At 46.3% G+C, this 57,671-nt stretch carries 54 protein-coding genes and 3 tRNA genes (1 of these 57 running past the window's edge); 14 read left to right on the forward strand and 43 right to left on the reverse strand.

Annotated elements, in window-relative coordinates:
* Positions 1 to 157: 157 nt before the first annotated feature.
* From infB to B3157_RS03075, 7 genes are all read right to left on the reverse strand, one after another.
* On the reverse strand, positions 158 to 2,251 hold the full coding sequence (infB, locus tag B3157_RS03040; protein ID WP_349680357.1) for a translation initiation factor IF-2: 2,094 nt from the start codon (positions 2,249 to 2,251) through the stop codon (positions 158 to 160).
* A gap of 3 nt (positions 2,252 to 2,254) precedes the next feature.
* Positions 2,255 to 2,581, reverse strand: coding sequence for a L7Ae/L30e/S12e/Gadd45 family ribosomal protein (locus B3157_RS03050; protein WP_103134448.1), 327 nt, complete (start codon positions 2,579 to 2,581; stop codon positions 2,255 to 2,257).
* A gap of 13 nt (positions 2,582 to 2,594) precedes the next feature.
* The gene (locus tag B3157_RS03055; protein ID WP_292588765.1) at positions 2,595 to 3,221 is read right to left on the reverse strand and encodes an MBL fold metallo-hydrolase; all 627 of its coding nucleotides are present in this window, start codon (positions 3,219 to 3,221) and stop codon (positions 2,595 to 2,597) included.
* A 64-nt stretch (positions 3,222 to 3,285) separates the two neighbouring features.
* Positions 3,286 to 3,771 carry a phosphodiesterase gene (gene yfcE, locus B3157_RS03060; protein ID WP_292588766.1) on the reverse strand — a complete coding sequence of 162 codons (486 nt, stop codon included), beginning with the start codon at positions 3,769 to 3,771 and terminating at the stop codon, positions 3,286 to 3,288.
* Positions 3,772 to 3,803: 32 nt separating this feature from the next.
* Positions 3,804 to 4,451, reverse strand: coding sequence for a thiamine diphosphokinase (locus B3157_RS03065; protein WP_214061240.1), 648 nt, complete (start codon positions 4,449 to 4,451; stop codon positions 3,804 to 3,806).
* Complete coding sequence (locus B3157_RS03070) at positions 4,448 to 5,638, reverse strand: RNA polymerase subunit sigma-54 (protein ID WP_292588768.1); 1,191 nt, start codon at positions 5,636 to 5,638, stop codon at positions 4,448 to 4,450. Before B3157_RS03070 ends, B3157_RS03065 begins: the two co-directional genes overlap by 4 nt.
* The gene (locus B3157_RS03075) at positions 5,622 to 7,136 is read right to left on the reverse strand and encodes an NAD(P)H-hydrate dehydratase (protein ID WP_214078576.1); all 1,515 of its coding nucleotides are present in this window, start codon (positions 7,134 to 7,136) and stop codon (positions 5,622 to 5,624) included. The genes B3157_RS03070 and B3157_RS03075 overlap by 17 nt, the downstream gene beginning before the upstream one ends.
* A gap of 77 nt (positions 7,137 to 7,213) precedes the next feature.
* Between B3157_RS03075 and B3157_RS03080 the strand changes: the two genes are divergently transcribed.
* Positions 7,214 to 7,930: a hypothetical protein gene (locus B3157_RS03080; RefSeq protein ID WP_214078577.1), complete on the forward strand. Its 717-nt coding sequence runs from the start codon at positions 7,214 to 7,216 to the stop codon at positions 7,928 to 7,930.
* Here B3157_RS03080 and B3157_RS03085 read toward each other — a convergent pair.
* Positions 7,921 to 8,175 (reverse strand): hypothetical protein, encoded by a 255-nt coding sequence (locus B3157_RS03085; protein WP_292588772.1) that lies wholly within the window; start codon positions 8,173 to 8,175, stop codon positions 7,921 to 7,923. The genes B3157_RS03080 and B3157_RS03085 overlap by 10 nt on opposite strands.
* 165 nt (positions 8,176 to 8,340) lie before the next feature.
* Here B3157_RS03085 and B3157_RS03090 point away from each other — a divergent pair, with 165 nt between their 5' ends.
* Positions 8,341 to 8,748: a methylglyoxal synthase gene (locus tag B3157_RS03090; protein ID WP_214060174.1), complete on the forward strand. Its 408-nt coding sequence runs from the start codon at positions 8,341 to 8,343 to the stop codon at positions 8,746 to 8,748.
* Here the strand turns inward: B3157_RS03090 and B3157_RS03095 are convergent.
* The 10 genes from B3157_RS03095 to B3157_RS03140 form a co-directional block, all read right to left on the reverse strand.
* The gene (locus B3157_RS03095; protein ID WP_292588847.1) at positions 8,665 to 9,912 is read right to left on the reverse strand and encodes a DNA polymerase Y family protein; all 1,248 of its coding nucleotides are present in this window, start codon (positions 9,910 to 9,912) and stop codon (positions 8,665 to 8,667) included. The two genes, B3157_RS03090 and B3157_RS03095, sit on opposite strands and share 84 nt — an antisense overlap.
* On the reverse strand, positions 9,909 to 10,148 hold the full coding sequence (locus B3157_RS03100; RefSeq protein WP_243392248.1) for a hypothetical protein: 240 nt from the start codon (positions 10,146 to 10,148) through the stop codon (positions 9,909 to 9,911). Before B3157_RS03100 ends, B3157_RS03095 begins: the two co-directional genes overlap by 4 nt.
* A 74-nt stretch (positions 10,149 to 10,222) precedes the next feature.
* Complete coding sequence (locus B3157_RS03105) at positions 10,223 to 10,681, reverse strand: SprT-like domain-containing protein (RefSeq protein ID WP_099829196.1); 459 nt, start codon at positions 10,679 to 10,681, stop codon at positions 10,223 to 10,225.
* A 97-nt stretch (positions 10,682 to 10,778) separates the two neighbouring features.
* Complete coding sequence (locus B3157_RS03110) at positions 10,779 to 11,204, reverse strand: biotin/lipoyl-containing protein (protein ID WP_214060172.1); 426 nt, start codon at positions 11,202 to 11,204, stop codon at positions 10,779 to 10,781.
* On the reverse strand, positions 11,201 to 11,551 hold the full coding sequence (locus tag B3157_RS03115) for an OadG family protein (RefSeq protein ID WP_214060171.1): 351 nt from the start codon (positions 11,549 to 11,551) through the stop codon (positions 11,201 to 11,203). The genes B3157_RS03110 and B3157_RS03115 overlap by 4 nt, the downstream gene beginning before the upstream one ends.
* Before the next feature lie 10 nt (positions 11,552 to 11,561).
* The gene (locus B3157_RS03120) at positions 11,562 to 13,100 is read right to left on the reverse strand and encodes an acyl-CoA carboxylase subunit beta (RefSeq protein WP_214060170.1); all 1,539 of its coding nucleotides are present in this window, start codon (positions 13,098 to 13,100) and stop codon (positions 11,562 to 11,564) included.
* Positions 13,101 to 13,113: 13 nt separating this feature from the next.
* On the reverse strand, positions 13,114 to 13,521 hold the full coding sequence (gene mce, locus B3157_RS03125; protein ID WP_292588779.1) for a methylmalonyl-CoA epimerase: 408 nt from the start codon (positions 13,519 to 13,521) through the stop codon (positions 13,114 to 13,116).
* A gap of 5 nt (positions 13,522 to 13,526) precedes the next feature.
* Positions 13,527 to 14,378, reverse strand: coding sequence for a methylmalonyl Co-A mutase-associated GTPase MeaB (gene meaB, locus B3157_RS03130; RefSeq protein ID WP_292588781.1), 852 nt, complete (start codon positions 14,376 to 14,378; stop codon positions 13,527 to 13,529).
* A 5-nt stretch (positions 14,379 to 14,383) separates the two neighbouring features.
* Positions 14,384 to 14,779 carry a cobalamin B12-binding domain-containing protein gene (locus tag B3157_RS03135; protein ID WP_099829190.1) on the reverse strand — a complete coding sequence of 132 codons (396 nt, stop codon included), beginning with the start codon at positions 14,777 to 14,779 and terminating at the stop codon, positions 14,384 to 14,386.
* A 12-nt stretch (positions 14,780 to 14,791) separates the two neighbouring features.
* Complete coding sequence (locus tag B3157_RS03140; RefSeq protein ID WP_300980180.1) at positions 14,792 to 16,399, reverse strand: acyl-CoA mutase large subunit family protein; 1,608 nt, start codon at positions 16,397 to 16,399, stop codon at positions 14,792 to 14,794.
* Positions 16,400 to 16,622: 223 nt separating this feature from the next.
* Here B3157_RS03140 and B3157_RS03145 point away from each other — a divergent pair, with 223 nt between their 5' ends.
* Both B3157_RS03145 and B3157_RS03150 read left to right on the forward strand, forming a co-directional pair.
* The gene (locus B3157_RS03145; protein WP_214059808.1) at positions 16,623 to 17,621 is read left to right on the forward strand and encodes a M42 family metallopeptidase; all 999 of its coding nucleotides are present in this window, start codon (positions 16,623 to 16,625) and stop codon (positions 17,619 to 17,621) included.
* Entirely contained in the window at positions 17,621 to 19,399 is a 1,779-nt protein-coding gene (locus B3157_RS03150; RefSeq protein WP_292588784.1) for a TIGR03960 family B12-binding radical SAM protein, read from the forward strand. Before B3157_RS03145 ends, B3157_RS03150 begins: the two co-directional genes overlap by 1 nt.
* Here B3157_RS03150 and murC read toward each other — a convergent pair.
* From murC to B3157_RS03185, 7 genes are read right to left on the reverse strand one after another with little or no spacing between them, the layout of a single operon-like run.
* Positions 19,377 to 20,720 (reverse strand): UDP-N-acetylmuramate--L-alanine ligase, encoded by a 1,344-nt coding sequence (murC, locus tag B3157_RS03155; RefSeq protein ID WP_214078581.1) that lies wholly within the window; start codon positions 20,718 to 20,720, stop codon positions 19,377 to 19,379. The genes B3157_RS03150 and murC overlap by 23 nt on opposite strands.
* Positions 20,717 to 21,787, reverse strand: coding sequence for a UDP-N-acetylglucosamine--N-acetylmuramyl-(pentapeptide) pyrophosphoryl-undecaprenol N-acetylglucosamine transferase (locus tag B3157_RS03160; RefSeq protein ID WP_214078582.1), 1,071 nt, complete (start codon positions 21,785 to 21,787; stop codon positions 20,717 to 20,719). The genes murC and B3157_RS03160 overlap by 4 nt, the downstream gene beginning before the upstream one ends.
* A complete protein-coding gene (locus B3157_RS03165) occupies positions 21,774 to 22,883 on the reverse strand; it encodes an FtsW/RodA/SpoVE family cell cycle protein (RefSeq protein ID WP_214078583.1) in 1,110 nt (369 codons plus the stop codon). Before B3157_RS03165 ends, B3157_RS03160 begins: the two co-directional genes overlap by 14 nt.
* A gap of 2 nt (positions 22,884 to 22,885) precedes the next feature.
* The gene (murD, locus tag B3157_RS03170) at positions 22,886 to 24,217 is read right to left on the reverse strand and encodes a UDP-N-acetylmuramoyl-L-alanine--D-glutamate ligase (RefSeq protein ID WP_292588787.1); all 1,332 of its coding nucleotides are present in this window, start codon (positions 24,215 to 24,217) and stop codon (positions 22,886 to 22,888) included.
* Positions 24,218 to 25,144, reverse strand: coding sequence for a phospho-N-acetylmuramoyl-pentapeptide-transferase (locus B3157_RS03175; protein ID WP_214078585.1), 927 nt, complete (start codon positions 25,142 to 25,144; stop codon positions 24,218 to 24,220).
* Positions 25,137 to 26,462 (reverse strand): UDP-N-acetylmuramoyl-tripeptide--D-alanyl-D-alanine ligase, encoded by a 1,326-nt coding sequence (locus B3157_RS03180; RefSeq protein WP_214078586.1) that lies wholly within the window; start codon positions 26,460 to 26,462, stop codon positions 25,137 to 25,139. The genes B3157_RS03175 and B3157_RS03180 overlap by 8 nt, the downstream gene beginning before the upstream one ends.
* On the reverse strand, positions 26,459 to 27,862 hold the full coding sequence (locus B3157_RS03185) for a UDP-N-acetylmuramoyl-L-alanyl-D-glutamate--2,6-diaminopimelate ligase (RefSeq protein ID WP_422655668.1): 1,404 nt from the start codon (positions 27,860 to 27,862) through the stop codon (positions 26,459 to 26,461). The genes B3157_RS03180 and B3157_RS03185 overlap by 4 nt, the downstream gene beginning before the upstream one ends.
* A gap of 201 nt (positions 27,863 to 28,063) precedes the next feature.
* Here B3157_RS03185 and hrcA point away from each other — a divergent pair, with 201 nt between their 5' ends.
* Genes hrcA through tsaB form a run of 5 tightly spaced genes read left to right on the forward strand, consistent with a single transcriptional unit; the run spans position 28,064 to position 32,414 of the window.
* Complete coding sequence (hrcA, locus tag B3157_RS03190; protein WP_214060917.1) at positions 28,064 to 29,107, forward strand: heat-inducible transcriptional repressor HrcA; 1,044 nt, start codon at positions 28,064 to 28,066, stop codon at positions 29,105 to 29,107.
* A 12-nt stretch (positions 29,108 to 29,119) separates the two neighbouring features.
* The gene (locus B3157_RS03195) at positions 29,120 to 29,737 is read left to right on the forward strand and encodes a nucleotide exchange factor GrpE (protein WP_214060918.1); all 618 of its coding nucleotides are present in this window, start codon (positions 29,120 to 29,122) and stop codon (positions 29,735 to 29,737) included.
* 21 nt (positions 29,738 to 29,758) lie between these two features.
* Positions 29,759 to 30,886 (forward strand): molecular chaperone DnaJ, encoded by a 1,128-nt coding sequence (gene dnaJ / locus B3157_RS03200; protein ID WP_214078588.1) that lies wholly within the window; start codon positions 29,759 to 29,761, stop codon positions 30,884 to 30,886.
* A gap of 1 nt (position 30,887) precedes the next feature.
* Positions 30,888 to 31,745, forward strand: a complete 858-nt coding sequence (locus tag B3157_RS03205; protein WP_214078589.1) for a YitT family protein — start codon at positions 30,888 to 30,890, stop codon at positions 31,743 to 31,745.
* 9 nt (positions 31,746 to 31,754) lie between these two features.
* Positions 31,755 to 32,414: a tRNA (adenosine(37)-N6)-threonylcarbamoyltransferase complex dimerization subunit type 1 TsaB gene (gene tsaB, locus B3157_RS03210; protein WP_214078590.1), complete on the forward strand. Its 660-nt coding sequence runs from the start codon at positions 31,755 to 31,757 to the stop codon at positions 32,412 to 32,414.
* Here tsaB and B3157_RS03215 read toward each other — a convergent pair.
* From B3157_RS03215 to B3157_RS03240, 6 genes are all read right to left on the reverse strand, one after another.
* Complete coding sequence (locus B3157_RS03215; RefSeq protein ID WP_292588796.1) at positions 32,411 to 33,007, reverse strand: alkaline phosphatase family protein; 597 nt, start codon at positions 33,005 to 33,007, stop codon at positions 32,411 to 32,413. The two genes, tsaB and B3157_RS03215, sit on opposite strands and share 4 nt — an antisense overlap.
* On the reverse strand, positions 32,970 to 33,599 hold the full coding sequence (locus B3157_RS03220) for an alkaline phosphatase family protein (RefSeq protein WP_292588798.1): 630 nt from the start codon (positions 33,597 to 33,599) through the stop codon (positions 32,970 to 32,972). The genes B3157_RS03215 and B3157_RS03220 overlap by 38 nt, the downstream gene beginning before the upstream one ends.
* A gap of 260 nt (positions 33,600 to 33,859) precedes the next feature.
* A complete protein-coding gene (locus B3157_RS03225) occupies positions 33,860 to 36,631 on the reverse strand; it encodes an ABC transporter permease subunit (RefSeq protein WP_214078592.1) in 2,772 nt (923 codons plus the stop codon).
* Positions 36,631 to 38,373, reverse strand: a complete 1,743-nt coding sequence (locus B3157_RS03230) for an ABC transporter permease subunit (RefSeq protein WP_214060510.1) — start codon at positions 38,371 to 38,373, stop codon at positions 36,631 to 36,633. Before B3157_RS03230 ends, B3157_RS03225 begins: the two co-directional genes overlap by 1 nt.
* Positions 38,374 to 38,466: 93 nt before the next feature.
* Positions 38,467 to 39,657 (reverse strand): sugar ABC transporter substrate-binding protein, encoded by a 1,191-nt coding sequence (locus B3157_RS03235; protein WP_214060509.1) that lies wholly within the window; start codon positions 39,655 to 39,657, stop codon positions 38,467 to 38,469.
* 201 nt (positions 39,658 to 39,858) lie between these two features.
* Positions 39,859 to 41,253 (reverse strand): pyruvate carboxylase subunit B, encoded by a 1,395-nt coding sequence (locus B3157_RS03240; protein WP_214060508.1) that lies wholly within the window; start codon positions 41,251 to 41,253, stop codon positions 39,859 to 39,861.
* Between the two features lie 48 nt (positions 41,254 to 41,301).
* On the opposite strand from B3157_RS03240, the gene mnmG reads away from it, so the two are divergent.
* Positions 41,302 to 43,188: a tRNA uridine-5-carboxymethylaminomethyl(34) synthesis enzyme MnmG gene (gene mnmG, locus B3157_RS03245; RefSeq protein ID WP_214078593.1), complete on the forward strand. Its 1,887-nt coding sequence runs from the start codon at positions 41,302 to 41,304 to the stop codon at positions 43,186 to 43,188.
* Positions 43,189 to 43,209: 21 nt separating this feature from the next.
* Here mnmG and B3157_RS03250 read toward each other — a convergent pair whose 3' ends face one another.
* A complete protein-coding gene (locus B3157_RS03250) occupies positions 43,210 to 43,383 on the reverse strand; it encodes a hypothetical protein (RefSeq protein ID WP_165775337.1) in 174 nt (57 codons plus the stop codon).
* A gap of 62 nt (positions 43,384 to 43,445) precedes the next feature.
* On the opposite strand from B3157_RS03250, the gene B3157_RS03255 reads away from it, so the two are divergent.
* Positions 43,446 to 43,523: transfer RNA gene (locus B3157_RS03255), tRNA-Ile, on the forward strand.
* Positions 43,524 to 43,687: 164 nt separating this feature from the next.
* Here the strand turns inward: B3157_RS03255 and B3157_RS03260 are convergent.
* Both B3157_RS03260 and B3157_RS03265 read right to left on the reverse strand, forming a co-directional pair.
* Positions 43,688 to 45,121, reverse strand: a complete 1,434-nt coding sequence (locus tag B3157_RS03260; RefSeq protein ID WP_214060506.1) for an amidohydrolase — start codon at positions 45,119 to 45,121, stop codon at positions 43,688 to 43,690.
* On the reverse strand, positions 45,118 to 45,975 hold the full coding sequence (locus B3157_RS03265; protein ID WP_214060505.1) for a pseudouridine-5'-phosphate glycosidase: 858 nt from the start codon (positions 45,973 to 45,975) through the stop codon (positions 45,118 to 45,120). The genes B3157_RS03260 and B3157_RS03265 overlap by 4 nt, the downstream gene beginning before the upstream one ends.
* A gap of 263 nt (positions 45,976 to 46,238) precedes the next feature.
* Here B3157_RS03265 and B3157_RS03270 point away from each other — a divergent pair.
* Both B3157_RS03270 and B3157_RS03275 read left to right on the forward strand, forming a co-directional pair.
* Positions 46,239 to 46,313 (forward strand) — tRNA-Arg (locus tag B3157_RS03270).
* A gap of 181 nt (positions 46,314 to 46,494) precedes the next feature.
* On the forward strand, positions 46,495 to 47,748 hold the full coding sequence (locus tag B3157_RS03275) for a Glu/Leu/Phe/Val family dehydrogenase (RefSeq protein ID WP_214060504.1): 1,254 nt from the start codon (positions 46,495 to 46,497) through the stop codon (positions 47,746 to 47,748).
* A 65-nt stretch (positions 47,749 to 47,813) separates the two neighbouring features.
* Here B3157_RS03275 and B3157_RS03280 read toward each other — a convergent pair whose 3' ends face one another.
* The 8 genes from B3157_RS03280 to B3157_RS03315 form a co-directional block, all read right to left on the reverse strand.
* Positions 47,814 to 48,434 (reverse strand): metallophosphoesterase family protein, encoded by a 621-nt coding sequence (locus B3157_RS03280; RefSeq protein ID WP_214060503.1) that lies wholly within the window; start codon positions 48,432 to 48,434, stop codon positions 47,814 to 47,816.
* A complete protein-coding gene (locus tag B3157_RS03285; RefSeq protein WP_214060502.1) occupies positions 48,431 to 49,048 on the reverse strand; it encodes a hypothetical protein in 618 nt (205 codons plus the stop codon). The genes B3157_RS03280 and B3157_RS03285 overlap by 4 nt, the downstream gene beginning before the upstream one ends.
* A 3-nt stretch (positions 49,049 to 49,051) precedes the next feature.
* Positions 49,052 to 51,463 (reverse strand): efflux RND transporter permease subunit, encoded by a 2,412-nt coding sequence (locus B3157_RS03290; RefSeq protein ID WP_214078613.1) that lies wholly within the window; start codon positions 51,461 to 51,463, stop codon positions 49,052 to 49,054.
* 103 nt (positions 51,464 to 51,566) lie between these two features.
* Complete coding sequence (locus B3157_RS03295; protein ID WP_214060501.1) at positions 51,567 to 52,241, reverse strand: hypothetical protein; 675 nt, start codon at positions 52,239 to 52,241, stop codon at positions 51,567 to 51,569.
* The gene (locus B3157_RS03300) at positions 52,238 to 53,476 is read right to left on the reverse strand and encodes a S41 family peptidase (RefSeq protein WP_214060500.1); all 1,239 of its coding nucleotides are present in this window, start codon (positions 53,474 to 53,476) and stop codon (positions 52,238 to 52,240) included. Before B3157_RS03300 ends, B3157_RS03295 begins: the two co-directional genes overlap by 4 nt.
* Positions 53,469 to 54,248 carry a tRNA (adenine-N1)-methyltransferase gene (locus B3157_RS03305; protein WP_292588807.1) on the reverse strand — a complete coding sequence of 260 codons (780 nt, stop codon included), beginning with the start codon at positions 54,246 to 54,248 and terminating at the stop codon, positions 53,469 to 53,471. The genes B3157_RS03300 and B3157_RS03305 overlap by 8 nt, the downstream gene beginning before the upstream one ends.
* The gene (locus tag B3157_RS03310; RefSeq protein ID WP_099829161.1) at positions 54,249 to 54,524 is read right to left on the reverse strand and encodes a metal-sensitive transcriptional regulator; all 276 of its coding nucleotides are present in this window, start codon (positions 54,522 to 54,524) and stop codon (positions 54,249 to 54,251) included.
* Between the two features lie 11 nt (positions 54,525 to 54,535).
* Positions 54,536 to 56,200, reverse strand: a complete 1,665-nt coding sequence (locus tag B3157_RS03315; RefSeq protein ID WP_292588809.1) for a nucleoside kinase — start codon at positions 56,198 to 56,200, stop codon at positions 54,536 to 54,538.
* Between the two features lie 56 nt (positions 56,201 to 56,256).
* Here B3157_RS03315 and B3157_RS03320 point away from each other — a divergent pair.
* Positions 56,257 to 56,332, forward strand: a tRNA-Gln gene (locus B3157_RS03320).
* Between the two features lie 33 nt (positions 56,333 to 56,365).
* Here B3157_RS03320 and B3157_RS03325 read toward each other — a convergent pair.
* Positions 56,366 to 57,671, reverse strand: partial view of a peptidylprolyl isomerase gene (locus B3157_RS03325; RefSeq protein ID WP_292588811.1) — the 3' portion only. Its footprint extends 896 nt past the window's final position; the window shows 1,306 of its 2,202 coding nt (coding positions 897–2,202); its start codon lies beyond the right edge, outside the window; it ends in the stop codon at positions 56,366 to 56,368.

Below are 57,671 nucleotides of genomic sequence, written 5' to 3' on the forward strand. Positions count from 1 at the left end.
ATTCTAAGAACGAAGAACAGATCCTCGCTCTGGAACGAATAACGTTTTCCTCGGAGAACCGTTCGACGGCGAACCCAGCCTGTTTTGGCACACTTCGAACCTCGTTTTCTCGAAAAAAAAAGGCCCCGTTAAGGGACCTCATTCATCTATCAGGGACCTATTCGGTGAAATCTATTGTTCTCTTTACGCTCTTCTTGCTGTGAAACTCTAGTTGATCTTCTTCCTGGAAGTCATCAAAGCCGAGCGCCTTTATTCCGCACTCCTTTGGGGCATCTACCCTGCTCGCATCGTCTTTGTAATGCTTGAGCACTTCGATCGCTACGTCTGCGATTTCCTCGTTCTTTCTGTATACTCTCATCCTGCCTTTCTTAAGCACGTGTCCATCGTCCACCTGAACACCGGCTATAGTTCCAACTTTATTGATTCTGAACAACTGCTTTATGTGTCCATGGCCGATCACTTCATCGACTTCCTCGGGTTCTAGGAGACCCTCAAGGGCTTTCTTGAGGTCGTCTATCAAGTTAAAGATGATCTCGTAAACTTTGATCTGTACGCCCTCAACTTCTGCCTGTTTTCTTGCCTGGGCATCGGGTTTAACTTTGAAGCCCATTATTACGGCATCGGAGGCAGATGCCAGCATTACGTCACTCGAGTTTACAGAGCCGATACCAGAATGGACGACCTCAATCCTGACGTCGTTATTCTCTAGCTTGGCCAAGGCCTGCTTCAGAGCCTCGACTGTACCGAAGGAATCGGCTTTCAGTATCACATTGAGATCCTTCTTCTCGTCAGTGTTGCCAGTCGTTGAGAGGAATTCTTCAAGCCTGATATGGTGCCTGGTGGTAACGGATTTTTCTCTCTGAGCCTGATTCTTTGCGTATTCGGCAAGCGATCTTGAAGTATCAAGGCTTTCAACCGCGTACACAATGCTGTGGACATCGGGAACCTCGTCGAAGCCAATAATCTGCACAGGATCTGAAGGATGGGCTTCTTTGATTCGCTTCCCGTATTCGTTAATCAATGCCTTCACTCTGCCTGAGGCAGAACCGGCAACAACGTAGTCGCCAGGTCTTAAAATCCCGTCTTTTACAATGAGAGTTGCCAGGGGACCTACGGCCTTGTCCAATCTTGAGTCAATAATGATTCCTCTTGCGTTTCCTTCGGGAATGCACTTCACATCTGCTACTTCGGCTACAAGAAGGATCATCTCAAGAACATCCTCAACGCCCTTGCCTGTTTTCGCAGATACAGGAACTGTTACAGTGTCCCCGCCCCAGTCTTCAGGAACGAGGCCCAGCTTCGAGGCGAGCTGTTGCTTAGTAAGGTCTATGTTTGCGTTTGGTTTGTCTATCTTGTTTATCGCGACAATTATGGGCACATTTGCTGTCTTCGCGTGGTTGTAAGCCTCTATAGTCTGCGGCATAACACCGTCGTCGGCCGCTACAACAAGAACTACGATATCCGTTGCCTGAGCTCCGCGCGCTCTCATTTCGGTGAATGCCTCGTGCCCGGGCGTATCAATAAACGTGATCTTCTTGTTTCTTATCTCGACCTGGTAAGCACCTATGGTCTGGGTAATGCCTCCGATTTCGTCTTCGGCGACCTTGGCCTTTCTAATTCTGTCGAGAAGCGTAGTCTTCCCATGGTCAACGTGCCCCATAACCGTGACGACCGGGGGCCTCTGAACCAGTCTTGAGCTTTCCTTGTAAGATTCCGCGTAAGAACTCGAGATGCTCTCAAAGGGATTCATCTCTTCTTCATGAACCAGCTCCACTTCCCATTCGTAATTCTTGGCAATTTTCACCGCGTCTTCAAGCGAGAGAATCTGGCCGGGNNGGCCGGGGCGAAGTATTATCCCGTTCATGAACTGATCCTTTATCACCTTGGAGATCTGAACGTTCATCCTCTTGGCGAGTACGTCGAGCTTGAATTCGTTGCTCTTCAGCTTGATCGTTCTTACTTTATGCTCAACCGGAATTTTTTTCTCGGTCGCCGGCTCCTCTTTCGAGACCAATTTCTTCTCAAGATTCTTTACTTCTTTCTCCTGAATCTTATTCTTCGCCTTTTCGACCTTCCTTAAGATCTCCTTCTTTTCTTCCTCATAGAGACCAACGATGATATTAACGGTCTCCTCGTCAAGAACGGACATATGGTTCTTGACGGTAACACCGAGCTCCTCAAGTTCGTCCAGCAGCTCTCTTGCCGTTATGTTAAGTCTCTTAGCAAGTTCGTACACTCTGGCTTTTGGCATAGCTCAGTCACCTCCCGCCTGTGTCATTATCTTTGAGATTTCCTCTGCAAGGCCATCATCGGCAACTGCCACTGCAGAGATGTTGTCTTTGCCGATGGCCTTTCCCAGAGCGATGCGGTCGTGTTCTTTGAGAAGAATACAGCTTGCCCCGTGGCTCTTGCATCTCTTAACCCAGTCTTCCTTTATCGAATCGCTGGTATCGCAAGCCAGAATGAGAAACTTTCTTCTTAACGGCTGCCTCAAATAACCCCTAAGTTGCTCTTTACCAAACACAACCTTGTTTGCTCTTCTGCCTATTCCTAGGAGAGATAGAACTCTCTTTTCATCCATATCATGCCCTCGATCAATGATATCTGAGGACGACTATTCTAGTTCCCACGTCGGCCTTTTCTTCAAGTCTTAGTTCGTCGAGTTGTTCGAAGGGATCGCCTGCAAGGAACTCTTCGACCTTCCCCAGCTCGAAAGTCAGGTCTTCTGTCTTAAAATGCATAGGAATTACACAGAACGGAGCGAGGTCTCTCGTCAGTTCTCGTGCCAATCCGCCATCGATTGTGTAGACACCGCCAACAGGTACTAGGAGAACATCTGGATTCTTCAACGCCTCGATCATTTCCGAATCCAATCTGTGGCCGAGGTCTCCGCAATGAACGACCCTGAACCCGTCCGGAGTTGTGACTTCAAAAACGATGTTCTTGCCGCGTTTCTTGCCCTGAACGTCATCGTGAAAAACCGAATGACCCGTTATTGCAAAGCCATGTGCGTTTCTGCTGTCTGGCGTGTTAACTAGAACATATCCGGGTTGGAATCGATCATGCGCGTTATGATCATGGTGCTGATGGGATTCCAGAATAATGTCCGGCTTCACCGCGGGCATATCATAACCGACTCCCTCATCGAAGGGATCGATTAGAAGAGTCTTTCCATCGCACTCAAGCGAAAAACACGAATGTCCATGCCATCTCAAAACCATATTCATCACCCAGATATTTATTATATCATGGGTTCAGTAACATGTTTAGGGAAGGTTCGCGCTCCTAGAAGGGTAACACGAGAAGCTCCAGACCTTCGAGATTCTTGAGAGACACAGTTTGCTTTCTGAAATCGATTATTCCGTATGAACCTCCCGTTTCATCCTTGGGTAGTGAGGGACTCCCGGGATTGAGGAAGATCAGGCCATCATTGCTCGAGAGTCGCGAGATGTGAGTGTGACCGGATATCACCAAACCGCGATCGTTGGGAAAGCAGTAGTTCTTGTGACCGTGCGTTACGAATAGTTCGAGATCGTTTATCAACAGAGAACGGGCGCTTGGAGCATCTTCCTGACCGACCAGCGATAGATCAATTTCGCTATCGCAGTTTCCCCTAACTCCAATGATTCTGTTGGACAATTTCCCTAGAAAATCGGCAAGCGCCATGGGATCGTAGCCTTCTGGCAGAGGGTTTCTCGGCCCGTGATAGAGATAGTCCCCGCAGTGAATAACGAGAGTGTTTTCGTCCACTTCAGTAAGTACTTTCTTCACTCTCGTCAACGAACCATGCGTGTCGGATATTACTATCGCTCTTTCAACCATCTGAAGTATAGGGCGGTACCTCCTTTACAGAGAATCTGCACTTCTCTTTCTATCGTCTCGTTTGAAACTCCAAGCGGGTTCCCGTACTCAAGAAAGGCATCTCTCAAAGGGTATTTGAAGCCCTTTAGACTGATCATGGTCGGCTGTCCTCCGAAGGGGAACAGAGACCAGGTCTCGCCTAGTTCTACTGAGCAGATAAGCTCTTTGGATACCATTCCGATCTCTACACTATCCTCCACTATTGTTGCTTTCAAGGAGTTCCTCACACCGTAGATCGAAGCAAGAGTACCCATGAAGTGATCGAGGCGCAGACCTGTGGCGCCGAAGATCTCCACCTCCGCTATGCCCCGTTCTTCAAGGGCCTGAAGCGCGATCTGAGTATCTGTATCATCTTTTTCAGGCGGGTATATCAAGACAAGGGAACCCTCACTTCTGCACCAGGAAAGAGTGCTTCCGCTTACAGAATCCATGTCGCCCACAAGAAGGTGAGGATGAATTCCGAGGCGCTTCAACGTCTCGGCACCCGAATCTGCCGCTGCTACAAAAGGAGTCTCATGTAGCTTCCTCAAGTAGAATTCTGTTGAAGAAATGTACTGCCCACCGACAAACAAGACAGCTTTTGTTATCATTTCGTTTTTCCTAATCCCAGCTGGTTTCTATATTTGTTGACAGTTCTTCTTGCAATGCAGATGTCCCTATTCTTCAGCTCAACCACAAGCTGTGAATCGGAAATTCCGGGGTCCTCTTTCACGATCTCCGCAATCACTTCCAGTGCTTGTTCCTTCTCTTGTACATTACCGAAAAAATACCTTATCGGGAAGGTTCCTACCGGTGTCTGGACAAACTTATCCTTCACGGCGCGACTAATTGTAGAGACCACAACCCCTATCTTGTCAGCAATCACATTCATCTTCAGGGGCCTGATCTTGTCGCTCGTTTTCAAGAGGAAGGGTGCGTTTCTCATCACTATTTCATTGCCTATTGTGATAAGGGTGGCCTTTCTCCTTTCGAGGGCAGTTATGTAGAACTTCGCCTCCTCAAGTTTCTCTTCTATGTATTTTCTAGCAATCTTCTCGCCATACTGAAGAATCTCCTCGTATGATGGGTCTACATTCAGGACGAGTGAGTAGTCTCTAACAGTAACTATGAACTTCTCATCCAGAAATTCAATGTAAAGATCAGGCTCCACGTATCTGACAAATGCGCCGTCGCTGTATCCCGAAGACGGGAAGAGACCGGGGCCTATGAGAGCTTCGAGTTCTTTCAGACTGGAAGCGAAGACGCCGTCAAAGCCTGAATCCCTCATTATCGAAATTACTTCTGAAAGTTCTTCTATAGAGCAATTGTTCAGGTCGGCAATCTCTTTCAGTTCTGCTGTTAGCATGCCGAGGTCGTCCATATTGTCGAGCAATACTTCGAAGAGACAGAACTGGTCATCGTCCAGGATATAGAAGCCGAAATCTCTCAGAATCTCTTTGAAGGTCGGTTGCTGGGTCTCGATTCTGTCAAAGTCCCAACCGTCTCGATCGGTGCTCTCGGATTTCATATATATTGAGTTGCTTGCAGGAAGCGAGTAAAAGTCGCCTCCATCCGTATTCTCTTCATCCTCAGGTTCTTTTTCGGAATCACCTATGTCTTCAATAAGCTCGTAATCCTCTCTTTTCATTTCCAGAAGAGGATTTGCTTGCACGATCTCTTCAAGCTCAGCAGAGATTTCCAGTGAATTGAGCTGAAGGAGTTTGAGAGCCTGCTGAGCCTTGAGCGAAAGGCCAAGCTTCTGCTCCAAACGTTGCGATATGTTATGGCCGAGTTCCATGAAGCCTTCTCTCCATCTTTCTCAAATGCTCAAATACGAGCGAGTAAGATTCAGAGATCTTTGATGCCGAGTTGCACGGTTCGCAGAGATCTGACAGTTCGGCCGCTCTTCCCATCAAGTACATACCGAGAACGCCGGAGCGTTCCAGATCGCCTGTCTGCGCAGCAAATCCAGCGATAGTTCCTGCCAGCAAATCACCGCTCCCGGCTTTTGCGAGAGCCGTGCTCCCGGCCGTGTTGATAATTATCCTTCCATTCTCATTGCAAAAGACAGATGAAGCTCCCTTAAGGATGGCGTTCATACTTAGGCGTGAACAGAACTCAATGAAGGAAGCAAGATCTGTTCTTCCTTCATTCAAGCGAGCAAACTCTCCGATATGAGGAGTAATGAGTACATTTCGAGATCGACCCAAGATCGAGAGATCATTCACGAGTGCAAACAGCGCATCAGCATCCACAACAAATTTCTTCTCCGGGAAGGATTTCAGGAACTTCAATACGAACTCGATGCTCCCTTCACTTCTTCCAATGCCGGGACCGAGCACGATACTGTCAATCTTATCGATAGCTTCTGAAAGGTAATCGACATCTCTTGGGACGAGAGTATCTCCGCTGCTTATCATGGCAATCGCCTCAGGCAAGTTGTTTCGGATAACGTTTGCAGAGCCTTTAGGAGTGTACGTGTATACAAGCCCGCAACCCGACCGGAAGGCTCCTATGGCTGCCAAGAATGGCGCCCCTGTGTAGACTTCGCTTCCTCCAATAACAAGAACAGAGCCGTAGCTTCCCTTGTAGCTGTTGCGAGCTCTCTCCGGAAGAAGTTCTGAAGCCATCTCATCGTCTATAACTTCTGAATCGGCGAGAGAATCCATAATGCTTCTCTGGAAGCCGGCGCTGCTTACAACAACCTTACCGCAAAATTCGCGCCCCGGATAGAGAAAATGACCTGTTTTCGCTAGACCGAAGGTCACTGTCTTATCAGCTTTGAAACAGTTTCTGGACACGCTACCGTTGTAACCGGAGACTCCCGAAGGGATGTCAACAGCCAGTCTGTAAGCATCGAGACGATTAACGTACTCGAAGAGAGAAAGAATCTTCTCCTCAAGACTACCGTGAAAGCCCGTTCCAAAAATCGCATCGACCACCATATCGGATCCGGCAAGCAAGTCGCCAACGATCGACTCTTCTTCGAGCTTTACACCTTTGCCTCCAAGAGAGACGTATATTGTAGCGTTTGTCTTACAGTCATCTGTTGTAGGAGCATAGCACTGAACAACCGTCACGTCGATGCCTGCGGCATGCATTAGCCTGGCCGCTGCATAGCCGTCACCGCCGTTGTTGCCACCTCCACACAGAATCGCGGCTTTGCGGATATTGAGGTCTGCAATCTCCTCGTAAACGCTGCGGGCCGCCTCCTCCATCAGAAGCAGTGAAGGTACTCCCTTATCTATTATCCTTTGATCGATCTCCCTCATCTGAGCGGGAAATGCTACCTTCAAATCATCACCCCTCAATCAGATCTTATCATTTTTTTCGAATTCCTCGCATGTTATAATCTCGCGAAGAGGTGAGTAAGATGAAACTTTCTGCGATTGCAATTATGCTGTTTTGTCTACTGGCCGGAGCATTGTGCTTTGCTTCGGACGGCGCCTACGATGATCTTACTCTCTTCATCCAGCAGGTTGTGGATTCTGGTGACATAGATACGCTTTTGAAGGTGCATTTTCATCTGGTAGATACCGAGTCTCCCGATAATGGGTATACTGATCTCGAAATGAAGGTAAGGCTTATCATAGCGGGTGGCGAAGATCTCTATATAGAGTTTTTCGAGCCGGAAGAGTTGAGCCAGATAGCTCTTGTATATCTTTCAAGGGAAGAAGTGACTTTTAGTGTCGTCAGGGAAGAGGCTTGGAAGCAATACAGATCAAGTTATCAGACTAATCTGATGAGCAGCCTTCTCGACCAGTTCTTCGAAGGTCTTCTCCAGTCTTCCAACTTCACCTGGAGTGTTATAACGGAAGAAGAAAGACGAGTTTACATGATCGATCCGTCCGAACAGAGATTAAGGTTGCTCGGACTTCTCAGCGGAGGGGGCTATCTCCCTAATCTCATGCATATTCACGTCTCCTTTTTGAGGAGAGAGGGTTACTTCCCGAAGATTGAGTATGTGAAGATAACCGATAGAGTCGGTGACGAGTATCTTCTCTTGGAGGTTGACGAATTCAAGACCGCGGTGGACAGATCTATCTTCACCGATCTTAGAGGTAAGTATTACGAGACTTTTCAGAAGTAATCGCTCTTGATCCGTGTCAGTATTCTCGGTATGTCGATATCGAGATCTCTGTCGTAGGGTCTTGTCGTCACGGTAAAGTCCCTGAGTCTTACGTGAAGGCTCTTTGTAACTCTTATTTCGCCCCTGATAAGCAGATAGCAGCCTCTGTAGATTTCCGCGAATGCCCTTTTCGATTCTCTTTCATCAAAACGAATGTCAAAGATTTCTTCGGCTTCTCCCCCACTCCTGTATACGCATATCCTCACCTTGAAGAATCCGCCCCGCACAGTCGATTCCGGGTCCGTAGTGGCTTGTCCGTATATTGTTATCTCGTTGAATGAAAGGGACAGATCAATTCACCTCAGCTAGCCGCCAGGAGTTTCAATGGGCGGAATATGTTATCATCTTCTTGTTGAAAAACGGAGGTAGCCATGAGTAAAAAACCACGAGTAGCATTGATAGCTCACGACAAGAAGAAGATCGACCTAATAATGTTTGTCAGGGAACACCTGGATGTATTCAAGAAGTGTAACATTTTTGCAACGAGTACGACGGGCAACATCCTCAGGGAGAAGGTCAAATTGGAGCTCACTTCATTCAAGTCCGGCCCGCTGGGTGGTGACCTCCAGATAGGCGCTCTCATCGCCAATGACGAGATAGACTTCGTCATCTTTTTAAGAGACCCGCTTACCGCACAACCCCATGAGCCGGATGTGAGCGCCCTTCTAAGAGTGTGTGATGTTCATAACAAACCGTTAGCAACTAACCTCGCGACGGCAGAAGCCCTGGTAATGGAGATCAGAAGGTTTCTCAAGCTTTCTGATATCGGGGAGGAATAGTATATTTCCCGGAAATATCGAGTATTCTCCGAATTTCCTCTCTATTTCCAGCACGGTTTCGAGCAGTTCTCTTTCCTTTTCAAATAGGGATAACTGTCTTTGATTTTTCTTTTCACTAAGGGCCCAACAGGATATTCCGATAGCTCTGACGGCCGTTCCGTTCCAGATTGAACTAATAAGCCACGGGGTGATCTCCGTCATGTCTTTGATCGAGGATATCGTGAAGTTCAGCCTCTTTGAAAGAGCCTTTGAACTCCTGTCAGCATATCTTAGGAACAGGCTGACCCCTGAGCTTTCCATCTTGTATCTTCCAAGTCTGTAGATTACCCTTGCCGACAGGAAGTTTGTTACTCTCACGATAAGATCGAAATCATTAATATCACCCGATAGCGTCATAGAATGACCCACGGACTTCGGTCTCTCTTCTTTGAAAAACCCCTTCCTTGAAAACCGGTTTTTAGTAAGGCTTTGCAGAAATCCCATGAAGGCATTTCCAAACATCGTGTACAGATCCATAGGAGACTTTTCCAACCCTTCCAAAAGCTCACCTGTCATTTTGTATCCCATGGATTCGAGCTTTATCAACGTGTGCTTCCCGATTCCCGGAACGTCCTTTACGGGTATCTCATTCAGGAACTCTCTTTCCATGCCGTCTTTGACCACTACGAATCCGTTTGGCTTGGAGTAATCACTGGCGATTTTAGATATGATCGGATTTACCGAGATTCCAACCGAGGCGGTTATTCCGAATCTCTCCTTCAAATCTCTCTTAAAGGAAATGAATCTGTTAATCGACTCCTCCAGTTTAGTGTGAAAGCTGAGATCTATGTAAGCCTCGTCTACGCTCGCAACCATAACTCTGGGTGATACAGAGGTCATCATTTTCATTATCTCTTTCGATATATAACCGTACTTCTTTGACTGCACTCCTACGGCTATAAGATCGGGACAGAGCTTCAGGGCTTCGAAAAAGGCCATACCCGATTTAACGCCAAGTCTCTTTGCCTCGTAACTCGCCGAAGTCACAACGGAATGCCGCTTTCCAATCCCTGTTACGGCGATCGGTTTACCTTTAAGTGTCGGATTTGCCGCCTGCTCAATGCTTGCGAAAAACGCGTCCATATCTATGTGCGATACGTAAGGAATTCCTTTCAAAGCAATCACCCTCCAAGAAGATAGCTGTACCATTTCTTCGCATCTTCGTCAAATTCAAGATTGTAAGCTCCAAGTGTGGTCATTACTGAGAAATGATAGATTTTCTGAGTCCCCACGGCCTCCACCCAGAAGGAGGTAACGGCATTCACAACTATTTTTATACCATCGTAACTGAACCTTACCGGCACAAAATAATCTCCATGAAAGTATACAAGCACCTTCGTGAGCTTCTTATAGGCTTTCATAAATATCACCACTTAGATATTAGGTATAAATTATTATAACAGATGAATTTCTAGAAAGGCAAGTGTTTATTCGATTATTTTTCCTGAAGTTCTATCGGGGCTTTACAGCAGGAAGATAGACCTTTTTTCTCTCTGCGGTTGAAGGAGAGGGCAACTGTCTTCTTACAAACGGAACACACCCATCTGTGTACTGGAAGACCCTCGTACTCGGCTACGATATCGAAATCCAGCTCTTCAGCCAGTTTCTTGAATTCCGGTGAACCGTGTGAGAAATCCCTATCGTTTGTCATCAGGTAGAAGTGCGACAACTCGTGCAACAGGGTCTTTTTGAGAAGCTCTTCATTTTCCGAGATAGAAGAAGAAATCTCAATCCTTAGTGGAGTAAGCGTTCCCCGATTCCTCGAGTAAACTAGCCTCCCGAGAATTCTCTTCAATCTGGAGTTGAAGGAAAAGGGAATGTCTGGAAAGACCCCGAAAGCCTTCAAAGAGAGTTCTCTAGCCTTGGTTGCCAGATTCCTATTTGCTGAATCCACTCTGTCTCCTTTCAATCCCGTCGATTGTGGAGAAAATCAAGAGCTAAGCTGCGGAAGACGATGTTAAATAAAGACATAGGAGCGATGATCACCGCCCCTATGCAAGAACTATCATTATTTCGCCTGCGTCTATGTTATCTCCCTTTCTGACCCTCACTTCTTTGACAGTACCAGAGTTCTCTGAAAGTATGCTGTTCTCCATTTTCATTGCTTCGAGAATTACTACTTTCTGCCCTGGAGAGACAGAATCTCCTGTCGAAACGAGTACCTCGATGATCGTTCCCGACATCGGCGACAGTATATTGATTTCATCTCCCGATCCACTGGATTCTTTGACTGGCCCGACCGGTTTCGGAGCTTCCTCGACTCTCGCTTCCTGCCTGGGCCGAGTTGCAGATTCGACCTTTTGGCGTGTGTCGGGTTCCTGAATTGCTCCGCCCGAACCAGAATCGTTTACAGAAGAAAGCTCTTCAATCTCGACGTTATATTCTTTGCCGTTAACTTTCACTATGAATCTTCTCAATTCCTGCTCCTCCTCACTTTCCAGTAGACGGTTGGTTCACGGCGTTTCCAAAGCGAAGCTGCCGCAACGGGAACGGAGGCAACGCTTCTGACTTTGAAGTTGCTATGACCCATGAATGAAGTTACTGCTGCAGTTATTGCGGCGATGACTTCTCCTTCATCGCCGTCTTGTTTCTCCGGCCCTCCGGATATATTTGTAGGGACTGGTTTTGGAACGAGGGCCTTCACTACGCTGGTCTGTTCCTTCGATAGCAGACGACCAAGAATGTTGAAAATCACATAAAGCATTGCCAGCGCCAGGAATACGATTCCTATGCCTATTATGGTAATCTGAACATATTGCTCCATCAAACACACCTCATAGCGGTATATTACCGTGTTTCTTTGACGGTCTTCCTTCGACTTTTGTATCCAGCGTTTCCAAAGCTTTTATTATCTCGATTCTGGTGACGGCCGGATCAATTACTGATTCGATATAGCCTCTCCCGGCTGCCACAAAGGGATTTGCAAATTTCTCCTTGTACTCGGCAATCTTCTCCTGTCGAGTCTTTTCCGGCTGTTCTGAAGCGTTGATTTCTCTCTTGAAGATGATATTCGCTGCGCCCTCTGGCCCCATGACCGCAATTTCAGCTCCAGGCCAGGCGTAGACGATGTCGGCCCCAAGATGCTGACTTCCCATGGCTATGTAAGCTCCGCCATAGGCCTTCCTCAGGATCAATGTGATCTTGGGAACGGACGCCTCGCTGTAGGAGTAGAGTAGTTTCGCCCCGTGACGGATTATCCCGCCATGCTCCTGAGAGACTCCGGGGAGAAATCCCGGCGTGTCCACGAAGGTTATTATCGGAATGTTGAAGGCATCCAGGAATCTTATGAATCTGGCAGCTTTGTCGGAGGCGTTTATGTCTAAAGAGCCTGCAAAGACAGACGGTTGGTTCGCCACTACTCCCACAGACCTGCCACCGATTCTCGCAAATCCAATTACCATGTTCTTAGCGTACTGCTCGTGCACTTCAAGGAACCGGCCTTCGTCTACAGCGAGTGAAATCACCCTTTTCACGTCATATGACTGCTTTGGGTTTTCGGGGACGATATCCCGGAGTTCTTCAATAGGGTTGCCAGGAATCGACTCGGTTTTTGACGGCTCTTCGGCGTTGTTCTGAGGAAGATAATCCAGCAACGTCTTGACTAGCAGCATCGCTTTCTCATCGTCTGAGGCCAGGAAGTGAGCGTTTCCGCTCTTGGTGTTGTGCACCAGAGCTCCTCCCAATTCCTCCATCGAAGTATCCTCGCCGGTTACTGCCTTGATCACCTGAGGACCTGTGATAAACATCTGGGAGCTCTTGTCCGTCATTACTATGAAGTCTGTTATCGCAGGTGAGTACACTGCTCCTCCTGCGCACGGTCCACAGACGACGGTTATCTGCGGAATGACCCCCGAAGAAAGAGTGTTTCTGTGGAAGATCCCTCCGTAACCGAATAGTGAATCAACACCTTCCTGAATTCTCGCTCCACCGGAGTCATTTATCCCAACGATTGGGATGCCGAGTTTCATGGCCATATCCTGAACCTTCATGATCTTCTTTGCATGCATCTCCCCCAGAGAGCCGCCCTGCACGGTGAAGTCTTGAGAGAAGATTGCGATCTTTCTCCCGTTTACCGTTCCGATTCCAGTAACAACTCCATCTGCTGGGAACTCCTTATCTGCGAGTCCGAAACTCGTTGCCCTGTGCCTTACAAATCGGTCGAATTCCTCGAAGCTACCTTCATCGCAGAGAATATCTATTCTCTCTCTTGCACTGAGCTTGCCCGCCTTATGCTGTTTTTCGATCTTTTCTTGACCGCCGCCAAGGATAATCTTATCGTTCTTCTCGAAAAACTCTTCAAGTCTACCGGCCATATCTATCACCCCCTCAGTGATGTCCCTCAACGAGTTCCATCAGAACTCCTCCTGTGCTCTTTGGGTGGAGGAAGACTATCTTTGTTCCACCGACTCCCGACTCAGGCTCTCTTGAGAGAGGTTTGAGTTCCAGTGAAACAGCCTCTTCAATTGCGGCTTTAACATCGTCAACACGGAAGGCGATGTGGTGAATGCCTTCTCCTCTGCTTTCCAGGAACTTGGATATCTGACTATTCTCAGATAGCGGTTCCAGAAGTTCGATCCTTGTGTCGCCAACCTTTATGAAGGCAACCTTCAGCCCTCGCTCAGGAAGCTCTTCGATACCAGTGACTTCGAGTTTCAGAAGATCTCTGTAAACGGAAAGCCTCTCTTCGATCGATTCAACGACTATGCCAATGTGGTCTATCCTTTCGGATTTCAATCTGATTACCTCCCAATATTCTCAAGAAGATACCTTATTAGTTCTTCAAGTTTATCATTTTCGGCGTAGTGTTCCTTTATTATCTGGTACGCGCTGTTCAAGTTATTGTAAAGGTTACGCTTGTTTCGCCTTGCTGACAGTCTTCCGGAGTTCGCGAAGTCGGCCAGCACCTCCTCTATCTTTTTGAAGAGTTCCTTCAGGCCACTGCCCTTAATCGAGTCGGTTTTCAGAACTGGCAATCGCTTTCCAGAAAGTTCGAGAATAGCTTTTGTTCTGGAGGCAAGTTGTTCGGCTCCCTGAAGGTCGCTCTTGTTAATGACAAATATGTCGCCAATTTCCATAATACCGGCTTTCATGGTCTGAACGTCGTCCCCTAGGCCAGGAGCAAGAACCAGAAGGACTATGTCGGCAAGGTTTGCTATATCGGTTTCCGATTGGCCTGCTCCGACTGTTTCAACGTAGATCCGATCGTACCCGCTCCTGCCCAGAAATTCGACTGTGTTGTAAATAGAAGGACTAAGCCCACCGACATTTCCTCGACTGGCCATTGATCTCACAAAGATCCTTGGATCCTCGGTAGCCCGTCTCATTCTGATTCTGTCACCAAGAAAGGCACCACCGGTGAATGGGCTAGACGGATCGATGGCGATAACGGCAGTGGCCTTTTCCTCGGCACTAATGCACACAAGATGGTCGGTGAGAGAAGACTTGCCGGCCCCCGGACTTCCAGTTATGCCTATCACGCAGTAGTCGCGTTCGGGCAGCTCCCCAATCATCTCCCTCGCTGAATGTGTATTGTTTTCAATTAAGCTCAAAGATTTTGAGACACTTAGCTGGTCAATCTTAGCCGGTTCCATCGATTTCATTTCTTAACCGTTTCCTCTATCTTCTCGATTATCGATTTCAGAGAGGTCCCTGGCCCAAACACTTCAAGAATTCCCGCCCTTCTAAGCTCTTCGGCATCTTCCGATGGTATTATGCCTCCAACAAAGAGAGGTTTGTCCCCGATTCCGGCTCCTTTCATAAGCTCCAGCACCTTTCTGCAAATTCTCATATGGGCCCCGGAAAGTATAGACAGTCCAATTACGTCGACGTCTTCCTGCAAGGCAGCTTTTACTACGGATTCGGGAGACTGTCTAAGGCCTGTGTAGATGACTTCCATTCCCGCATCCCTGAGTGCCATGGCGACTACTTTTGCTCCCCTGTCATGTCCGTCAAGCCCCGGCTTTGCAACGAGTACCTTTATCTTGTTCATCATGTTCACCTCTCTCTAAAGAATCACGGCTTCGGTGTATTCACCGAAGATTTCTCTAAGAGCGTTTGCGATTTCTCCCAGAGTTGCATATGCTCTTACCGCATCGATTATTATGGGCATGAGGTTATCGCTTCCCTGAGCTGCTTTCTTGAGTTTCTCAAGATGGTTCCGGACTTCGCCGCCATCCCGCTTCTTTCTCAGCTCCTCGAGTTTCTTTCTTTGCAGGTCTTCTATAGCCGGGTCAAGTCTCAAGATGTCTCTCTCTTGTTCCTCATCGGCGGCAAATTCATTAAGACCTACAACAATGTGATCCTTGTTTTCGATCGCAACCTGATATCTGTAGGCGCTGTCGAGGATTTCCTTCTGCACAAAGCCCGCTCTGACGGCCTCGACCATTCCCCCCAGATCGTCGATCTTCTGAATGTAGTCAAGAGCCTTCTCTTCCATTGTGTTTGTAAGCTCTTCAATGAAGTAAGCTCCACCCAATGGATCGACTGTGTCCGTAACACCTGTTTCAGCGGCGATTATTTGCTGTGTTCTCAAGGCGATAGTGACTGAATCCTCCGTTGGAAGGCCAAGAGCTTCATCAAAAGAGTTCGTGTGAAGCGACTGTGTTCCTCCAAGTACAGCAGCCAGAGCTTGAAATGCGACCCTTACTATGTTATTCATTGGTTGCTGCGCCGTAAGCGTCGAACCACCGGTCTGAGTATGGAATCTCAGCATCATTGCCTTTTCATCAGTCACGCCGAACCTCTCTTTCATTATCTTAGCCCACAGTCTTCTTGCGGCTCTGAACTTGGCTATCTCTTCGAGGAAACCGTTGTGGGAGTTGAAGAAGAACGAGAGTCTCTTCCCAAAAACGTTGGGGTCAAGGCCGGCCTCTGTTGCTGCCTGAACGTATGCTATTCCGTCAGCAAGAGTGAAAGCGATCTCCTGAACGGAATTTGCTCCGGCCTCTCTTATGTGGTACCCGCTGATACTTATTGTGTTGAAATCTGGGAGGTTCTTGGAGCAGTACTCAAAGATATCTGTAATAAGTCTCATAGATGAATCGGGCGGAAAAATATAAGTTCCTCTTGCTATGTACTCCTTCAGAATGTCGTTCTGGATCGTGCCGGTAAGCTTCGAGGCTTCGACACCCTGTTTTTCGCCCACGGCTATGTACATCGCAAGGAGAATCGCAGCGGTGGAGTTTATTGTCATGGATGTGCTGACCTTTTCGAGGGGGATTCCATCAAACAGCGTCTCCATATCCTCCAGGGAATCTATCGCAACTCCAACCCTTCCGACCTCTCCTTCGGACATCGGATCATCCGAGTCGTAGCCGATTTGGGTGGGGAGGTCGAAGGCAACGGAAAGCCCTGTCTGTCCCTGAGATAGGAGGTATCTGTACCTTCTGTTGGATTCTTCGGCAGTCCCAAACCCTGCATACTGTCTCATCGTCCATAGACGGCCCCGATACATCGTCGGCTGAACTCCCCGGGTGAAAGGATATTGACCAGGAAAACCAACCTTCTCTTCGTATTCTTCCTTCTCAGGTGGTGTGTACAGAATCTCAACCTTCTGATCGAAGGAAGTCCTGAACTCCTTCTTCCTTTCGGGGAATTTCTTGAGAAGAGGCATCACTTTCTTCTTCTGCCACTCGTCTTTGAGTTTCTGAAGTCTCTCGCAATTGCTCACAAAATCTCCTCCATTCATGAAGTCCGTATATGTTGACTTGAAGATAGATCAATTATCGTTTGCAGTCAAACGCTACCATTTACGATTATAACCGTCCTGAACGTCTTTGTGAGTCAAACTTCCTATACTCACGGCCTTAGGCTATAATTGGTGAGGAGGTGGCTTCATGAATTTAGATAGATTGACGGACGTTGTTTTTGTTCCCGGCATGACCGGACGAGAAGAGATGATTCGAGCCAAGATAATCGAGATGATTCCCGAAGGTGTGGAGACTTCGATCGACGATCTCGGGAACGTAATTGTTGAGGTCGGCAGCGGGGATACGATTATCGCTTTTGCCGCCCACATGGATGAGATAGGCCTGCTTGTGACCGGCGTTAATGACGATGGGACTCTCAACTTCAAGAAGATCGGTGGGATAGCAGACGAACTTCTCGTCGGCAGACACCTGGACGTGATAACATCTTCAGGTGAGTCGATAGATGGTGTAATCGGGATGACGCCTCCACACCTTCGGGAGAAGCCAGACCTTTCCTGGCAGAGTCTCGTGATAGATGTGGGAACCTCATCAAAAGAGGAAACCGAGAATCTAGGAATAGAAGTACTCGACTATGCCGTTTTCAGAAAACAGATCTCTATTCTCAACGACAAGTACGTATCCGTAAGGTCTTTGGACGATAGATCCGGTTGTCTTGCTCTCCTCGATCTGTTAGATATGCTTTCTGAGGTTAACCTAAATAGAAGGATAGTGCTTGCCTGGACTGTTCAGGAAGAGATTGGGTTGATTGGATCTAGAGCCCTTTCAGAACGCTTGAGGCCCAACCTATTCTTTCCCGTTGATTCCTTTGCCTGCTGTTCAAGACTTACGGGTAATGTAAGACCGGGGAACGGGGCCGTACTCAGGATGTCTGACACCTCCTCTCTGGGAGATTACGGTCTCGGAAAGCGTTTGATGGAATTTGCGAAGGAGAAGGAGATACCTCTCCAGGTCGGGGTAACCGGAGGCGGCACCGATGGGATTCCCTTCCAGCAGAAGGGAATCAAAATGGTTCCCCTGGCGCTTGCCGTTAGGTACTTACATTCAGAGACGGAGTACATTTCGATCGAGGATTACGACAATCTACTGAGATTGATGTTTCTTCTTTCCACAGAGCTCACAGTCTGATGATCGGTTCTGAGTCTATCAGGAAGTGGCTCGTTTCCTCAGGAGTCCTCCACAGAGTCGGAAAACCGAGCCGGTATATCGGCAAGGAGCTCAATCGCGTAGTGAAGAATCCCGAAGGCAGGCTGAGAATCCTTCTTGCTTTTCCAGATACATACGAAGTTGGAATGTCTCACTTGGGGCTTAAGATATTATATAAGGAGCTCAACGAAATCGAGGGTTTTCTTGCGGAGAGAACTTACCTTCCATGGAAAGACATGATCGACCAGATGAGGAGCGCAGGAGTTCCTCTGTACTCTCTAGAGACTTATACCCCGGCTTCAGATTTCGATATACTCGGTCTGACTCTTCAATATGAACTCGGTTACACCAACGTCCTCGCTCTTCTAGATCTTGCAGGTATTCCCGTTCTTCAGAAAGAGAGAACGATCGAGCCGATAGTACTTGGAGGCGGACCGTGTTCGACAAACCCCGAGCCAATGGCAGACTACTTCGATGCCTTTGTTATTGGAGACGGAGAGGCCGTGACTCCTGTTGTCTGCAAGGCAGTGAAGGAGAATATCGACTTGCTTATATCGGGGAGAAGGGGAGAGCTCCTCAGAATTCTGTCTGAGATTGAGGGGGTCTATGTTCCCTCGCTGGGGAAGAAAGAGGTAGTCAAGGCCGTGATTTCCGACCTATCCAGCTATGAGATTGACGGCAAGCCCATCGTCCCTTATATGAAAACTGTACACGACAGGGCTGTTATGGAGGTAATGCGAGGCTGTAATCGGGGCTGTAGATTCTGCCAGGCAGGTATGATCTATAGACCTGTCAGAGAGCGAGCTGTAGAGGAACTCAAAAAATCTGTGGAGAGAGTCCTGGGAGCTACAGGTTATGAAGAAGTTTCTTTTCTCTCGTTGTCCACTATGGATTACTCCTCGATCGATGTTCTGACAGAAGAGGTTCTTCCTTTGCTCGAACCCGAGAGAGTTGCACTTTCCTTGCCCAGCACCAGGATAGACTCCTTTGGAGTTGAGATAGCTTCAAAGATTGCTTCGATAAGGAAGACGGGTTTGACTTTCGCCCCCGAAGCCGGTTCTCAAAGACTGAGAAACGTGATTAACAAGAACGTTTCGGAAGACGATCTTATGTCTGCAGTGAAAGCGGCAAAAGACAGCGGCTGGCAGAGAGTGAAGCTGTATTTCATGATAGGGCTTCCCACAGAAACAGATGAAGATTTACAGGAGATTGTTAGGCTCGCGAGACGTGTTAAAGCGGTCGGTTTCAGAGAGGTCTCAGTTTCTGCGGCTATCTTTATTCCAAAGCCACATACTCCGTTCCAGTTCTCTAAACAGATAAACGGAGAGGAAGCAGAGAGAAAACTTCGTATTCTCAGAAGGGTTTCCGGAAGAGGAATCCAGTTCAGCAGCCATGATCCTTCCGGCAGTACGGTCGAGGGAGTTCTCAGCAGAGGAGACAGAAAGGTCGGTGAAGCAGTATTTAGGGCTTACAGATCGGGAGCAATCTTCGATGAATGGAATGAAGAGTTCGATGCCTCATTGTGGCAGCAGGCCTTTGCAGATGCTGGAATAGATGTTGAAAGTTATATGAAAGGATTCACCCTTGAAGAGGATCTTCCCTGGGAACACATTTCAGTTGGTATTTCGAAACAGTTTCTCATTGATGAATTCGAGAAAGCACTGAGAGGAGAAACTACAGACGATTGCAGATGGGCACATTGTACCGGTTGTGCCGTTTGCCAAACCCTAAACGTTGCTAATGTGCTTCACAGAGTTTGAGAGCGCTCATTTTTGATGCCTCTGTGATGTCGCCCGCTCCAAGGAAGAGTACTACTGCGTCTCTCTTCTTTTCTAGCCATTCGAGTATCTCGGTGTAGTTTACCGCATGGACCGCCGGAACTCCGTAGCTGCTGAGACCCTTCAGAACTTCGGTCTCATCTATCGCATACTCCCCCTTCTCATAAGCTTCGTAGAGCTTGTAAACACAGACTTCACTAGCCTCCTTGAGTGACATTGCGAAACGACCGTTTTCTCTGACCAGTCTGGAGTATCTATGAGGTTGGAAGACGACGACAACGTTCTTCCCGGGGAAGAATTCTCGAGCACCTCTAATTGTGCTGCTTATTTCATCTGGAGTATGTGCGTAGTCGTCAAAGAAAAAAAGGTTCCTGAAATCATCGAGACCTCTGAATGTGAACCTTCTGTCGACAGATCTGTAAGACTCTACAGAGCTTCGGATCGACTCAATTGGGACTCCCATTTCATGAGTTAGGGCAACGGCTGCTGTGGCGTTGTAAGCGTTGTACTCGCCCGGGATCATCAGTTTGAAAATGCCGAGATCAGTATCGCCTTTCCAGCATCTGAAAGTCTGATTCATTATTCCTGTTATCCTATCCGAAAAGCGATAATGCCCTCTGTCTCTCCCGAAAGTGAGACTTCCCTTGAATATCCTTTCGGAGACGGGGTCATCGGCATTTGTCACGAGCAACTTACGGACACCTCTGGAAAAGTATCTGAAGTGGCTTTTGAGATTGTCAAATGAATTATCATAGTGTTCGAGATGGTCGCCCCGAACGTTGGTGATAATCGCATAGTCCGGCTTGAAGGAAGCAAAGAAGCCATCGCTTTCGTCTAGCTCAGTAACTGTAATACCATTTCCTTTTCTGTAGTTCCCATCGTTCAAGAGAGGGTTGATTCCCCCCAAAAAGACGGTGGGGTCCCTTCCCGAGTCGACAAGTATTTTGGATACCATAGCGGTAGTGGTAGTCTTCCCGTCGGTTCCCGTTACGCAGAGAGAGGTGTTTCTTGAAAGAAGGCTTTTAAGCAGCTCCATTCGATATATTGTTGGAATACTCTTCGAAATCGCCTTGACCAGTTCCGGATTGCCCTGTTTTATAGCCGTTGTTCTTACAACGATATCAGGACTTTCAAGGTTTTCATAGGAATGACCAATGAAAACACTCACGCCCTTCGACCGAAGGTAATCTACTCTTTCATTCTCTTCATAGTTCGATCCGTTAACCTGGTTACCCTCAGATGCTAAGTGCATTGCCAGAGCGCTCATGCCAATTCCGCCAATGCCAATAAAGTGATATTTCAAATCGATTCCTCCCGGAGTATATTATCCAACACAATCTCAACTGGTCTTCTTGGAGGTTTGTAACTGATTTCCTTTTGCAACATTTCGTCTATTGCAATGCCCAAAGCTGCGGAGGTCAATTTCTCTTCCAGTATAACATAACCCAGTCCAACTCTTTCCAGAGAGAGCGCGTTATGAAACTGGTGATTTTCAGATGCGCCGGGCCACGGAATAATTATACCCTTTCTTCCGAAATACTGTAGCTCTGCGATAGTGGTTGCCCCACCTCTTGACACGACAAGATCCGCACAGGCTATTACATCTGTAAGGTTCTCTATATAAGCGTAAGGACGTACAAATGGAAATCTTCGTAGTGAGAAAGCCGTCTCATCGTTACCTGTCGAGTGAACAAAGGACAATTCCTTCTTTCTCTCTCTCATTCCACAGTAAAGCTCCTCAAATACCTTGTTTATGGTCTCTGATCCAAGACTTCCACCTAATACGACAATGAGTGGACTTTTCTCTGAAAGACTGAATTTCTTGAAGACTTCGCTTCTCGAGGCTCTTGCTTCCCTTACCGGGTTTCCCGAAGACACGATCTTCTCTTGGGGAATATCAAGAGCCTGCCTGCTTTCCTCAAAAGAGATGAAGAAGAGCCTTGCGTACTTGGCTAGCCTCTTGTTTGCGATTCCGACTACGGAGTTTTGTTCGTGAATAAAAACCGGTATCTCAAGTTGATGAGCGGCCTTCACAACTGGGTAGGATACATAGCCTCCCGTTGAGAAAAGAAATTCAGGAGAGAATTCGCTTAGCTGCCTCTTCACGTAGCGTTCAGTATTGAAGTGGGAGAAAAGTATTCCGGCATTTGCCGGATTGTAGAGTGGCCTTCTCAGGCCTGTCAGCCTAAGAGGTACTCTCTTAGCCCCGGGGAAGTCCTGTTCGACGTTCCTGTCGTCGATCTTTCCTGAGACTGTGAAATACAGCAGATCGAGCTCTCTAGATTTGCTAAGCTCATGCAAAATGGCAACGGCGGGATAGTAGTGGCCGCCAGTGCCTCCCCCGCAGAAAGCTACCCTAAGCTTCTTCATCTTCTCTTTCCCTTTCTTCGTTAGACTCTATTAGTATAGAGAAGACAAGACCGTATCCTATCATCAGAGACATTATCGAGGAACCGCCCGCGCTAACGAATGGAAGCGTGACACCTGTTGGAGGAAAGAGTCCGAGATTGACTGCAATATTGATTGTAGCCTGAATCATCACGTATAGTGCAAACCCAACTATGTAAAGCTTCCCCTCGAGAGCAGTGGAGCCCTTCAAGCCAGCAACTATTAATTCCCTTATGAACCCCACATATGCGAACATCAGCAAGAGAAGACCTAACAGGCCAAGTTCCTCTCCAATGACGGCGAATATGAAGTCGGAGTAGCTAACCGGCAGGTAATACTTGACAAGCCCCATTCCCAACCCTTTTCCGGTGAGGCCCCCGGATGAAATCGCCATCAGCGAATATGAGACCTGCTCATGTTCCTCACCGGTAATCGAACTAAGGAAAGAGGTTATTCTTTGAATCTGATAATCCTCTATAAACCCTCCGCTGTAGAGAACAAGCACCAGTATAACCACAAAGATCAACGCAAGCGCAATATAGCGCAGCTTTATTCCTCCGATTATCATCATAACAAGAGTGATCGCAACCAGTATCCCAGTTGTGGAGAGGTCGGGTTCTATAAACACGAGCATAGCGATTGGCGCAAGGATTCCCAGCGGAATCAAGAACGTCGTCACCAAGTTCCTTTTCTTCAACCCTCCGAAGTATCTAGCTAGAACTATCAGCAAGGAGATCTTCGAAAATTCCGAAATTTGAAGCGAGAAACTTCCGATTTCCATCCACCTGTTTGAGCCGCCCCTATCGGGAAAGAAGAGAACTGCGACAAGCAGTATAAGTGTAAGCGGGTAATAAACCGTGAAGGCCCTCTTAAAATGCCAGGAGCCTTTCATGTAGATGATTATCAACGCGCCGGCCAGACCTATTGCAAAAGCTATCAGCTGCCTCTCAAGGAACTCCGAAGCAGTCACTCCCGGATGTCTTGCCTCCATACTTATTCCGGCACTGTAAATGAACACAAATCCAAAGATAATAAAGACGCTACTATACAGTGCCAGTAACAGATAAGTTCTCTTCATGACTACTCCAATGCACTGACTATCTCTCTGAAATGATTTCCTCTTTCTGCATAGTTCTTGTAAAGATCAAAGCTTGAACCGGCCGGACTCAGTACTACGCTATCGCCTGAGAGTGCTAACCTTCTGCAAATACCAACTGCTTCTGCCATGTTTCCTGCAATGCATAACGGTATTCCTCTCATTTGAAGTTTAGCAGATAATATCTTCATTGAGGTTCCCAGCATTACTACGTGCTTAAGTTGACCAAGCTGTTCGATCAACTCGATGTACGTCTCATCCTTCTCCTGACCCCCGAGAATCAGAATTGTTTTCGACAGTTCGAAATTCCTGAGAGCGGCACTGACTGCGTGGGCGTTGGTCGCCTTCGAATCGTCGTAGTACTTCACTCCTTCAAACTCTCTTACCAGCTGAAGTCTATGGGAGAGAAATGAATAGCTTCTCAGCTCTTCAAAAACATCTTCTGCAGACAGCCCAATGAGTCGTGAGATCATGAGAACTACAAGAGAATTTTCATAGTTGTGCAGTCCGGTGAACGGAAGGGATGAAGTCTCAAACGGCACTCCGGCTACCACTAAATGTTCCCTGTCGAAGCAGTTGTCTGCTTCGCAGGAAGTAGAGAAAGGCATGAGCTTGCAGTCGGCAAGATTCTCCTTTTGACTGTCGACTACTGCCTTCGGCAGTAGAGTGAAACCTTCAGTCATTCTTGCAATTCTCAACTTCGACTTGAAGTAATCGTCAATGCTCCTGTGATAGTCTAGATGGTCCTCTCCTAGGTTTATTATAGCGGACAGGTGGAACCGTATTTTTTCCTCCGCAAACCATCTTAGCTGAAAGGAGCTCACCTCCAGAATATAGTAATCAAAGTCGTCTTTCACTCCTGCAAGAGGGTTTCCGAGGTTCCCGCCCTGAAAGACCTTCTTATTCTTTCCGGAGATAATGTGATTCAGCATCGTTACGGTTGTCGACTTTCCATTTGTTCCGGTTACGCCAATGACCGTCCCTCTTGGTTTTGACCACAGTCGGTCAAGGGAGATTTCGAGTTCTGTAGTGAAGAGCTTTCCAGAGTCAATTATCCTTTTGCCGACATCGGAAAAGGGCGATATACCAGGTGAAACCACGAAAGTATCGCAGCTGAACAATCTTTCCGTATGTCCGCCTTCTTCATACTCCACAAGATTCTCTTTCAGTATTCTCTTTCCTTCATCCCCAATATTACCGTTGTCGGAGACGAACAAAGAGAGAGGATCTTTATCTTCTAATAACCTTCTCAGAAGCGCCTGATTTGAGACGCCAAATCCCACAAGACCGATTCTTCCTTCAAGCAAACTATTCACCTACCATGAGAGCAGACCGAAGACTGCACCAATAAAAGCGATCAATGAAAACCTGAAAGCGATTTTGCTTTCCTTCCAATTGAGCAGTTCGAAGTGATGATGTATTGGAGACATTCTGAACACTCTCTTCCCGAAGACTTTGAATGAAAACACCTGAATAATCACGCTAAACATCTCTACGAGGAACATCATACCGAAGAAGAGAAGGAAGCCTTCCCGTCCGTCCAATGCGAACATCACGGCTATCATTGCTCCGAGAGAAATCGACCCTGTGTCGCCCATAAAAACCGTGGCGGGAAACCAGTTGTGCCACAGAAATCCTGCCAGTGCACCGCAAATCGGTGCGATTATCCCATTCTGCCAAACTGGAAGAAGCATCATAGGAGCGAGCGAGAATATGTACATAGAACCTGCCAGCCCGTCTACCCCGTCAGCAAGGTTAACTGCATTGCTCATTCCAGCAATTACCACGGTCGATATTGGATAGTAGGCGAGGCCAAAATCTATCTCTCCTAAAAGTGGAACCGCCATGTGAGTATGGGGATTGATAAGCTGAATGAGCAAGACTATGGCTGATGCAAAAGCCAATTGGAGCAACAACTTCTTCTTGCCACTCAAACCGGATGCGTTCTTCTTAACGATCTTAGAGACATCGTCCACGAGACCTATCAGGCCAAATAAAACGCCGGCAAGAACAACCAGCAAAACCTCTATCCTAAAGGCAAATATGACGGAAATTGCAAGAGCAATAGGAAGAAAGACAATTCCGGCGGCGGTTGGTGTTCCCGTTTTATAATTATGGAGGTCCGGTCCTTCTTCTCGAATGTACTGACCTATTTTCTTCTTCCTTTGATATCTCTTGAAAGGCTCAATGACAATAGCTGCCAGCAGAAATGCCAGGAGAAAGGAAAGGGCTTCCCTATACATTTCTCATCATCTCGACAAACGCTTTGTGCACTCTTTCCAGGGCTACTGCCCTTGAAGCCTTGAGAAAAACCAGGTCCCCTTTTCTTACGTTCTCGAATAGCCATTCGGCTAACTGTTCAACACTGTCAGTAATTAGCGAGGGTTCTACATACTTCGATGCAGCCTCAATCGCTTTGTCGTGATTGAAAAGAATCGTCATATCGAACTTCCCCAGCAATCTGCCAAGCTTTTCGTGAGTATTAGCTTCTTCTTCGCCCTGCTCCAGTATAGAGCCGGCTACAGCGATTTTTCGGGAGTGACTGAGCTTCTCTATAGAGACAATTGCCGACTCCCAAGATTCGAGGCTGCTGTTGTAGAAATCGCTGATCAGAGTTATTCCATGAAGGTGTTCGACGCTGAAACGATCTCTGAATGGAGACTTGTAATCGCTCAGGAAGATTGAAGGTTCTTCGAGGCCTTCAAAGTTAGCCACTAGGTAAGCGGCCCCCAGATCCATCAACTGTCCAAGACTCCAGATACCTTTAAGTCGGACGAATCTATCGCCTTCGCAGTCGAAATGAAGCAAAGTCTCGCCACTGTCGTAAGAGAAGTCTACTATGGAAAAGTCTGCGTCATGCCTTCCAAAGAGACGAGTTTCAACAGGCATATCGGCGGCGAATTTCCTCAATCTTTCGTCGGTTCCGCCCAAAACAGCTCTAGAGAGCTTTCCTGATTCGAAGATTGACAACTTCTCTTCAAGCAGTTCATCGATTCCTCCAAAGTTTCCAACGTGTGCCGTGCCGACATTTAGAAGAACGCAAAGATTCGGTTCAACAAGATCCACAAGTTTTCTTATGTCTCCTTTGGCATTGGTACCTAGTTCAAAAACCCCATATTTAGCCGATAGCAGCTCCCTCCTGTTTTCAAGTAAGGAGAGAGGCAAGCCTATCTCTGTGTTGAGATTGCCGGCCGTTTTGAAGGTCTTTCCAAGCTGTGAAAGAAGAAAGGCTGTGATTTCCTTCGTCGTGGTCTTTCCGTTGGAGCCGGTTATCGCTATTCTGCTCTTGAGGTGCGAGCGCGACATGACTTCCTTAGCCGCTTCCATAAGAAGCTCAACCGTATCATGAACCGTAATCACTCTAGGATCCGCGCACGGTCTGTTCGAAAAAACGCGAGTCGCGCCAGCAGATAATGCGTCTTCAACGAAATCATTTCCATCGGCTATATCTCCCTTTATCGCGACGAAGACGTCTCCGGCAGACACCTTTCTGGAATCGAGAGCAATTCGACTATCTTCCGAGTAACTCAAGAGTTCTTCAATTACCGATGTTGGAATCACTTCTTGATGTGCCTCCGAAACTTACTTTCTAGAATATCTTTTACGACCTGTTTGTCGTTGAAGGGGATCTTCCTGTCACGCAGAATCTGGAAGTCTTCGTGACCACGTCCTGCTATCAAGACCATATCCTGGCGGTTTGCTAGGGTGAGAGCAACTGATATAGCTTCCCGTCTATCGGGAATGACGAGATAAGGTTTGAACTTGTCTACCCCGCTCTCGAGATCGCTAAGAATCTCGGTGGGATCATCGAGTTTCGGATCGTCAGAAGTGAGTATAACCACATCGCTGAACTTCGAAGATACTTCTGCCATCAGCGGTCGCTTCCCCTTATCGGCCGACCCGCCAGCACCAAATACCAGGATTACTCTTCCGGGAGTCAGTCTTCTCGCTGTCTTAAGAAGCTTCTCGAGAGCATCTGGCGTATGGGCAAAGTCTATTACCACATCGAAGCCATATTTGGTAGCCTCCTCAACAAACTCGAATCGCCCCGGTACCCCTCCAAAGGAAGAAATGGCTTTAGCGATGTGGTCGAGGTCGTAATTCAGTGAGTTTAGAGTTGCTACTGCTGCTGCAATATTGTAAGCATTATGTTCGCCGATCAATCTCGAATATATTCTATGGGAAGAACCGTATGGAGTCTGTATGGTGAAGTCCATCCCCGTCCTCGATATATCGAGATTCTCGATTCTGTAATCTGATTCATCGCCAAATCCGTAGGTTGTTATTCTGTTTCTAGCTATATGGATATCTGCAATGTTTATCTTGTCTCCATTTACAATGGCGATTCCATTTGTCTTCAACAACGAGAACAGTCTCATCTTTGATCTATAGTAATCATCGAAAGTTGGGTGGAAATCTAGATGATCTCTCGTAACATTGCTGATTATCCCGACATCGAAACGCATACCTTCGACCCTGTTCATCGAAAGAGAGTGTGATGAGACCTCCATAATGAAGTATTCGCTCTTCTTCTCCGCCGACAGTTGGAGAAGCTTAGCGAGTTCTACAGGTCCCGGAGTGGTGTTCTTTGGATTTGAGTAAACGCTCTCGCCAACCACATTTCTAACGGTGCCGATTAAAGATGCCTTTCTCTCAAAGGAAGAGAGAACGTGATAGATGAGAGTTGTAATTGTTGTTTTCCCGTTTGTGCCAGTTACACCGATAGTAGTGAGTTTTCTGTAAGGATGGCTGTACTCCTCCATGGTAAGTAGTGCTTCAACAAGACGAGAACTCTTCACGTAAACAATCGGAACGACGACTTCCTCGTCTTCAATCGGCAGCTCCGCTATCAGAGCGACTGCGCCCCTTCTCTGAAGCTCCCTCACTACCAGGTGTGAATCAAAGCTCGAACCCTTNNATGCATACAAAGAGGTTTCTCTCTCTAAGAACACGTGAGTCACTCTCGATATGATCAAATTCCGGATCTGTATTGCCGGGATTCACAACCTGAAGAACACTGTTACCGAGGAGTTCTATGACCTGAGATAACCTCATTGATCACACCCCTTTCGCTCTTATAGATTGTATCATCGGTCTCTGAAGTTGACAACAGAGGCGGCATATGGTAACATTTATTAGCAGTCTATGGGAGGGAGTGCTAGGTGTCAAAAAAACGTACAGGTGGTCCAGAATTGAATCCAAGGCAGATAAGAGTGCTTTATTGTATTTCGAGAGAATACATAGCTTCTGGAAGACCTGTGAGTTCAAAGCAGGTTCTGGAGCACTCTAACCTTAAGTATAGTTCTGCGACGGTAAGAAACGACATGCGAAAGCTGGAGTTTTTAGGTTACATCTATCAGCCTCATACTTCAGCAGGCAGGATTTTGACCGACAAGGGCTTAAGGTTCTATCTCGATTCAGTGAAAACGATCACCGAGGATCTTCAAGAAAGCAATGTAGCAATTGCAATAAGACAGACCAGCACTGTAGGTGATGTTGAGCATCTTCTTCAGGGAATGACCAGAATTCTGGCACGTGCTGTATCGGGTTTTGTGGTCATTGAGAAGCCGAAGTTTGACAGACTGCTGGTGAACAGCGTTTCGATCTCGAAGATAACCGAGGGTTATCTTAATGTATCCATTGTAACCGATCTTGGAGTCAGTTTAAATACGACAGTCTTCCTTGGAGCTAGTGAATTCGATATAGACAGCTTCCAGAAGTACGTGAACATGGCAGTCGTAGGAAAGACAATCGGGGAAATAAGAAAGGGAATAAGAGACGTTGAACTGAGGTACGATCAGTGGCATGATAGGAGATTGCAAGACATAATAAATTTCCTTCAGAGTATCTTTGATAAGGAGAACGAAGAGAAGTACTACAAATATGGCCTGGAGTTCATAATTTCAAACGATCTTCTGGACTCTGCCGATATTTCCGGACTCGTAAGATCGGTTGAGAATCCGAGAAATCTTGAGATATTGCTTAACTCCTTTGGCGATGTTTATGATCAAAGGGTTTTCATAGGTGAGGAAGTGGGCAGAGAGGAGCTCAGAAACTTTGCAGTATTTGTATCTCCCTATTCCAGAAACGATGAGAAGATTGGTAGTGTATTCGTTATCTCGCCTAAGCTGACTTACTATGAGAAGGTAAATGCCTATCTCGACTTCTCAATTAACAGATTGTCAGAGGTTTTTTCGAATAGATAGGAGGAGTGAACTATGTTGGAGGACAAGAACACCAAGAATCTCGAGGATCTAGAGAAAAAGGGTGGCTCGATACAAGAAGAGAATGAACCAAATGTGTCGGAAGAAGTAAAAGAGGAAGAAACTAAGTTGGAAGACGTACAAAAACAAGAAAAGGAGCTTGAAATAGATGAAGTGGAGAGTCTTAAGAATGAAATAAGGGTTCTCAAAGATGAAAACTCCAGGCTGAGATCGGAATTCATCAACTATAGAAATGCTCTTATTCGTGAGTCGGAGGAGGTTACAAAAAGATACAAAGAGAGGATGATCCTTAGAATCATAGAAATCTATGATAATCTTGGTCGCGCTCTGCGAAACGCAGAAGGGACCAGGAAAGGGTTCATTTCTGGTGTCAGGCTTATTCATAAATCCATTGAAAAGCTCATGTTCGACGAAGGGCTATCCCCGATAATCCCCGAGGTGGGCAGGCCCTTTGATCCTTTCGCTCATGAAGTTGAAGAGACGATTACTTCAAACGATGTTCCCGATATGGCGATTCATGATGTCGTCGAACATGGATACTATCTTAACGGCAAGGTTCTCAAACCTGCAAGAGTCGTTGTTGCCATAAACAACTCTTCCGAGTCTGAATAAGAGCATTCGGTGGTGATGTAGATGGCTCAATCAAGAAAAGACTATTATGAGATTCTAGGAGTCTCACGAAATGCGTCTGATGAAGATATAAGGAAGGCTTACAGAAGACTCGTCAAGGAATGGCATCCTGATGCTTACAAAGGTGCAGACAAGAAGGATGCCGAAGCGAAATTTAAAGAGATTCAGGAGGCCTATGAGGTCTTGTCCGACAAAGAAAAGCGTGCGATGTTCGACCGCTTCGGATATGTGGGAGATCCTTCCTCCTATAGCCGTGGTTCTGGAAGAACTCCTGGAAGCGCTGGAGGAAACTTCGACGATATGTTCGGCGATTTTCAGGATGTCTTCGATGTCTTCTTTGGAGGGAGCAGGTCAGGTACGAGTTCCAGATCCCAGGGTCCAAGAGCGGTTAGGGGAGAGGACATTCATGCTTCGGTTGCCATAGATTTGAAAGACGTAATACTTGGAAAGAAAGTGATACTTGAGTATGACAGGAATAAGGTCTGTCACAAGTGTAAAGGAACGGGTGCCGAAGACGGCACGAGTTTCAAGACATGTCCTACCTGCAATGGAAGCGGTTATGTGAAAGAGGAGCATAGATCTTTCTTTGGGATGTTCAGCAACACTCATGCCTGCAATACCTGCAACGGAACGGGAAGGATAATCGATAAGCGCTGCGGTCAGTGCAGCGGCAGAGGCTACGTGAAGGAGAGACACCAGGTGAGCGTTGCGATACCTGCAGGAGTTGAGAATGGAGCAACTCTTAGAATTGGCGGTCACGGGAATTCAGGGCAGAATGGAGGTCCGTACGGAGACCTTTACGTAAGTGTAAGAGTCGAAATGCCTTCGGAGTTCAGACGTAGTGGAAACGATCTGTATATTACCAAGGAGATAGACTATGTTGAAAGCGCACTAGGCACCACGGTTGAGATACCCCTTCCCGAAGGAGGTACGGAGACCCTTAGGATCCCGGCGGGAACTAGTCCAAACACGGTATTCAGGATGAAAAACCTTGGTGTTCCTAGTGTTTCCGGCAATAGGCGTGGAGATCTTCTCGTAACGGTGAGGGTGAATATTAGCAAGCCTTCAAGCAAAGAGAAGAAGCTCCTACAGCAAATCGCAAAACTGAAAAACTCAAGGGTCGTAGAGTGAAGTGAATAGGAAGGTATTCGCTGACTACTTCCTGATTACGGTCGGTTCTATACTGACTGCTGTTTCAATTGTTTCGTTTATGATTCCGAACAACATTATCGCCGGCGGCGTAAGTGGGCTTGCAATAATTATCTACAGGGTCTTCGGTTTCTGGGTCGGAGCTCAGATGTTCGTTTATAACCTAGCTCTGTTTATTATCGCATTCGTGATTCTGGGAGTAGGTTTTGGAATAAAGTCGATCTACTCGGCGGTACTGATGTCCATAACGGTTGATCTTCTTCAGAAGCTGCACTTCCCGATTTTCGATGCTTCTTCTACACAAGACGGGTTTCTGCTGGTGGCAATCTACGGTGGCGTTATTGCTGGTGCCGGCATGGGCTTGGTGTTGTGGCGCGGTGCTTCCACTGGAGGAACAGATATACTTGCTATGATCTTCTCAAAGTATCTGAATTTCAGCACAGGAACGGGTCTGTTAATAAGCGATTCACTAATCACAATGCTTGCCATTGTCGTATTCGGACCTATCGCAGCAATGTACGGAATAATAACGATTTTCACTACAAGCAAGACAATAGATGGGATAATCGAGGGTATCGGCAACACAAGAACGGCTTTTATTATTAGCGTGGAAAGTGATTCAATAAAGAAGAGAATTATTGAGGAAATGGAGCGTGGCACGACGATGATTAAGGCGACGGGCGGCTTTTCCGGAGAAGATAGACCTGTTTTGATGGTATCAATAAGAAGAAGAGAGATTGGGCAGTTAAGGCATATAGTGAAGGCCACAGACAAACGAGCTTTTGTGATAATTGTGAACAATGCCGAGGTCTTCGGTGAAGGCTTCAAGAATCTCAGCTGAGGAGATGCGATGAAGTATATAGTTTTCGATACTTCTTCTAGAACTCTTCTTCTCTCGGCATGTAATGGCAGGGGAGAGATGGAGATAAAGGCTCGAGAAATCGACAAATTTGGCTCTTTGTTAGCCGTAATGGTAGAGCAGGCGATAGAGAATCTCAAGATTGAGGTCCCGAAACTCGACTTCATCGGGGTCGGTGTTGGTCCCGGTTCCCTTACGGGTTTGAGAGTAGGCATTGCAACAGCCAAAGGTATCGCCTTTCCGTATAATATCCGCGTAGTTCCTTTTAACTCTCTTGATGTACTGGCAAGCTCGATCGATGATGAGAGATTCATTGTCCTGAGACGCGGAAGAGAGGGACACTATTACTGGAGAGAATATAGAGAGAGAGTGCCGGTCAGAGAAACTGAGTTCAGTAGTACCGCCGAGTTAGTCTCCGCGATCGACTTGTCAGGGACGAAACTCTTCTTTGACGGTGAGATAGAACAGGCCTTCGAAAGATTTGATTGCAGTGAAGTGAGACATCAGGACCCCTCAGCGATGAGAGAAATCGCAGTTGAGAAGTTTGCTGCAGGAGAGTTCATACGTTATTCTGACCTTAAACCGATATACTTGCAGAAGTCAATCGCCGAAATAAACTGGGAAAATAGAAAGACTGAAAAAAGCCACTAATCCCTTCTCAGAAGTATTAGAGGGACGTTCATTTCCTCCTTCGTCAAACCTCCGTGCCTTCCTTTGAGCGAGTGTTCCTGACCTGTGTATTTGAAACACAATGATGAGTCGTCCTTGGATACGGTAATGAGCTCACCTATCCTCTTCCTGAAAGAATTGCTCAGAGGCCTGCCGAAGAGCTTTATTTCATCAAGATGGGATGGCTCTATGATCTCAATAGAATCTCCAAAAAGCTCTTCCATCTTCTTTCTTGTTTTTTCTTTATCGAGAGAATATATGTAGGACATGCGCTGTTCACCTCCCGGCATGGAGTACATCTCATCGAAGATATCGTCGAACTTTGACCACCAGATCTCTTGCTCCCAAGGGGTTTCGATTTGACCGTGATCGGCAGTGATCAATAATGCCGTGTCTTGTTGCACCCTCTCTTCGAAAAACTTTTCAATTGCGGAGAACAGTATTGCGGTCTCCGAAATATACGACAGGGAGTTTGGACCGTACTTGTGACCGTAAGTATCGATAAGACCCCAGTAGACGACCGTCAGACTTTCGGATTCATCCGCAGCAAGGATGGTATTGAGTTCCTCGAACATATCTCCCAATCCATGAACACCCCTGGCTATGCCTCCGCGGGAATGCATTCTCGTCAGTCCTGTGTTCACGAAACTCTTGGATGTGAGATGATAACCTCTTACGCCAGCTTCCTTCAGAGATTCGAAGATAGTTGGATTTTGANNGATTGTACTTAAGAGGGTCAAAGCCCAATCTGGTGAGATTGTCCCTATCCTGAGTGTAGGGAGTCAACTCGATCATATTCACTAGTCCGCCGTACTCTGGAATATTGAGAAGATACCCGAGTACTCCGTGCTCTCCAGGCGTTGTGGCCGTGAACAACGAAGTGAGAGCACTGGAAGTGGTTGAAGGGAAGACAGAAGTCAGACTTCTTACATCTTCGACAGAGAAGTGTTTGAAACTGCTTTTCTCAAGGACCTTCATCAAGTTATAATAGCCAACAGCATCGATTATGAATACCACTAGCTTATCTATTCCATCGATGCTAATTCCGTGTTCTGAGAAGCAATACTCCTTCACCCCTGAAGGTATCTCAGCATCGAAGTGCTTCAGAATGGCAGCTGATAGGTTTACTATTGAACCTCTGTCGTAATTGGGATAAATGAACTCCATCTGCAACACCTTCCAACTGGACGATCTTGAGCGCGACAGATTCCTATCTTACTAGTATCTACACTCTAACAGAGTGAGCAAAAGAACTGTACTGAATCCTTTCTCTTCAATTATATATGACATAGGTCTTTCCGCTCCCAACATTCACTGTTCGAAATACTCACGACCTTCGAAATTCAGGGGCCCGATCCCGGTTGCTTAGGGACGGGCTCCTGAAAATTAACTAGCTCTCATCACAAATCTGACGAGTTTAGGGTAAGTTACTCTTTCACTCCTCCCTGTGTCAAACCTCCAACGATGTAGTCCTGTAACACGAGGAAGAATATGACCATCGGAACTGCTCCAATCAACGCTGCGGCAGTGAATGGGCCCCAGCTCGTTTCGAATCTTCCCGAGAACTGCCAAAGGCCAACTGCGTATGTCCATTTGTTCATGTCCTGAAGAATTATCCTTGCAATCAGATACTCGTTGAAGATGTTCATAAACGTCAGAATAGCCACAACAGCCAGAATCGGTCTGGCAAGCGGTAAAATCACCTTTAAAAAGGCCTGGAATTTTGTTGCCCCGTCGATCATTGCTGCCTCTTCGAGAGAGCTAGAGATTGTATCGTAATAGCCTTTGATCAGCCAGATGTTGAAGGCAATTCCTCCTGAATAAGCAAATATCAGGCCTCCAAGCGTGTTTAGTCCCAGGAATGGAATTAAACTTCCAATGAACTGCAGCAAGGCGTAGAGAGCCACCATGAACATTATTGTAGGGAACATCTGAATAAGGAGGAGGCCAAGCAAGCCTTGCTTCCTTCCACGGAATCTCATTCTGCTGAAAGGATACGCAGCGAGAGCTGCAACGGCAACGCTGATAAGCGACACAGTAAGTGCTACGATTATTGAATTAAGAAGCCACCTGACGAAATAGAAATAAGTACTCTCTTTTTGTGCCCAGATCTGATTTGTTCTGAATAAGGCCCTGTCTATCTCCTTCAATATGCCATCATATGGAGATGAATAGGTTGTGGGCTTCTCGATTAGATCGGATATTAGCCTGGATGCACGTTGGTACTTGGCGTTAACCTGCTGAAAGAGAGAATTGTAAGTCTCCTGCATCCTTCCGAAGTCGTCCAGAGTTACCGAAGTCCCAAGGAATCTCAGATCGATGTAGTAGTTTACCTTGGAAGCAAGTTCATCCTTCATCGATCTCATAGTTGAGATTAGCTGATTCAGCAGAGCCGTCCCTTCCTTTGCCTCCAAATCAGCCCGAATGAAATCATCGTACCACAGAAGGGTCCTGTAACGGGTTGATGCTCTTATGTTGAAGTAGTTGTTCAGCACATCAGACAGCTTCGATACATAATTTCTGGCGCCTTCCAGCGAGATTATTTCCTCCTCCACAAACAGCATCGCAGCTTGTATACTAATCGCCTCAAGGACTTTTGCATGCTCTCTTTCTGCTCTCTCAGCTTCTTCTTGAAGTTCAGAGATCCTGTTCTCGAGGTCTTCCATGCTTTTCTTCAGGGATTCCAGTTCCGTCGTGAGAGCGATCGTTCTCTCCGATACCTCAATATACTCTGCAACACTCATCTCAAGAACAGGCAATACCCTCGACAAGTTTGACAGGGCTATGTCTATCACGTCTGCTCCTTTTAAGACTTCTGAGTTTGCAGATGCGCTTAGGAGAGCTTCGCCATTGCCTGAGAACCAGGCCATCTTATCCGAGAGATCGGAAAGACTTGTGATCAGCCCACGGACGTTCTGCATACTTGATAGCTGCTGCTGGAGAAGATCTATGGTCTCCTTTGCTGAATCGACTCTCTCGAGTGATGACCTGACTTTTGCTTCAGCCACAGCCGTGCTATTACCTGCGCCTTTACTGATTACCATTTGCAGCGGTGGAATCAGGGAAGAGAGTTTTCTAGTTTCAGACACGATGGTCGGAAATGCGACTTCAAAAGAGTCTTCTAGTTCGCCTAATGCCAAATTTAAGACTACTAGAGCCTTTTCGGTAGACTCGAGGCTCTTTTTTATTGCTTCCAACTTTTCATTTGCGGCCAGGTACTCATAGTAGTCGGTTCCAAAGGCCGTCTCCGCCAGGAAAGATAGTTCTTCAGAAAGGGCTGCACTGGAAGCAGTTGCCGCTTCCCATGCGTTACCGGCAGATCTGAAGGAATCATATAGGCCTGTCCTGATCCGGTTGAGCTCGGAGGCTTGATCTTCGGGCATCGAAGATTCGACCTCCCTTAGATATCTGTTAATAACTTGAAGCCACTCAACTCTTCGCCATTCAGAGTAGTCAATGCCAGAGAGAGATATGTAATCTTCAACAGAATTCAGTGATTCCACCACTTCTTTCTTGTTCTCAAATTCAAGGGTTTCTATTGCTAGCAGCGTCTCGTCGCGATGACGGAATACCTCTTCGTACAGGTTTCTGTAAGCTTCGAGAGACTCGATGACTTGTGATGACCTTTCGCCAAGCAGTCCGATGTAGAAGGGATAGGTTCCTTCAAGTGAAGGAGAGGCAGTTTGAAGAATTTCTCCTACCGCGTAGGCCGTCTTCAGTTCGTCTAGTCTACCTATCTCTTTGAGTCTCTCTTCGAAGAGGACCTTGTCTTTGAGTCTCAGCTCATTCATTTCCTTGATTATCATGCTCTCCATTTCTACCAGATTGCTTTCAATTGCAGCGGTACCGCCTTCGACTGCCCTAACCATTTCTTCGCTCTCATCCATAAGAGAATCGAATTTAGTGAGGAACTTCTCAACTGTATTCTTCAGATCCTCCTGGCTTTTCCCTCTGTAGTCTCCTGTGGCGTATGTTGCACTCTGGAGATCAAGAACAAGCCTTCCTACGCTTCTTTCCGGGAAAAGAAGGTTCCTATAGTGTTGAAGAGTTACTCTGGTTGAAAAGAGCCTTGACGAGAAAGCTGCCTGGTCACGTCTTATTGAAGTGCTTATCAACCAAACCATTGGAAAGAGAACCACAACGACAACAGCTATCAAGATTATGTGTCTTAACCAGTATTTTCTTCTCTCAACGGCCATTATCTGCTCACCTCTTCAAAGGAACCGGACAATTTAAAGTTTATCCAGCTGAAGCCGGCGACGATTATGAATATGATAATCGAAATGGCACTGGCAAAGCCAAAGTCCTGACCTCTCCCTTCAAACGCCAGCTTAAAAGTGTATGAGATCAAGATATCAGTTGCCCCAGCGGGTGTCGAAGCTCCAGGAATTGCGGGTCCACCTTGGGTTACCAGATAAATGCCGGTGAAGTTGTTGAAGTTGAAGGCAAAGCTGCCGACAAGCAAAGGTGCAACAGTAACCATTAACAGGGGGAAGGTAATCATTCTGAATCTCTGGAGTCTCGTTGCACCATCGATCGATGAGGCCTCATAAAACTCTTCGGGAATACTCTGTAAAGCACCGAGGCTTACTGTCATCATGTACGGGAAGCCCAACCATGTATTGACAATCAAGACTGAAACCTTGGCCCAAAAGGCATCGTTCAGCCACTTTATTGGTTCAAGCCCAAAGAGTCCCTGAACAATGAACCTATTCAGAACTCCATAGGTTTCGTTGAAGAAGCCATTTCTCCATACAAGAGCAGAGATAAAGGCAGGTACGGCCCAGGGAATGATGAGCAGTGTTCTGTAAATCTTCTTTCCCTTAAGTCTCCGATCATTCAGTGTGATTGCCAGCGCCAGGCCAATTACGAATGAGAAGAGAACGCTAAGTCCGGCCCAGGTAAACGTCCAGCCGAATACCTGAAAAAACGGGTCCCTTATCTTCGGATCCTGGAACATCCTAACGAAGTTCCAAAAACCAACGTCAGATATGTAGCCCTCAACTATGAACTCGTTTCCATTTGCGTCGATATCATAGAAAAAGCCACTCTCCTCGATCAAGGTCCTTCCCGTCTGCCTGTTATAGACAACGGTCTCCTGAATGGCTCTTCCGGCGGAGAATGAAGTCTCAGTCCTTAACGCATACTTCCTTTCAGTGGTGGCAAAGGTTGTGTAAAGAGAGTTTGGGAATAGTCTTATCTGGTTACCCTCCGAGTCTGTAAATTCGGCATTTCGGAGCCACACTCCTCTTATTTCGCTGAAGTAGAAGGGAGCGTTCGGCCTGGTGGAGGTGTCTTGGGGAGAATAAAAGTATATATACCTTGCACCGGCATCAGATAGGATAGCCAGGATTCGGTCATCCGGAGAGCGTGAAAGAGTGTAGTTCACCCCGCCGATAACGAAACTGTCCGATTTTATCTCCAACATCTTGGCGGTGGCCAGTGTGATGTTCCCCGATGCATCTCTGCTTACTACCTGAGGCCTAAGAGTGGCATACATCTCTCCATCCGTCTTCGACTTCAGAAGAGTTATGAATCTGTCTGTGGGGCTATAGTTGTCGAGCTCGATAAAGATGGAAAACTCGAATTCCTCGGGGTTTTCCGGGATGTAGAAGTAATCGCTGAGGAGCTTTTGAATTGACTGCTGCCTTGTGAATAGATGCCCGGTTCCGTAATTAGTGAAGGCAGTTCTGAAAGTGTAGTACATTGGATATAGCGTGAGAATGAAAAGCAATATCATTGCGGGAATCATATATCTGTACGGGTAACCCTTTGGATTCAACGCAATTATATCAATTAGCAGAGTCAGGATGACCATTGTTACCATCAAGCCGAAATTCCCATCGGCAAATAACAGATATATGCTCCATAGAGAAAAGGCATTGAATATTGCGAGGATAGCGAGAGAAAAGAGAAAGATTACAAATCGTCTTCCACTCAAGGTAATCCCTCCAGACAGTTAAACCAGAGCGCGGGAGTCTCCCGCGCTCAGTCTAACAAAATTAAGATTTGTGGATAAGTCAAGAGAGAACAATCAGTTTCCAATTGTAGTCTTGATCTTCTCTACTGCAGAATTGAAAGCGTTCTCCACTGTATCCTGACCGTTGATAATAAGGCCAAGTGCATCGCCCATTGCTCCCCATACGCTCGCCATTTCCGGAACGTTTGGCATTGGTGTTCCTACTGAAGCGCTCTTGGAGAACTGTAAAACATCATACAGCTCTGGACCGGCGTCCGCTTCAATAAATGCAAACACGTCGGCTCTTGCCGTACCTCTTCTCTCTCCGAGGAACATTCCGTACTGGCCGTCGAAGCTGCCGATGTAATTCACTACGAATTCAGTGGCTTCAAGCTTGTTCGGAGACTTTGAGTTTATCATGAAGCCCTGTACTCCAACGAATGGTCTCGGAGTTGTCCCATCGTCGAATGTGATTTCGCTGAAAGGAAGAATCGCGTAGTCGATACCCGCATCGCGGTAACTTGGGGTTGCCCATATGCCGTTAATAATGAATGCGGCCAGTCCGTCTTTGAACAAAGAGTCCATCAGGTTGTAATTTGGACCGCCAGGAATTAGACCTTTGTCGAACCAAGATTTGATGAGGTTTCCGCCTGCAATCGCACCCTCGTTGTTCAGGCCTATGTCGGTTACATCAAGACCCGCAGCAGTCTCCTTGAAGATATAGCCGCCTCTTCCCAGTATGAAAGGTGCGGAGTGATAGAAATCCCCAACTGCGTAGATCAGGCCCACGACTTCATCATCTGCAGCTTCGAAAGCAAGTTCTTCAAGCTCTGAGATTGTTTTCGGTGCTTCGAATACGAGATCCTTGTTGTAGATGATTGCAATCGCCTCAACAGTATAGGGGACACCGTAGAGGTTTCCGCCGTAGCTGAAGGCATCTAGAGTGACATCGTAGTACTGATCGGCTTCGGGAAGAAATGGAATCGGTTCGATAAGGCCATTGATAGCGAGTTCACCAACCCAGTCATGTGCGCCTACTATGATGTCGGGGCCCTCGCCTGCGGGAGCTGCGGTAAGGAACTTGGACTTTATGTCGCCAAAGTTCACCTGCTGAATCTCCACTTGAATTCCATAGTCACTTTCGAAATCTGCCGCCAACTTCTCAAGTGCAGGGATCTGGTTCTCAGAGGACCAAATCACCAACTTTGCGCTTGCAAAAGATAAGACTAGAAGTAGCACGAAAAGAACAGCTGCGAGTTTTCTCATCTTCTGAACCCTCCTTTGATAGAATTGGGATACACCCTAAACAAATTGTATCAGAAAGTTCCGGTTAATTAAAGAAGTGTTAATGCAGGGACTGAACAAAAAAAACGCCCCCATTCTTCATGAAGGCGCTAAGCAGTCTATAGTTGCCTCTTGTTAGCTTTAATACAGTTCTATCTTCGTGAATATTGTTAATAATACGAATCAAACTGGATATACCGTTATTCCTTCTCTAAAATCCTTCGCGACTTCAAAGTCGACTCTGAGAGAATCTCTGTATCTCTGACTAAGATACTTCTTTCCAACTTCTCCAAGTAACAGGTATATAAGAAGATCCTCATCGCATTCGGCCAGCAGGCCGAGTTCGTTTCTTCCTTTTTCGACTTCTGGGTCAAGAGTGTCGCCCGGCCTATGAGAAATCGACTCTTCATCTCCCATAACTCTTGATTTCAGTGACTTGTCGATTTCTGCAGGAGGTGTTCCATAGAATCCCCTTATGTATCTTTCTACTTCTTTCGTGATCGTCTTGTACCTCTCGTTGTTCATAACATTCAAGACCGCTTGCACGCCCACTATTTGAGATGTTGGAGTAACAAGGGGGGGATAACCGAGATCAGCGCGTACCTGCGGAACTTCTTCGAGAACCTCTTCGAATCTGTCGCTCATGTTCTGAGATTTCAGTTGGTTTATTAGATTGGAGTACATTCCTCCCGGAATCTGATTTTCCAAAACTGAAGTGTTTATAGTGAAACCTGCATCAGTGCCACTGTGATTCTTCCTAACCCTTGAAAAGTAGTCGTTTATCTCTTTGAGTAGAGGGTAATTTGGCTTCTCTGATAGCCCCATATCGTGTAATGTTGTCCATATGCTCTCGACTCCAGGTTGTGAGGTTCCGAATCCCATTGAAGACGTGGCGGTGTCGAGAATATCGGCCCCGGCCTCAGCGCTCTTCAAGTAAGCCATATCAGCAATACCCGTTGTGAAATGAGAGTGTACCTCCAAAGGGATAGAGTGCCTCTTCTTGATCTCATTTACAAGAGTTGAAGCCGTTCCAGGCTTCAAAAGACCAGCCATGTCCTTAATGCAGAGAGAGTCTGCGCCCAAATCCGCAGCCTTGTCGGAGATCTTCACGAAGTAATCGATGTTGTGAACGGGACTGGTTGTATACGACATTGCTACTTGAAGGTGCATTCCGGCATCCTTTACTGCGCTTGCCGACTTTTCCAGATTTCTTAGGTCGTTAAGGGCGTCAAAGATCCTTACAATATCAATCCCGTGATTTGCCATCGTCTTAACAAAGAGCTCTACAACATCATCTGCGTAGTTTCTGTAACCGAGAAGATTTTGACCTCTTAGAAGCATCTGAAGCTTAGTATTCTTAAATCTCTCTTTGAGTACATCGAGTCTTTCCCAAGGATTTTCATTAAGGTATCTAACACAGGAGTCAAAGGTTGCTCCGCCCCAGACCTCTACTGCGTGGTAACCAACCTGATCGACAAGAGGAGCTATATCTGCCAACTCAGCTGTTGTAACCCTAGTGGCCAGAAGTGACTGGTGCGCATCTCTCATCGTAGTGTCAACGAAACAGACTTTTCTCAACTTAATGCCTCCTTTCTGTGTACAATACTATGATAGAGGAGTGATGTTATGCAATCAAATAAAAGAGATTACGAATTCGACATAATCGTCATAGGGGCCGGACATGCCGGTATCGAGGCCGCATTAGCGGGCGCGCGAATGGGCATGAGAACGCTTATTCTAAATATTAACCTCGACACGGTTGGTTGGACGCCCTGCAATCCGGCTGTGGGGGGCCCAGCGAAAGGCATTGTCGTAAGAGAGATAGACGCGCTCGGTGGGGAGATTGCCAAGTCAACAGATAAGGCATCACTCAATATAAGAGTTCTAAACACCAGCAAAGGAGTTGCCGTCAGAGCACTGAGATCTCAGGTGGACAAGAACAGGTATAGCCAGATAATGAAAAGAATACTTGAGATGCAGGAAAATCTGCGCCTGCAGTCCGGAATTGTGAAGTCCATAGAAGTGGATAAGGGTCGTGTAAGAGGCATCACGACGCACTTTGGCCTCAGGTACTCTGCACGTTCAGTAATAGTTGCTTCGGGCACCTTTCTTGGAGGGAAGATATTCATCGGACCACAGGAGTTTCCCGCGGGAAGGCTTGGTGAGTTTCCAGCAACCGAGCTAACTGCATCGCTTAAAGCTTTGGGGTTCGAAGTCAGACGTTTCAAGACTGGGACCCCTGCAAGAATAGCAGGCAGATCAATCGATTTCTCCAGTATGGAGCGTCAGGGTACCTCAAATACCCCACTTTGTTTCTCATACTTTTCCGAGCCCTTTGTCCTTGAAGACAATCATCCGTGCTGGCTGACCAGGACAAATGAGAGAACACACGACATCATCAAGAGAGACCTCAGATTCTCGCCGCTGTACGGGGATGTTAAGCTTATCGATTCAAGGGGACCGAGATACTGCCCTTCGATTGAGGATAAGGTGATCAAGTTCTCTGATAAAAGTAGCCATCAATTGTTCGTTGAACCCGAGAGTGCTTTGAGCGACGAGTACTACTTGAACGGTCTTTCAACCAGCCTTCCTTTCGAGACACAGCTCGAAATGATCAGAACAATAAAGGGGCTTGAGAGGGCGGAAATCGTCAGGCCTGCTTATGCTGTCGAGTACGACTATATAGATCCGACTCAGTTGTACTCAACGCTGGAGAGCAAATTAGTCGAGAATCTGTATTTCGCTGGTCAGGTAAACGGGACCAGTGGTTACGAGGAAGCTGCCGGTCAGGGTTTGATCGCGGGAATCAACGCATCAGCGAAGCTGCATGGCGGGAAGCAGCTTGTACTAAGTCGATCGGAAGCTTATATTGGAGTTATGATCGACGATCTTGTGACGAAGGGAGTGGATGAACCTTATAGACTTCTCACGTCAAGAGCGGAATACAGATTGCTTCTCAGGCACGACAACGCGCACATCAGGCTTACAGAGTACGGTCATGAATACGGACTAGTGCCCGACTGGTTCAGTGAGAAGGTATCCCGATTAGCAAACCAGACCAGGAATCAGGTCTTAAGACTTGAAAGAGTGACCGTCAGACCTTCTGAAAGGTTGAACCAGCTATTAATTAGTAAGAGGAGTTCGAGACTCGATACGCCCGCAAAACTTTCGGGTCTGCTAAAAAGATCGGGAGTTGAGTACAGGGACCTTTCATACTACGATCCCGAACCGATTGTTGATGATGAAGTGATAGAACAAGTTGAAATAGAGATCAAGTACAGTGGATATATTAAGCGTCTTAGGGAAGAGGTCAAGAGGCTTGAAGAGCTCGAGGGAGATCTAATCCCCTCCAACTTAGATTATAGTGAAGTTTCCAACCTCTCAACAGAAGGAAGAGAAAAGCTGACAAGAACAAAGCCTACAACGATAGGCCAAGCAACGAGAATACCCGGGCTGACACCCTCAGACATCATGAATCTATCTTTTCATCTCAAGCATCAAAACCAGAAATAAGATCCGAGTTAGGTTCTGGTGTTATCGCGAGAGCAAGGTCTGTAATGTTTTTTCCAGATCTCTATGTTCAATTGACTTTCCGTCTTTCAGAAGAGAGAACGCGGCCTTTATTACAAGAACCCTAGGATACTTCACAGTCATTTCCTGAACCGGATCTGCAGATATCCGAAGACCCACAGAGCTGTTGTTTAGCATTGGACCATCTCCTGAACCTCTTGACACAAGTCATGAGGAATATTATAATCAATTTTGTGTCTGGGCTCGTAGCTCAGTTTGGTTAGAGCTTCCGGCTCATAACCGGGCGGTCGGTGGTTCGACTCCACCCGAGCCCACCAGACTCGGCGGCTTATGCCGCCTTTTTCTGTACTAATTTTAGCAGTTTTGCCAGTGTTCTTCAAGATAGTTTTCTTATATTTAACATATAAGTGACGAAACGTAAAGAAAGTAGATGAAGCATTTATGTACAATACGAGTTGCGGTTTACGGTTCGAGACTGATTTCATTCTAGTTTATGCACTAACCTTCCTGAAACAAATGTCATGTCCGCGAAAGTATCTTCTCTGGTCTTTAAGATATCTGAGCCGGTTACGAAGAAATCTGCTGGGTCCCCCGGATTGAGCGCGAAGGATCTGACACTGTTTGCTAGAGTGTGTCCGGTTTTGCTATACATCTCTATGCTGTCCTTTCTGGAGAAGAATCTATCGGCCGAAACGAGGTTCTTGACTACCGAAGTGCTCTCTACCGGTGAGTCAGTTGAGAAGGCAACAACTACTCCCATATCTCTCATCTTTCCAAACGGGTAGGCATCTTTGATCCGGATCGGCCCGAACCTCTCCGGTGCAATTGTGCTGTCAGAGTCAACGAAAACCGGTTGAATCGATGCGGTTAGTCTCTGCTCGGCAATCCTTCTTATCTGGTCCTCAGACGCGATCTGAACGTGAATTAGTCTATGCTTGAGAGTTTCACTGTTCGATCCTTCAAAAGCCAAGAGGGCCTCTTCCAGTGACCGATCTCCTATAACATGTACGCAGACCTGAATTCCTTCTCTGTCTGCTCTCCTCACGATCGGCCTAAGATCATCGGCAGTCATATAGAGGACGCCGGTTTCGGTCGGAGAATCGTGGTAAGGCTCAATCATCGCCGCCGTTCTTGCTCCGAGCGACCCGTCAAGATACATCTTTGCAGCTCTCAGTCGGAAGAAATCAGTTTCGAATTGCCTGCCATGTTTGATCATTTCCAGATCTTCTTTTCTGGAGATGCAGAGTTTTTCGTAGACTCTCATTTTGTTCGCGTTTGAGAGAGCCTCCATAAGGAGTTCATAATCTATGCCGTGATAATCGTCGCTGTGTACCGAAGTTACTCCATATTTCAAAAAGGACCTTGTTCCCGCTTCAATCGCTTCTCTGACTTCAGCAGGAGAGAGTTTTGCTATCCGGTCCATCTCCTCTAGAGCTCTCTCCTTGAGTATTCCAAGATCGATGTCCGAACCATCAAGACCGTGAAGCCTTTCAAGGTCGAATAGCTTTATCAGGGACGAGTTTACGCAGGCGATATGTCCGCATCTTCTGGTAATAATCGTCGGTTCTGAAGTGATGAGATCAAGCTTTCCTCTCACGGGCATAAACCCTAACACTTCCTGATCCCAGCCTCTAGCTCTTACTATCCTTCGATCAACGCTCAACCTATCGGCAAGCGATTCGATAGAGCTGCAGCCCTCTAGATCAACCTCCAGAGACTTTCTTCCCGTTCCAATGAGGTGTGCATGCGAGTCGACAAATCCCGGGTAAACGAATTTGCCTGAAATATCTATCTCTTGAGCACCATAAGGAGTATCTGCAGAGAATTCTCCTGAGTCTATGTAGAGGTCCTTGCGAGAATAAGCTCCGGTCTCTTCCAAATAGACAAATCCGCCTTTCAGGGAGTAACCATTCATAGTTCTTCTCCCGAGTTAGCGGCTATAAGACCACCGAGCGCGGCATTGTTTATCAGTAGGGAAATGTTTGCATCAAGTGTCTTCCCTCCTGACAGCAGCGCGAGTTTGCTGAGCAGATATGGAGTGAGAGTCTTCCCCGAGATCCCTTCTTTTACGGCTGCTTTTAGAGCGGATTCAATGAGAGCTCTCAATTCATCGTAGTCCATAGAGTCCATTTCGGGAATAGGATTAGCTACTAGCAGTCCGCCCTCTATTCCAAGCCTTTCTTTTTCTTTCAGAATCATCACTGCCTCTTCTGGGGAATCTATGGTTAGATTGATTTTGTAAGGGCTTTTTGAGCAGTGAAAGAACGGGAAACAATCGGTCTTGTAACCAACGATTGTTACTCCAAAGGTTTCAAGAAACTCCAGGGTCTTTGGTACGTCAAGAATGCTCTTCACACCTGCCGATATCACGATCATTCTAGTTCTCGAAAGCTCTATGATGTCTTGAGAGACATCCCAATCTACTCCTCTGTGAACCCCTCCGATTCCCCCCGTAGCGAATACAGAGATTCCATTCAATTTTGCAATAGCCATTGTAGCGCTGACGGTCGTTGCTGCATCTCTCTTCATCGCTGTTGCGTAGGATATCTCTGCAGTGCCGACCTTGAGGACATTTCGACCTGTTCCAAGTCTTCTCATCTCTTCCTCGTTGACACCCACGATAATTCTTCCGTCTAGAATTCCTATGGTTTTTGGTATTCCGCCATTTTCTTTGACTGCCCGCTCCATGTTCAGAGCAGTTTCGAAGTTAATACCTTGTGGAAGGCCGTGAGCTATAACTGTAGATTCAAGAGCTACAACTCTTTTCAACAATATTCACCTCTCATGATTCTCATATGCGGCAAGCTGTGTATAAATCTCTTCAGACAACCAGAACAGCTGCGAACCCAGGCTTCAAAGAACTGTTGAAGCAGGCTCTAAGAAGTCTGTCCAATCAATTTTAACAGAACGTCACGTAATGTATGATAATTCTCTTGAGTAGATTTAATTATGATGCATTACGTAATTAAATCTACTCAAAGAGTCGGCGTCATTGAAAAGCCGGAACCATGATGCTATAATTTTCACGATGTGCCCCTATAGTTCAACGGATAGAACAGCGGATTCCTAATCCGCAGATGAAGGTTCGATTCCTTCTGGGGGTACCAGGCGGGGTTTTCCTCGCCTTTTTTATTGGTAATTAGCATAATGGAAACTGGCACAGAAAAGGCTACTTAGAGTACGTTAATTAGCTGTAGACGGTGCCATTCGCCCGTACATCGATTTGAGAAGTATTCATTATGGTCATAGAATTCTAATGAAGAACACCAATATGGAGGAGGTATTCTCGTGGCCGAAACAAGTCTGTTTCAAAATGCACTTAAGCAATTCAATAAAGCTGCCGATGTCATGGATCTTAGCCAGAGCATGAGGCAGGTCTTGTCCTTTCCGAAAAGAGAGCTAACTGTCAATTTCCCCGTAAGAATGGATAACGGGGAAATCAAGGTCTTCACTGGACACAGGGTACAGCACAATGTTGCCAGAGGTCCGGCAAAGGGAGGAATCAGGTACCATCAGAACGTTACTCTCGATGAAGTGAAGGCACTGGCTTTCTGGATGACATGGAAATGCGCGGTAGTTGGTATCCCGTACGGAGGTGGAAAGGGCGGAGTTTGTGTGAACCCTCAAGAGCTTTCAATCAACGAGATTGAAAGACTTTCAAGGAGATTCTTCTCAGAGATTCAGATCATAATAGGTGAAGGAGAAGACATTCCTGCGCCAGACGTAAATACTAACGCTCAGATAATGGCCTGGTACATGGACACATACTCCATGAACGTTGGTCATTCAGTTCTCGGAATCGTTACAGGCAAGCCTCTGGAAATAGGTGGTTCTAAGGGAAGAACGGAAGCAACGGGTCGCGGAGTAAGAGTGGTTGCCGAAGAAGCTCTAAAGTACAAAGACATGGATCCGAAGCAGGCGAAGGTGGCCGTTCAGGGATTCGGAAACGTAGGATCGTTTGCGGCGAAGCTAATAGATGAAGAGATGGGTTCAAAAGTCATCGGTGTGAGTGATGTTTCTGGTGGACTTTATAATCCTGAGGGTTTCGACATCGATGATCTGATCGCATACAGGGATCAGAACAACGGAGTGATCGAGGGCTACCCGAAGGGACAGAAGATCAGTAACGAAGACCTGCTCGGACTCGATGTGGATATCCTCGTTCCAGCAGCTCTTGAGAATGCGATTACTGAGAAGAATGCAAAGAACATAAAGGCAAGAATAATCGTCGAGGGCGCAAACGGTCCTATGACACCGGAAGCGGAAGACATAGTTCTTGGAAACAAGATCTTCGTTGTTCCCGACTTCCTGGCAAATGCCGGAGGAGTCACAGTCTCATATTTCGAATGGGTACAGGGACTACAGCATTATTTCTGGGATGTGGAGGACGTAAGAAGAGCTCTCCAAAAGATAATGAGAGAGGCTTTCGCTTCCGTAGCATCGACAATGAACAAGTACAACATCGATATGAGAACTGCCGCATATGTTGACTCTATAGAGAAGGTTGCTCACGCCACAAAACTCAGAGGAATCTATCCCTGATACATCTGCTGTCAGATTCACGGAGCGGAAGAATTGTCTTCCGCTCTTCTTATATGTTGGGAGAATCAGAGTAGCTCAGATAAGTAGAAGTTGTCGTCAACTCTGTAGGCTGTCAAATAGCCTCCATAAACACAGCCAGTGTCTATACCGATCTTTCCTTCTTGAATTAGTGGGCCGCTAATTAAGGGTGTATGACCAAACACAACCGTACGGTTCCTGATAGGGTTTGGAGTCTCCAGAAATGGTTCTCGGATCCACAGAAGATCCTTTGGATTCTGCTTCTTCAAGGAGATTCCCGGCCGTACCCCGGCATGAACGAAAATGAAGTTGTTCTCTTCGTAGTGAAGAACAGTCTCGTTGAGAAACTCAATATGGTATTCTGGAACAGATCTAATACTCCCATAACTTCTGATTGTTGTTTCCATCCCGTTATAAGCCCAGATCGTAGATCCTTCGGCGCCTCTTAGATAATCAAGGAACATCTGCTCGTGGTTACCTCGAATGAAATGACAGTCATGGTTTACGGAAAGTGATATCAGAAAATCGATGACTCCCCTGGGGTTCGGTCCACGGTCCACATAATCACCAATGAAAACAAGAGTGTCGTCAGCTTTGAGATCGATCGCCTTTATAAGTCTTTTGAGCGGTGAAAGGCAACCGTGTATGTCACCGATTGCATAGGTCAACCGAGAAATCTCCTCATAAAGAGTTGCCAGAGAAAGGATATTACAATTCCTGCAAGCGGGCTAATTATCCATTCTTTCTTGGAGTCCCTTGAAAAGACTGCCCGGAAAGCAAGCCCGGCAGCAACCGAGATAATGACCCAAGTCCAGTGATTTGCAAGAATGAAGATAAATATAGACATTCTCTCAGCGATTCCGATTGAGTCGGTAGCCTCTTCCGGCAGTATGGCCCCTCGAAGAAAGTACGTGACACCCACGGTTACCAGAAGCATTCCCATGAGATACCAGGAAAACTCAACAGTGACAAATGATTCTATGAGGAAGCTTCTTCCAAGTAAGGTGAAAAAAAGCAGCAGGAAAAACGCAATGACTTCGATCAAGAGGTTTGGCAACCTCTTGCGGCCCATGTCAACAGTGACTGTCAGGCCGATAGAAAGTATCAGTAAAAGTATTCCAAGAGGGCTTGATAGAAAGACGTCGAAAGTGAAGGCAAGAAAGATCAGAACGACCCAAATGAAATGCATCCAGAACTTCTTATCATCCATCTTTGCAAGCTTTCGATTATTTACAAATGCATGATCAACTACATAGTAAGCCACCAGAAGATGTAATGGCATATCTCAACCTCCGATCTTTTTTTTGCTGTTCCATGGTAGCACAGGAACTAGAAAGGTTGCAACAACAAGTGCGACAAGAACCCCAAATCCGAGGCTTACACCGAATGTGCTCAGGAGTTTTCCCCTTGCAAAAATGAATGAGAAGAAGGTTAGCATTGTCGTTGCCGAAGACATGGTTATTGATTTGAAGGTTCTGGCCAGCTCTGTGTTCTTCTTCTCCCTAGAACTATGTATAACGTAAACAAGTGAGTCTACACCAATTCCAATTATCAGCGGGGCAGAGATTACAGTTACAAAAGTCGTCTCAATTCCCATCAATTCCATTAAACCAAACATCGACATCAAAATTCCGACCATTAGAACTAATGTTTTGAGTCCGTCTATGATGGACTTTCTTTCGATAGAAACGACGACAAAGATTGCTAAGAAGGCAACCAGACATATTGGAAGGGAGATGATTCTCACAAGGTCCATCAGGTAATGGAAAACTTTGGGATACCCTCCGAAAGAAGCTCTGAGTTCAGGGCTGAGACTGTCGTAAATAATCTTTATGACGTTGTTTCTATAGATTATCGATAATGGTTCTGAGTTCATAACGAAATACGTCTCACCATTGGCAGCCTTGTAGAGAAGCTGATCTCTCAGGCTTTCCGGTATGACCTCGGTAGCAAGGTCAATTAGATCATTCGAGCCTTCAATGGATTCCGCTCTGTCAAGGAGTTCTACAACGAAGTCATAGTAATTTGCTTTCTTGAAAACGGCCTCAATTAACGGAGAGTCTCTCAGCGCATTGATTTCCCTGGTAACTTGCTGCATCTGATTAATGTAATCTCCCTCTCCTCCTTCGATGACAGAAAGTATTGAGAAGGAGCTCTTGAAATTCGGGTTCTGATCGATTTCCTCATGCGCCCTTCTTAGAGAATCTATATCTGGAAGTATAAATGGCACTGTGTTTATAATACTTCCCCCGAAGGTTCTTTCAATTAGGCTGGGAACTGCGATCTGTTCTGAGTCGGTTGACATCAATCCGGGTGGAGTATAGGAAAAGCTTCTAATATTGTTCAAACCAAGATAGCTGAGCATCAGGATAAGCATGAAGACAACTCCTCCGAAAACGACGCCGAATTTCAAGATTACCTTCGAGATTCTCAGGAAAAATCTGTCGAGCAGGTGAATGTTTGCCTTCTTTCCAGGATTTATTACGGTCATGATCGAAATTGCGGGCAGATAGACTGTCATTACGATAAAGAAGACAACAATACCGATTGCAGAGAGAATCCCCAGTTCTCGAATGGCCGGGGAGCTGATTACTGCAAGGATCATGAAGACAAGAGCTGTCGTTATCATACTTGCCGAAAGAGGTTTTATAAGAGCTTTATAGGAGCTGTACAAAAGAGTTACCGGGTTCTTCTCTCTGTTTGCCCCATCCGAAAGTCTGGTTATCATATGTATTCCATAGTCGATTCCCAGTCCAAGCGTTATGGCGGTGACGAAGGTAGTGATGATGTTTAGAGAGCCGAAGATTACGTAAGCAAGGCCGAGAGTGATGAACATCGAAATAGCCAGTGAAGAGAAAACGCATAGGGTAACCTTCCAGCTTGAATAGGCAATGAAGAAGAGAAGAGAGATTCCTACAAGCGACAGCACTGTTGTCAGCATGAAATCATCATTTACTTGCCTGTGCGAGTCGTAAGTTCCGAAGTGATCTCCTGCCATTCCATAAGTTACTCCGTAAACTCTGCAGACACCGTCAAGCCACTCTCTTAGTGCTGGAATCACTCTTTTCACGTATGATACATCGGAAGAAGGCCCATCGAGCCTGATACCCATAACCAAAACCATCGGGTCGTTAACAGGAATTGATTCTGGAAGTCTTATGAAGCTGATGAAGTCTTCGCCTTCCGGTTCGTTTGCAACTAGTCCTTTGAGGTCCTCAAAACCGAGCAACATCTGTCCAAGGCTTCGAATAGCAGAGAAATCGTAGTTGACGAGTCTTTGGACGGTCCTTGAAAGATCCTGATCTCGATTTCTGATTGAGGAGAGTTGTCCTGGATCGACCATTAGGAGGCCCAGAGGCCCGAGATCAGACATTAGATCGAACCTCACAAAGGATTCGATACTCCTGAATTCGTTTGATCCTTCGTAAATCCCTCTCGCAGCCGAAATAAGATTCTCTATTCCCTTTTCAGTTTTGTCTTGTGTTTGCAGAACGATGTAAGTGACATCGCCAGAAGTGTCTCCGTTTATGAAGCGATTGTACTGCTTCACGACAGGATCGTCCTGTGGAAGAATCTTAAGCAGATCTGAATCAATATTCAGTTTCAATGAAAGGTATGCACCAAATGCACCAAGAATTACGAAAAACACTACTACTGCTGCACGGTGTCTTACCACGAACTCACTCAATCTCTGCAACAAATAATCACTCTCAGTCATTTCTTCTAAATTGAACAAGCAACTCTAGTATATCAACTTTTGCATGGCCAGAGATCGATATTAAGCGACCAAAACTGAGTGTTCAGTCCCTGATAAGAAAATATCTGACCGGAAGAAATGGTATCGAGTATCTCTCAACCGTCTGTAAGAAGGATTCGCTAATAGTCGCGCCTTCTCTGAGAACCACAATGGGCCCACTGCCAGAGAAAACATCTGAAACGAACCTTCCAGGACTGAAAGAGTTCATATAATGGACTTTGGCGAATTCGAACCCTTCTTCCTGCAATGAATTGAAGTCTGATTCCATAACGATTGTGTAGCCGGGGATATAACTTAGTCGGAAAGCTCCGTAGTCGATGAACTCCAGCCTGGTTACAGCTGAACCGAAAAAGTCGATTGTCTCTCTTTCTCTTGAACCTTGTTTTCCGCTTTCAATGACAAAAAGTGTCTGCAATCTCGAGAAGGTTTCAAAGTATGGACTGACAAACGTTCTCACCCCGTTTTCAGTAGACATTATCCAGGGTCCTACGTTTTCCTTCTCTAGCTGTTTAAGTACAGAGCTGAACTCCTCAACTGCTTCGAGATGATTCTTGAAACCTTCAAGCACCGGCAGAAACTTGTTTCTAAGAAAGAAGTCGGGAGCGGCACTCCGTCTCCCGATATTCTGAAGAGCTTCCAGATTAACATACAATATCACCAAAAGCCCGAAAATCAGGGCAATTAGCGAAATTACGATTGGCAAACTTGCGATTCTCAATTTACGGTCTTCACTCCTAGACTTTCGAGGACTATCTCGATTGCTTTTAAGAGTTGAAGATCATGTTCGATGTCTATAGTGGCTTTGGATAGTGTTAGTTCGCTTCCGTTCTCTTCAAGGACATCATCACCCGGTTCAACGATGATATCTGGTTCTATACCCTGAAGATGAATATCATTACCATCTGGAGTGAAATAATGAGCAGTTGGCAGCCATATTTCGCCTCCATTGGAAAGATTGAAAACAGTCTGAACTGCAGCCTTCCCAAAGGTCTTTGTTCCGATAACCGTTGCCAGTCCGTGATCTTTCAACGCTCCAGTAAGTATCTCTGAGGCCGATGCGCTTCCTTCATTAACAAGCACAACGATTGGTTTGTCTTTGAAGTAGGCATTGTATCTGGATCCCCATGAGTTGTATATTTCTTCCTGACCGTCTCTGTACCTAATCGTTATTACTCTCTGGCCTTTGGGCAGAATGAGAGATGAGATGTTCAGAACACTTTGCAGAAGTCCGCCAGGGTTGTTTCGCAGATCGATTATGTAGGCCTCGCTGTTTCTGCTAAGGTTTAGCGCATCCTGGAATTCATCGTAGGTTGGCGCGTTGAAGCCCGTAATGTGTATATAAGAGATTTCGATATCTTCAATATCTATCAACTCACTCTTTACGCTCCTTATTTCAATGAATGCCCTGGTAATTTCAACGAAGAAAGGCTCAGTGAGAGTTTCTCTGTAGACCTCCAAAACCACTTGGGTATCGGGGTCTCCTCTGAGCATGTTGACGGCACCGTAATAGCCGACATCGGAAATTGGTACTCCATCTATTGTAAGAATCAAGTCGCCGGGTCTTAGGCCCACTCTTTCTGACGGGCTCCCGGCCATAGGTGCCACCACTTCAAGACAATCAAATTGAATGTTGTACTGAACAGTAGAACCAATACCACCATACTTGGAGCTTGTGTCAAGCTCATTCTCCCTGGTTTGAACGGGATCAAAATACCATGCAAATGGATCATCGAGTCCACGCATCGTACCTGTCAGAGTCTCATCTAGAATCGCGTCATAATCTACCTTTTCAATGTCGTAGTAGTTTCGATCTATATATGTAAGTATCTGAAACACAGGACTGAACTTCTCGAACATCTCATCGTCCGTCATAGTTGTAAATGCCCCCAGGAAGAAGACCGCAATAAGAACCGCGATCGACGCCGTTATCCTAAAGGCTTTCTTCTTAGTCATGCAACTTCCTCCCTTCTACTTTTATACCGAACACCAGGTATGTAGTATGGCCGACCATTCTGTCTTCCGGCCTAAACCTTTCGGGATTGGTCTTATAGCTTCTTGCCATTATCTCCCATACCTGAACATCGATAACTCCTAGATTCCTAAGAATCCCGATCGTTTCTTGAACCTGGTTGGCTGTAGGGCATAGAACGCAGATCCTACCGCTTCTCTTCAGGATAGTTGTCGAAGTCTCAAGAGAAGTAGAAGGTTCGGGAACATCGAGAAAGAAGGCATCGGCTATCTTACTGTCTTTGCATTCTACAATATCTCCCGCTACGAAGTTCACCCTTTCTGCAAATCCAAGGTGCCCGACATTTTTCTTGGCCTTCTCTAAGAAGTCTGATCTCTTCTCGAAGGTGACGACTCTGCCAGACTCACCTACTTGACGAGAGAAGACTGAAGTCATTACGCCAGTACCCGTTCCGGCTTCGTAGACAACGTCACCCGGTTTTATGTCCAGATTTAAGAGAATGAACGCAATATCCTTCGGGTAAACGATCTGAGTTGATCTTCTCAACGAAAAGATTCCGTCGATGATAGACGGTTTTATCAAATACGCATCTCTCAGACCAAGACTGATCCTTTCTCCGAATTCCTTGCCCACAATTGAATCAATCATTAGGTTTCCATAGTGAGTTTTGAGAACTGTCCCTTTCTCGACTTCAGAGAAGTACTTTGTTTCTTCATCTTCAAGCAGGATCAGTACTTTGTCACCGTATTCAATCATCTAGACTCCTCTAAGTTTTATTATGTTCTCAATCAGGCTATCGAGTTCTTCGATCTGGCCAGATTCACTGGCTTCGACAACGCACTTTCTTGCGTAGCCTTTGACAATCATCTCCGATACTCTTGAAAGAGCCGAGTTCACTGCAGAGACCTGAGTAAGAATGTCTCCGCAAACCCTGTCGTTTTCAACCATTTTCTGCAAGCCTCTGATCTGGCCTTCGATCCTCTTCAACCTATTCAAGACCGCTTTCCTGGTCTCTTCATCAACTCCGTGCATGCCTTCACCTCTTAGGAACCGAATACACTGCCGCCTATGAACTCCTTTATAATGGAGGTTCTCGGAATATCCTCCAGATTCGTCATGGGGAGCACGTAATCTATGAACCTCAGAAGCCTCTTAGCTTCAAGATACTCTGGTACCGAATCGTCTATCTGAACTAGCAAAGGTTCTGCGAATGCTTTCAATGCTGCCAAATCGTATACAATTGCAGAATTGAACATCACATCCGCCTCTTCCTGGAAGGGAAAGATATACTTGTCTTCTCCCCTCCTAACGCTTGACCACATTCTTATTGTATCGAGCGCCGAGTGCCCTCTGAATCGATTGTCACGCACGATTCTACGCAATAATCTGACATCAGTAGTAGGTATTCTGTTCAGGTTATCGAGATTCATCTGCGTCAGAGCGCTGACGTATATTTTGAACTTTCTCTCGTGAGGTACGGAACTGCTGAGCAGCTCATTTAGGCCGTGAATTCCCTCGATTATGACAGGCTGACCCTCGGAGATCCTGATAGGTTTGTCATGAAATCCGCTCTTTCCAAGAATGAAGTCAAACTTTGGAAGCAAGACTTCTTTTCCGTCAAGCAGCTGTGAAATCTGTTCGTTAAATAGCTCTATGTTGAGAGCATAAATCGATTCGAAATCATAGTTTCCGTTTTCATCTCTCGGAGTCTTCTCTCTATCGACGAAGTAGTCGTCAATAGATATCTGTATAGGTTTCATCCCCAGTACTTTTAGATGCAGCATCAGCCTCTGAGAAAAGGTAGTCTTGCCCGAGCTTGAAGGGCCGGCTATAAGGATAAGACTAGGCTCTTTGTGTGCGGCTATGAGATCTGCAATCGCAGCGATCTTCTTTTCATGGAGAGATTCCGCAATATTGATTATCTCTCTTATCTCCTTTGGACCTCTGCTTATTATTTCGTTCAGCTCGCCCACGGTCTTAACACCAAGAATCTTCCCCCATTTCTCGTGCTCCAGAAAGACTGTTGAGATCTTTGGCTGATCAACAAATACTGGTAGTCTGTCTGGCTCTTCGGTATTGGGAAGGTTCAGAATGAAGTATTCTCCATACGGAATTAGCGCGAAGTTCTTAACCGCACCTGTCGAAAAGGGCATATATCCATAGAAGTAATTTAGGTATCCCTTACATCTGTAAATGTTCACGGTTGACTTCTTTCGGTATTTGAACAGAAGAGCCTTGTCTCTCTGCCCATCTTCGTTGAACATCCTAATGGCCTCAAATTTGCCCAACGTTCCCTTTTCGAAGACATGGTTCTCTTCAACAAGCTGTCTCATCTTGTCTTCAATTGTCTTCAGATTATCCGAAGTAGGCTCTACACCCTCAATATCACAGACAAGGCCAGAGCCTCTTGAGTGATGGACGTTTAGTTGCACAGCTCCAAAGAGCTCTCTGATTGCTATGAAGAGAATGAAGAGAGTTCCCCTTGTGTAGATTCTTAACCCGTCTAGAGAAGACAGATCTACGAACTCTACTTCCTGTTCTTCGTTTGCCTTTCTGCAAAGCTCTATCAAAGCATTGCCTGATTTTGCGGCCATAATGGGAGCTCTGTGGAAGCTGTCACACATTTTGGAAAGTTCATAGAAAGTAGTCTCTTTGGTTACTGGAATCTTCTTATTCAATTCCTTTACGAAAATCTCGTGGTTAGCCATAGAATCACTCCAAATCATTGACACCACAAATAGTCGATGTTAGAATCTATTTGCTGTGGGGCGTAGCCAAGTTGGTAAGGCATCAGATTTTGGCTCTGACATCCGTAGGTTCGAATCCTGCCGCCCCAGCCAGAAAAGGGTGGCTATCGCCACCCTTTCTTATGACTAGTTATTTGTCTCGTTCGGTCCTTCGCTATCAAGACTTACGTCCAGATCGACATCTCCTATTTGTGAAGGTGCCTCGATTTCAAATGGAACACTCAATTCGCCTGGAGTAACTTCGGTGTCATGGTCTATGTCGCTAGAGGTTTCGAACTCCGTTGAGTCAGCTGTCTCGGTTGCATCGATCGTTTGGCTAGCGTTCAGTTCTGAGATATAGAATTCGATAGTCTCAATTAGACTCCTGATAGCCTCGTCTTCCGGATTAAATTCCAGAAGCTTCTCCAGGTAATGCTTTTCCGCCATAAGGTAGATCTCCATTAGCGGTTCGTTTTGCTCCAGATTTGCCATCTTCTCATAGATGTCAACAAGCAGATAAAGCGCACTAATCTTCAGATCCGTCGCGGCTTCTGTAGAGTTAATTACCTTTCGATTCAGATCTCCTTCTATGCTCTGAATAGGAGAGTCAATCAAGAGAGATCTAGCCTGCGCTCCAAAGTACTCACTATAGTATTGAAGATAGCTGTCCAGCAAGGCGGGGTTCTCCAGCAGAGGCCTCACGTTCATGTTGTAGGAGTTCTCGTTGTACATGTATGCGACTTCTGGATTATTGCCGTCTATCTGGTACATATAGTTTACGACTTTTGTTGAGTTGGGCATTACAGAATAGAGGTATCTAACAGAGCTCTCGAAACGGGAGTTCGTTTCGTCATAGACTTTCCGCTTATCTGCCAGCATCTCCTGAACTTCTTCCAAACTCTCAACACTGAATTCTGTCATGTATTCTCTGGCCCTTTTAGCTTCAGAAAGAACACTTCTCAATTCAGTGTTTGTTGCCGGAATTGTTTCAAGCTGATCGTTAATATCCTCGATCGACATCGATGTTGCGGTTGCTGGAAGAGCCAACAAGAGATCCTCTAGATCTTCCAAATCGAACACCTGATATCTGAGGTTGGTTACCTCGTCCTCAACTAACTGCGTATAGAAGACAACCGGAAGGTACGATTCGCCTATGAGGACATTTCCGGATTCGTCAAAATAGTCGCTTTCGAGTTCTTCCAGAAATCTCTTGGCCTCCTGTCTGTCTCTTCTTGCTTCATCATACTTGGAATACATCTGAAGATCGGGATCGTTTATCACATGCGATAGATTATTCTCCACTCTGTATTCTGCGATCCATCTGTCGAATTCAGCGTTCTCAAACTGATTCATCTCAGTCTGATAAGAAGGGGTGTTAACGAATTCCTCGAAGCTGTCGAATGTAGATTTGTTGTTTACAAGTATAAGGTGGTATCCGAATTGTGACTCGACA

The sequence above is a fragment of the Mesotoga sp. UBA5557 genome (assembly GCF_002425715.1).
Lineage (GTDB): Bacteria > Thermotogota > Thermotogae > Petrotogales > Kosmotogaceae > Mesotoga.

Excerpts from the sequence above, each read along its gene's own strand:
- B3157_RS03065 (WP_214061240.1), bottom strand. The coding sequence starts at position 4,451 with ATGATAACAAAAGCTGTCTTGTTTGTCGGTGGGCAGTACATTTCTTCA.
- B3157_RS03235 (WP_214060509.1), bottom strand. The coding sequence starts at position 39,657 with ATGAGAAAACTCGCAGCTGTTCTTTTCGTGCTACTTCTAGTCTTATCT.
- B3157_RS03120 (WP_214060170.1), bottom strand. The coding sequence starts at position 13,100 with ATGGCCGGTAGACTTGAAGAGTTTTTCGAGAAGAACGATAAGATTATC.
- B3157_RS03285 (WP_214060502.1), bottom strand. The coding sequence starts at position 49,048 with ATGCCATTACATCTTCTGGTGGCTTACTATGTAGTTGATCATGCATTT.
- dnaJ (WP_214078588.1), top strand. The coding sequence starts at position 29,759 with ATGGCTCAATCAAGAAAAGACTATTATGAGATTCTAGGAGTCTCACGA.
- B3157_RS03150 (WP_292588784.1), top strand. The coding sequence starts at position 17,621 with ATGATCGGTTCTGAGTCTATCAGGAAGTGGCTCGTTTCCTCAGGAGTC.
- B3157_RS03195 (WP_214060918.1), top strand. The coding sequence starts at position 29,120 with ATGTTGGAGGACAAGAACACCAAGAATCTCGAGGATCTAGAGAAAAAG.
- B3157_RS03260 (WP_214060506.1), bottom strand. The coding sequence starts at position 45,121 with ATGAATGGTTACTCCCTGAAAGGCGGATTTGTCTATTTGGAAGAGACC.
- tsaB (WP_214078590.1), top strand. The coding sequence starts at position 31,755 with ATGAAGTATATAGTTTTCGATACTTCTTCTAGAACTCTTCTTCTCTCG.
- B3157_RS03145 (WP_214059808.1), top strand. The coding sequence starts at position 16,623 with ATGAATTTAGATAGATTGACGGACGTTGTTTTTGTTCCCGGCATGACC.
- B3157_RS03160 (WP_214078582.1), bottom strand. The coding sequence starts at position 21,787 with ATGAAGAAGCTTAGGGTAGCTTTCTGCGGGGGAGGCACTGGCGGCCAC.
- B3157_RS03250 (WP_165775337.1), bottom strand. The coding sequence starts at position 43,383 with ATGCTAAACAACAGCTCTGTGGGTCTTCGGATATCTGCAGATCCGGTT.
- B3157_RS03305 (WP_292588807.1), bottom strand. The coding sequence starts at position 54,248 with ATGATTGAATACGGTGACAAAGTACTGATCCTGCTTGAAGATGAAGAA.
- B3157_RS03315 (WP_292588809.1), bottom strand. The coding sequence starts at position 56,200 with ATGGCTAACCACGAGATTTTCGTAAAGGAATTGAATAAGAAGATTCCA.
- B3157_RS03135 (WP_099829190.1), bottom strand. The coding sequence starts at position 14,779 with ATGATGAACAAGATAAAGGTACTCGTTGCAAAGCCGGGGCTTGACGGA.
- B3157_RS03080 (WP_214078577.1), top strand. The coding sequence starts at position 7,214 with ATGAAACTTTCTGCGATTGCAATTATGCTGTTTTGTCTACTGGCCGGA.
- B3157_RS03070 (WP_292588768.1), bottom strand. The coding sequence starts at position 5,638 with ATGGAACTCGGCCATAACATATCGCAACGTTTGGAGCAGAAGCTTGGC.
- B3157_RS03215 (WP_292588796.1), bottom strand. The coding sequence starts at position 33,007 with ATGTTCGAGGAACTCAATACCATCCTTGCTGCGGATGAATCCGAAAGT.
- B3157_RS03090 (WP_214060174.1), top strand. The coding sequence starts at position 8,341 with ATGAGTAAAAAACCACGAGTAGCATTGATAGCTCACGACAAGAAGAAG.
- B3157_RS03310 (WP_099829161.1), bottom strand. The coding sequence starts at position 54,524 with ATGCACGGAGTTGATGAAGAGACCAGGAAAGCGGTCTTGAATAGGTTG.
- B3157_RS03175 (WP_214078585.1), bottom strand. The coding sequence starts at position 25,144 with ATGTATAGGGAAGCCCTTTCCTTTCTCCTGGCATTTCTGCTGGCAGCT.
- B3157_RS03225 (WP_214078592.1), bottom strand. The coding sequence starts at position 36,631 with ATGGCCGTTGAGAGAAGAAAATACTGGTTAAGACACATAATCTTGATA.
- B3157_RS03115 (WP_214060171.1), bottom strand. The coding sequence starts at position 11,551 with ATGGAGCAATATGTTCAGATTACCATAATAGGCATAGGAATCGTATTC.
- B3157_RS03140 (WP_300980180.1), bottom strand. The coding sequence starts at position 16,399 with ATGCCTCTTCTCAAGAAATTCCCCGAAAGGAAGAAGGAGTTCAGGACT.
- B3157_RS03300 (WP_214060500.1), bottom strand. The coding sequence starts at position 53,476 with ATGACTAAGAAGAAAGCCTTTAGGATAACGGCGTCGATCGCGGTTCTT.
- B3157_RS03050 (WP_103134448.1), bottom strand. The coding sequence starts at position 2,581 with ATGGATGAAAAGAGAGTTCTATCTCTCCTAGGAATAGGCAGAAGAGCA.
- B3157_RS03055 (WP_292588765.1), bottom strand. The coding sequence starts at position 3,221 with ATGGTTTTGAGATGGCATGGACATTCGTGTTTTTCGCTTGAGTGCGAT.
- mnmG (WP_214078593.1), top strand. The coding sequence starts at position 41,302 with ATGCAATCAAATAAAAGAGATTACGAATTCGACATAATCGTCATAGGG.
- B3157_RS03100 (WP_243392248.1), bottom strand. The coding sequence starts at position 10,148 with ATGAAAGCCTATAAGAAGCTCACGAAGGTGCTTGTATACTTTCATGGA.
- B3157_RS03165 (WP_214078583.1), bottom strand. The coding sequence starts at position 22,883 with ATGAAGAGAACTTATCTGTTACTGGCACTGTATAGTAGCGTCTTTATT.
- meaB (WP_292588781.1), bottom strand. The coding sequence starts at position 14,378 with ATGGAACCGGCTAAGATTGACCAGCTAAGTGTCTCAAAATCTTTGAGC.